This window comes from Nocardioides ultimimeridianus (assembly GCF_054777895.1).
The window spans coordinates 56155-112196 of sequence record NZ_BAAHAB010000023.1; the positions used below are offsets into that span (position 1 = coordinate 56155).

General features: G+C 72.5%; 52 protein-coding genes and 1 riboswitch (2 of these 53 only partly in view). Of the genes, 25 read left to right on the plus strand and 27 right to left on the minus strand.

The annotated features are described in order from the left end of the window. A protein-coding gene (efeU, locus tag ACYU8V_RS20885) for an iron uptake transporter permease EfeU (RefSeq protein ID WP_460850160.1) crosses the window boundary here: on the minus strand, positions 1 to 1049 show its 5' portion. 208 nt of this gene lie to the left of the window's left edge; the window shows 1049 of its 1257 coding nt (coding positions 1-1049); its start codon is at positions 1047 to 1049; its stop codon lies beyond the left edge, outside the window. Positions 1050 to 1232: 183 nt separating this feature from the next. Here efeU and ACYU8V_RS20890 point away from each other — a divergent pair, with 183 nt between their 5' ends. The 7 genes from ACYU8V_RS20890 to ACYU8V_RS20920 all read left to right on the plus strand — a co-directional run bounded on the left by ACYU8V_RS20890 (position 1233) and on the right by ACYU8V_RS20920 (position 6969). Continuing rightward, positions 1233 to 2156, plus strand: a complete 924-nt coding sequence (locus ACYU8V_RS20890) for an ABC transporter ATP-binding protein (protein ID WP_460850161.1) — start codon at positions 1233 to 1235, stop codon at positions 2154 to 2156. After that, positions 2153 to 2971: an ABC-2 transporter permease gene (locus ACYU8V_RS20895; RefSeq protein ID WP_460850162.1), complete on the plus strand. Its 819-nt coding sequence runs from the start codon at positions 2153 to 2155 to the stop codon at positions 2969 to 2971. The genes ACYU8V_RS20890 and ACYU8V_RS20895 overlap by 4 nt, the downstream gene beginning before the upstream one ends. Positions 2972 to 3094: 123 nt before the next feature. After that, complete coding sequence (locus tag ACYU8V_RS20900; RefSeq protein WP_460850163.1) at positions 3095 to 3808, plus strand: DUF4129 domain-containing protein; 714 nt, start codon at positions 3095 to 3097, stop codon at positions 3806 to 3808. Further along, positions 3805 to 4167 carry a hypothetical protein gene (locus ACYU8V_RS20905; RefSeq protein ID WP_460850164.1) on the plus strand — a complete coding sequence of 121 codons (363 nt, stop codon included), beginning with the start codon at positions 3805 to 3807 and terminating at the stop codon, positions 4165 to 4167. The genes ACYU8V_RS20900 and ACYU8V_RS20905 overlap by 4 nt, the downstream gene beginning before the upstream one ends. Then, entirely contained in the window at positions 4164 to 5126 is a 963-nt protein-coding gene (locus tag ACYU8V_RS20910; protein ID WP_460850165.1) for an AAA family ATPase, read from the plus strand. The genes ACYU8V_RS20905 and ACYU8V_RS20910 overlap by 4 nt, the downstream gene beginning before the upstream one ends. Before the next feature lie 5 nt (positions 5127 to 5131). Next, positions 5132 to 6424: a DUF58 domain-containing protein gene (locus ACYU8V_RS20915; RefSeq protein ID WP_460850166.1), complete on the plus strand. Its 1293-nt coding sequence runs from the start codon at positions 5132 to 5134 to the stop codon at positions 6422 to 6424. Beyond that, entirely contained in the window at positions 6421 to 6969 is a 549-nt protein-coding gene (locus ACYU8V_RS20920; RefSeq protein ID WP_460850167.1) for a hypothetical protein, read from the plus strand. Before ACYU8V_RS20915 ends, ACYU8V_RS20920 begins: the two co-directional genes overlap by 4 nt. A 1-nt stretch (position 6970) precedes the next feature. Here the strand turns inward: ACYU8V_RS20920 and ACYU8V_RS20925 are convergent, their stop codons facing one another. Next, positions 6971 to 7684, minus strand: a complete 714-nt coding sequence (locus tag ACYU8V_RS20925; protein ID WP_460850168.1) for a DsbA family oxidoreductase — start codon at positions 7682 to 7684, stop codon at positions 6971 to 6973. 150 nt (positions 7685 to 7834) lie between these two features. On the opposite strand from ACYU8V_RS20925, the gene ACYU8V_RS20930 reads away from it, so the two are divergent. Together ACYU8V_RS20930 and ACYU8V_RS20935 are read left to right on the plus strand one after the other, a co-directional pair. After that, a complete protein-coding gene (locus ACYU8V_RS20930) occupies positions 7835 to 8839 on the plus strand; it encodes a dienelactone hydrolase family protein (RefSeq protein ID WP_460850169.1) in 1005 nt (334 codons plus the stop codon). Positions 8840 to 8880: 41 nt separating this feature from the next. After that, on the plus strand, positions 8881 to 10128 hold the full coding sequence (locus ACYU8V_RS20935) for a lipase family protein (protein WP_460850170.1): 1248 nt from the start codon (positions 8881 to 8883) through the stop codon (positions 10126 to 10128). A 76-nt stretch (positions 10129 to 10204) separates the two neighbouring features. Here the strand turns inward: ACYU8V_RS20935 and ilvC are convergent, their stop codons facing one another. The 3 genes from ilvC to ACYU8V_RS20950 are packed head-to-tail and all read right to left on the minus strand — an operon-like array spanning position 10205 to position 13571. Continuing rightward, positions 10205 to 11230: a ketol-acid reductoisomerase gene (gene ilvC / locus ACYU8V_RS20940; protein ID WP_460850171.1), complete on the minus strand. Its 1026-nt coding sequence runs from the start codon at positions 11228 to 11230 to the stop codon at positions 10205 to 10207. Between the two features lie 32 nt (positions 11231 to 11262). Continuing rightward, on the minus strand, positions 11263 to 11799 hold the full coding sequence (ilvN, locus tag ACYU8V_RS20945; RefSeq protein WP_460850172.1) for an acetolactate synthase small subunit: 537 nt from the start codon (positions 11797 to 11799) through the stop codon (positions 11263 to 11265). An 11-nt stretch (positions 11800 to 11810) separates the two neighbouring features. Further along, positions 11811 to 13571 (minus strand): acetolactate synthase large subunit, encoded by a 1761-nt coding sequence (locus tag ACYU8V_RS20950; protein ID WP_460850173.1) that lies wholly within the window; start codon positions 13569 to 13571, stop codon positions 11811 to 11813. 255 nt (positions 13572 to 13826) lie between these two features. Between ACYU8V_RS20950 and ACYU8V_RS20955 the strand changes: the two genes are divergently transcribed. After that, positions 13827 to 14867, plus strand: a complete 1041-nt coding sequence (locus ACYU8V_RS20955) for a galactokinase (protein WP_460850174.1) — start codon at positions 13827 to 13829, stop codon at positions 14865 to 14867. On the opposite strand, the gene ACYU8V_RS20960 is transcribed toward ACYU8V_RS20955, so the two are convergent. The 5 genes from ACYU8V_RS20960 to ACYU8V_RS20980 form a co-directional block, all read right to left on the minus strand. Beyond that, positions 14857 to 15558: a GNAT family N-acetyltransferase gene (locus tag ACYU8V_RS20960; RefSeq protein WP_460850175.1), complete on the minus strand. Its 702-nt coding sequence runs from the start codon at positions 15556 to 15558 to the stop codon at positions 14857 to 14859. The genes ACYU8V_RS20955 and ACYU8V_RS20960 overlap by 11 nt on opposite strands. Further along, positions 15555 to 16589: an FUSC family protein gene (locus tag ACYU8V_RS20965; protein ID WP_460850176.1), complete on the minus strand. Its 1035-nt coding sequence runs from the start codon at positions 16587 to 16589 to the stop codon at positions 15555 to 15557. The genes ACYU8V_RS20960 and ACYU8V_RS20965 overlap by 4 nt, the downstream gene beginning before the upstream one ends. Next, positions 16582 to 17157, minus strand: coding sequence for a pyridoxamine 5'-phosphate oxidase family protein (locus ACYU8V_RS20970; protein ID WP_460850177.1), 576 nt, complete (start codon positions 17155 to 17157; stop codon positions 16582 to 16584). The genes ACYU8V_RS20965 and ACYU8V_RS20970 overlap by 8 nt, the downstream gene beginning before the upstream one ends. Before the next feature lie 104 nt (positions 17158 to 17261). Next, positions 17262 to 17822 (minus strand): helix-turn-helix domain-containing protein, encoded by a 561-nt coding sequence (locus ACYU8V_RS20975; RefSeq protein ID WP_460850178.1) that lies wholly within the window; start codon positions 17820 to 17822, stop codon positions 17262 to 17264. Next, complete coding sequence (locus tag ACYU8V_RS20980) at positions 17819 to 18268, minus strand: MarR family winged helix-turn-helix transcriptional regulator (protein WP_460850179.1); 450 nt, start codon at positions 18266 to 18268, stop codon at positions 17819 to 17821. The genes ACYU8V_RS20975 and ACYU8V_RS20980 overlap by 4 nt, the downstream gene beginning before the upstream one ends. Before the next feature lie 127 nt (positions 18269 to 18395). Here ACYU8V_RS20980 and ACYU8V_RS20985 point away from each other — a divergent pair, with 127 nt between their 5' ends. Beyond that, entirely contained in the window at positions 18396 to 19577 is a 1182-nt protein-coding gene (locus ACYU8V_RS20985; protein ID WP_460850180.1) for an MFS transporter, read from the plus strand. A 78-nt stretch (positions 19578 to 19655) separates the two neighbouring features. Then, the gene (locus ACYU8V_RS20990; protein ID WP_460850181.1) at positions 19656 to 20834 is read left to right on the plus strand and encodes a benzoate/H(+) symporter BenE family transporter; all 1179 of its coding nucleotides are present in this window, start codon (positions 19656 to 19658) and stop codon (positions 20832 to 20834) included. Here the strand turns inward: ACYU8V_RS20990 and ACYU8V_RS20995 are convergent. The 4 genes from ACYU8V_RS20995 to ACYU8V_RS21010 all read right to left on the minus strand — a co-directional run bounded on the left by ACYU8V_RS20995 (position 20818) and on the right by ACYU8V_RS21010 (position 25058). Further along, complete coding sequence (locus tag ACYU8V_RS20995; protein ID WP_460850182.1) at positions 20818 to 21669, minus strand: hypothetical protein; 852 nt, start codon at positions 21667 to 21669, stop codon at positions 20818 to 20820. The two genes, ACYU8V_RS20990 and ACYU8V_RS20995, sit on opposite strands and share 17 nt — an antisense overlap. A 37-nt stretch (positions 21670 to 21706) precedes the next feature. Next, entirely contained in the window at positions 21707 to 23554 is a 1848-nt protein-coding gene (gene ilvD, locus ACYU8V_RS21000) for a dihydroxy-acid dehydratase (protein WP_460850183.1), read from the minus strand. A gap of 67 nt (positions 23555 to 23621) precedes the next feature. Further along, the gene (locus ACYU8V_RS21005; protein WP_460850184.1) at positions 23622 to 24554 is read right to left on the minus strand and encodes an esterase/lipase family protein; all 933 of its coding nucleotides are present in this window, start codon (positions 24552 to 24554) and stop codon (positions 23622 to 23624) included. Positions 24555 to 24599: 45 nt separating this feature from the next. Further along, positions 24600 to 25058 carry an SRPBCC family protein gene (locus ACYU8V_RS21010; RefSeq protein WP_460850185.1) on the minus strand — a complete coding sequence of 153 codons (459 nt, stop codon included), beginning with the start codon at positions 25056 to 25058 and terminating at the stop codon, positions 24600 to 24602. A 23-nt stretch (positions 25059 to 25081) separates the two neighbouring features. On the opposite strand from ACYU8V_RS21010, the gene ACYU8V_RS21015 reads away from it, so the two are divergent. From ACYU8V_RS21015 to ACYU8V_RS21025, 3 genes are read left to right on the plus strand one after another with little or no spacing between them, the layout of a single operon-like run. After that, complete coding sequence (locus ACYU8V_RS21015) at positions 25082 to 25948, plus strand: EamA family transporter (RefSeq protein ID WP_460850186.1); 867 nt, start codon at positions 25082 to 25084, stop codon at positions 25946 to 25948. A 20-nt stretch (positions 25949 to 25968) separates the two neighbouring features. Beyond that, positions 25969 to 26892, plus strand: a complete 924-nt coding sequence (locus ACYU8V_RS21020) for an alpha/beta fold hydrolase (protein WP_460850187.1) — start codon at positions 25969 to 25971, stop codon at positions 26890 to 26892. Continuing rightward, entirely contained in the window at positions 26892 to 28034 is a 1143-nt protein-coding gene (locus tag ACYU8V_RS21025) for a PQQ-dependent sugar dehydrogenase (protein WP_460850188.1), read from the plus strand. Before ACYU8V_RS21020 ends, ACYU8V_RS21025 begins: the two co-directional genes overlap by 1 nt. Here ACYU8V_RS21025 and ACYU8V_RS21030 read toward each other — a convergent pair. From ACYU8V_RS21030 to ACYU8V_RS21050, 5 genes are read right to left on the minus strand one after another with little or no spacing between them, the layout of a single operon-like run. Continuing rightward, a complete protein-coding gene (locus ACYU8V_RS21030; RefSeq protein ID WP_460850189.1) occupies positions 28031 to 28870 on the minus strand; it encodes an ECF transporter S component in 840 nt (279 codons plus the stop codon). The genes ACYU8V_RS21025 and ACYU8V_RS21030 overlap by 4 nt on opposite strands. Then, positions 28867 to 30486, minus strand: a complete 1620-nt coding sequence (locus tag ACYU8V_RS21035; RefSeq protein WP_460850190.1) for an ABC transporter ATP-binding protein — start codon at positions 30484 to 30486, stop codon at positions 28867 to 28869. The genes ACYU8V_RS21030 and ACYU8V_RS21035 overlap by 4 nt, the downstream gene beginning before the upstream one ends. Continuing rightward, positions 30486 to 31604, minus strand: a complete 1119-nt coding sequence (locus ACYU8V_RS21040) for an energy-coupling factor transporter transmembrane component T (protein WP_460850191.1) — start codon at positions 31602 to 31604, stop codon at positions 30486 to 30488. The genes ACYU8V_RS21035 and ACYU8V_RS21040 overlap by 1 nt, the downstream gene beginning before the upstream one ends. A 1-nt stretch (position 31605) precedes the next feature. Next, on the minus strand, positions 31606 to 32463 hold the full coding sequence (locus ACYU8V_RS21045; RefSeq protein WP_460850192.1) for a hypothetical protein: 858 nt from the start codon (positions 32461 to 32463) through the stop codon (positions 31606 to 31608). After that, entirely contained in the window at positions 32463 to 33947 is a 1485-nt protein-coding gene (locus ACYU8V_RS21050) for a prenyltransferase/squalene oxidase repeat-containing protein (protein ID WP_460850193.1), read from the minus strand. Before ACYU8V_RS21050 ends, ACYU8V_RS21045 begins: the two co-directional genes overlap by 1 nt. A gap of 75 nt (positions 33948 to 34022) precedes the next feature. After that, positions 34023 to 34143: riboswitch (cobalamin riboswitch) on the minus strand. Positions 34144 to 34486: 343 nt separating this feature from the next. Between ACYU8V_RS21050 and ACYU8V_RS21055 the strand changes: the two genes are divergently transcribed. Beyond that, positions 34487 to 35692, plus strand: coding sequence for an HNH endonuclease signature motif containing protein (locus ACYU8V_RS21055; protein WP_460850194.1), 1206 nt, complete (start codon positions 34487 to 34489; stop codon positions 35690 to 35692). Between the two features lie 353 nt (positions 35693 to 36045). Here the strand turns inward: ACYU8V_RS21055 and ACYU8V_RS21060 are convergent, their stop codons facing one another. Genes ACYU8V_RS21060 through gatC form a run of 4 tightly spaced genes read right to left on the minus strand, consistent with a single transcriptional unit; the run spans position 36046 to position 40163 of the window. After that, positions 36046 to 36864, minus strand: coding sequence for an NYN domain-containing protein (locus tag ACYU8V_RS21060; RefSeq protein WP_460850195.1), 819 nt, complete (start codon positions 36862 to 36864; stop codon positions 36046 to 36048). A 1-nt stretch (position 36865) separates the two neighbouring features. Next, complete coding sequence (gene gatB, locus ACYU8V_RS21065) at positions 36866 to 38359, minus strand: Asp-tRNA(Asn)/Glu-tRNA(Gln) amidotransferase subunit GatB (RefSeq protein WP_460850196.1); 1494 nt, start codon at positions 38357 to 38359, stop codon at positions 36866 to 36868. After that, entirely contained in the window at positions 38359 to 39867 is a 1509-nt protein-coding gene (gene gatA, locus ACYU8V_RS21070; RefSeq protein ID WP_460850197.1) for an Asp-tRNA(Asn)/Glu-tRNA(Gln) amidotransferase subunit GatA, read from the minus strand. Before gatA ends, gatB begins: the two co-directional genes overlap by 1 nt. Then, positions 39864 to 40163, minus strand: a complete 300-nt coding sequence (gene gatC, locus ACYU8V_RS21075) for an Asp-tRNA(Asn)/Glu-tRNA(Gln) amidotransferase subunit GatC (protein ID WP_460850198.1) — start codon at positions 40161 to 40163, stop codon at positions 39864 to 39866. Before gatC ends, gatA begins: the two co-directional genes overlap by 4 nt. Positions 40164 to 40300: 137 nt before the next feature. Here gatC and ACYU8V_RS21080 point away from each other — a divergent pair, with 137 nt between their 5' ends. The 6 genes from ACYU8V_RS21080 to ACYU8V_RS21105 all read left to right on the plus strand — a co-directional run bounded on the left by ACYU8V_RS21080 (position 40301) and on the right by ACYU8V_RS21105 (position 47057). Continuing rightward, complete coding sequence (locus ACYU8V_RS21080) at positions 40301 to 41791, plus strand: flavin monoamine oxidase family protein (protein ID WP_460850199.1); 1491 nt, start codon at positions 40301 to 40303, stop codon at positions 41789 to 41791. Then, positions 41788 to 42390 (plus strand): class II aldolase/adducin family protein, encoded by a 603-nt coding sequence (locus ACYU8V_RS21085; protein WP_460850200.1) that lies wholly within the window; start codon positions 41788 to 41790, stop codon positions 42388 to 42390. Before ACYU8V_RS21080 ends, ACYU8V_RS21085 begins: the two co-directional genes overlap by 4 nt. Further along, positions 42387 to 43328, plus strand: coding sequence for a carbohydrate kinase family protein (locus tag ACYU8V_RS21090; RefSeq protein WP_460850201.1), 942 nt, complete (start codon positions 42387 to 42389; stop codon positions 43326 to 43328). The genes ACYU8V_RS21085 and ACYU8V_RS21090 overlap by 4 nt, the downstream gene beginning before the upstream one ends. Beyond that, complete coding sequence (locus tag ACYU8V_RS21095; RefSeq protein ID WP_460850202.1) at positions 43325 to 45556, plus strand: neutral/alkaline non-lysosomal ceramidase N-terminal domain-containing protein; 2232 nt, start codon at positions 43325 to 43327, stop codon at positions 45554 to 45556. The genes ACYU8V_RS21090 and ACYU8V_RS21095 overlap by 4 nt, the downstream gene beginning before the upstream one ends. After that, on the plus strand, positions 45553 to 46173 hold the full coding sequence (locus ACYU8V_RS21100) for a TetR/AcrR family transcriptional regulator (RefSeq protein ID WP_460850203.1): 621 nt from the start codon (positions 45553 to 45555) through the stop codon (positions 46171 to 46173). Before ACYU8V_RS21095 ends, ACYU8V_RS21100 begins: the two co-directional genes overlap by 4 nt. Before the next feature lie 209 nt (positions 46174 to 46382). Continuing rightward, complete coding sequence (locus ACYU8V_RS21105; RefSeq protein ID WP_460850204.1) at positions 46383 to 47057, plus strand: hypothetical protein; 675 nt, start codon at positions 46383 to 46385, stop codon at positions 47055 to 47057. 64 nt (positions 47058 to 47121) lie between these two features. Here the strand turns inward: ACYU8V_RS21105 and ACYU8V_RS21110 are convergent, their stop codons facing one another. After that, complete coding sequence (locus ACYU8V_RS21110) at positions 47122 to 49443, minus strand: glycosyltransferase (RefSeq protein ID WP_460850205.1); 2322 nt, start codon at positions 49441 to 49443, stop codon at positions 47122 to 47124. A gap of 202 nt (positions 49444 to 49645) precedes the next feature. Here ACYU8V_RS21110 and ACYU8V_RS21115 point away from each other — a divergent pair, with 202 nt between their 5' ends. Then, on the plus strand, positions 49646 to 50413 hold the full coding sequence (locus ACYU8V_RS21115; protein ID WP_460850206.1) for a hypothetical protein: 768 nt from the start codon (positions 49646 to 49648) through the stop codon (positions 50411 to 50413). A 29-nt stretch (positions 50414 to 50442) separates the two neighbouring features. On the opposite strand, the gene ligA is transcribed toward ACYU8V_RS21115, so the two are convergent. Continuing rightward, a complete protein-coding gene (gene ligA, locus ACYU8V_RS21120; protein ID WP_460850207.1) occupies positions 50443 to 52536 on the minus strand; it encodes an NAD-dependent DNA ligase LigA in 2094 nt (697 codons plus the stop codon). A gap of 162 nt (positions 52537 to 52698) precedes the next feature. On the opposite strand from ligA, the gene ACYU8V_RS21125 reads away from it, so the two are divergent. Beyond that, positions 52699 to 53337 (plus strand): TetR/AcrR family transcriptional regulator, encoded by a 639-nt coding sequence (locus ACYU8V_RS21125; RefSeq protein ID WP_460850208.1) that lies wholly within the window; start codon positions 52699 to 52701, stop codon positions 53335 to 53337. Beyond that, positions 53334 to 54968 carry an MFS transporter gene (locus tag ACYU8V_RS21130; RefSeq protein ID WP_460850209.1) on the plus strand — a complete coding sequence of 545 codons (1635 nt, stop codon included), beginning with the start codon at positions 53334 to 53336 and terminating at the stop codon, positions 54966 to 54968. The genes ACYU8V_RS21125 and ACYU8V_RS21130 overlap by 4 nt, the downstream gene beginning before the upstream one ends. Before the next feature lie 19 nt (positions 54969 to 54987). Here the strand turns inward: ACYU8V_RS21130 and ACYU8V_RS21135 are convergent, their stop codons facing one another. Both ACYU8V_RS21135 and mnmA read right to left on the minus strand, forming a co-directional pair. Next, the gene (locus tag ACYU8V_RS21135) at positions 54988 to 55968 is read right to left on the minus strand and encodes a uroporphyrinogen decarboxylase/cobalamine-independent methonine synthase family protein (RefSeq protein WP_460850210.1); all 981 of its coding nucleotides are present in this window, start codon (positions 55966 to 55968) and stop codon (positions 54988 to 54990) included. Further along, a protein-coding gene (gene mnmA / locus ACYU8V_RS21140) for a tRNA 2-thiouridine(34) synthase MnmA (protein ID WP_460850211.1) crosses the window boundary here: on the minus strand, positions 55965 to 56042 show its 3' portion. The gene runs 1047 nt beyond the window's last position; only the last 78 of its 1125 coding nucleotides appear in the window; the start codon falls outside the window, past its right edge — the gene reads right to left on this strand; its stop codon occupies positions 55965 to 55967. The genes ACYU8V_RS21135 and mnmA overlap by 4 nt, the downstream gene beginning before the upstream one ends.

Here is a 56042-nt window from a genome sequence, read left to right on the forward strand (position 1 = left end):
AGCGTGAGGACGTACGAGCCCTCGCCGCGGGCGGTCCACGCGGCGGCGTACGGTCCGGGGGCGGTCTGCGCGCTGATCCCGACCGGCATCCGGCCGCCGGTGTAGGTCATCAGGGTCGTCGCGTCGACGGTCGCCGGGAGGTCCGCGCGTGGCGTGGCCGCGGCCGGGACCAGGGTCGCCAGTCCGGCGGCGACCACCACGAGGAGCCCGGCGCCGGCGTACCGCATCCGCTGCGCGAGCGCGCCCTGGGGGCGCAGGCGCGCGGGCAGGTACATCAGCACCAGCATCGGGACCAGGTAGCAGGCCCAGGCGAGGACCTCGACGACCCGCGGGTCGGGCTGGATGCCGAGCACACCGGTGAACAGCGCCGCCCGGATCGAGCCGTTCGGGGCGAGCCACGACAGGTCGACGGTGCGGCCCTGGCCCACGTTGAGCCAACCGGCCTCGTGGGCGGTGCGGGCCGCGAAGATGACCAGCCCGGCGGCCACGAACACGAGGAAGATGCCGGTGGAGGAGAAGAACTTCTGCAGGTTGAGGCGTACGCCGCCGGCGTAGATCAGGTAGCCGAGGACGACCGCCACGACGACGCCGAGCAGCGCGCCCAGGACCGCAGCGGGGGCGCTGGTGGCGTTCTCGAAGGTGGCGAGCAGGAACACGGCGGTCTCGAAGCCCTCGCGCAGGACCGCGAGGAACGCCATCACCGCGAGGGCGGTCGTGGTGCCGGAGGCGAGCGCGTCCGCGGCGGCGGTCTCCAGCTCGGACTTGAGGTGGCGGGCGTGGTGCCGCATCCACACGATCATCCCGGTGACCATCACCACCGCGACCAGGCCGATGACGGTCTCGAGGCCCTCCTGGCCCGCCTGCGGCAGGCTCCGCTCGAGCGCGTCGAGGCCGATGCCGACCCCGATGCTCAGCAGCACGCCGGCCGTCACGCCGACCCACATGCCGCGCAGCGAGCCGCCGTTGCGGCGCAGGAAGGTGGCGATGATGGAGACGATGAGCGCGGCCTCGAGCCCCTCGCGCAGGCCGATGACGAAGGTGGGCAGCATCGTGGTCCCCCTCCCTTCCCGGTGGTCGATTGGTTTGGCAAGGCAACACTAACTTAGGCAAGCCTATCCACCCAACCAGGGTCGGTCGGGGACTCGTCGGGGCTCGCATCGGGGACGGCTCAGGGTCGATCCCAGGGTCACGCCGGAGGTACGCCGGGGCCCGGTCCGGCCAGACTCCGGGACATGATCGAGATCCAGTCACTGACGAAGCGCTACCGCGACTTCACCGCCGTCGACGACGTGTCCTTCACGGCCCGACCCGGCCGCGTCACCGGCTTCCTGGGCCCGAACGGCGCCGGGAAGTCCACGTCCATGCGGGTCATGGTCGGCCTCACGCCGCCGACCTCCGGCACCGCGACCATCCTGGGCCGCAGCTTCACCGACCTGCCCAACCCGGGCCGCGAGGTCGGCGTACTCCTCGACGCGTCGGCGCAGCACGCCGGCCGCACCGGCCGGGAGATCCTGACGATCGCTGCCCGCACGATGGGCCTCCCCCGCACCCGCGTCGACGAGATGCTCGAGCGGGTCAGCCTCTCCGACCACGAGGCGAGCCGCCGGGTCCGCAACTACTCCCTCGGCATGCGCCAGCGACTCGGCATCGCCGCGGCGCTGCTCGGCGACCCCGAGGTGCTGATCCTGGACGAGCCCGCCAACGGCCTGGACCCGGCCGGGATCCGCTGGATGCGCGACCTGCTCCGCGGCTTCGCCGACCAGGGCGGCACCGTGCTCCTCTCGAGCCACCTGCTGCACGAGATCGAGGTCATCGCCGACGACATCGTCGTGATCGGCAACGGCCGGATCGTCGCCGAGGGCACCAAGGACGAGCTGCTCGCCGCCGGCGGGACCCTCGTGCGCGCCGCCGACCAGGCCGCCCTGGTCGCCGCGCTCCAGGCCGCCGGCCTCACCGCGCGGCCCGGTGCCGCGGGCGTGGTGCTCGTCGAGGGCGAGCTGGCCGTCGTCGGCCGCGCCGCCTTCGCCGCGGGGATCGCCCTCACCGAGCTCCGGGCGGCCGACGGCGCCGGCCTGGAGGAGATGTTCCTGTCGCTCACGGCCGAGACCCAGCGCGACACCCTGACCACCCAGTCCAGCGAAGGAGCGGCGGCATGAGCGCCACCACGATCACCCCGGAGACGGCGTCGCGCGCCGTCGTACCCCAGGAGCGGGCGGTGCCCGCCCCGATCCCGTTCAACCGGCTGCTCGAGGTCGAGTGGCGCAAGATGTTCGACACCCGGTCCGGCTTCTGGCTGCTCGCGGGCGTCGGCATCCTGTCGCTCATCGCCACCGGCGCCACCATGCTCTTCGGCGACCGCGCGACGCTGAGCTACGGCGACTTCGCCCAGGCCGTCGGCATCCCGACGACCGTCATCCTGCCGGTCCTGGGCGCCCTGTCGGTGTCCAGCGAGTGGGGCCAGCGCACCGCGCTCACCACGTTCACGCTGGTGCCGAGCCGGGCACGGATCGTCGCCGCGAAGCTGCTCGTCGTGGTCGCCGTCGGTGTCGTGTCGGTGATCGTGGCGCTGGCCGCGGGCGCGCTGGGCAACCTGGTCAACGCCGGCATCGCGGGCGTCACCCCGACCTGGGACATCCAGACCGGCGTGCTCGCGCAGATCGTCCTCGCCGACCAAATCGGCATGCTGATGGGCTTCATGCTGGGCGTGCTGTTCCGCAACTCCCCCGGCGCCGTGGTCGGCTACTTCGTCTACGCGCTGGTCCTGCCCGGTGTCTCCGAGGCCCTCGCGTCGGCGCAGCCCTGGTGGCGCGACCACTCGCCGTGGTTCGACCTGCGCTCGGCCTCGATCCCGCTGTACGACGCCGGCGTGACCGGCCAACAGTGGGCCCAGCTCGGGGTCTCCGCCGTGATCTGGCTGGTCATCCCGCTGGCGCTCGGGCTGCGGATGCTGCTGCGCTCCGAGGTGAAGTAGCCGAATCCCGACGTCTGGTCCGCCGAGTTCGGACTTGTGGTCAGCCGAAACCCTTCCTTCGGTCGACCACGAGTCCGAACTCGCGTGGTGGCGGGCTGCGGATGGTCGCCCTATCGTTCGAGGATGGGTGCGCAGATGCGCGGGCCGGTGCTGGTCACCGTGGTCCTCCTCGCCCTGGCCGCGGTCTTCGCGGGCGGGTCCGACGGACTGCGCCCGCTCGCAGGACTGCACCTCACGCTGCACCGCGACCAGCCCTCGACGACCGCCGGTCGCACCGACCGCGCGCCGAAGCACCAGCGCACCGAGCGGCAGGATCCCGCGTCCTCCCACGGCCCCGCCGGCCCGGCCCACGGCCTGGGGACCGCGTTCCGGTGGGCGTTCCTGCTGCTGCTCGCGCTGTGCTGCGCGGCGGCGCTGGCCGCCACCCTCCGTCTCCGGCTGGTACGCCGCCGGGAGCGCCACCCGATCCGCCCCTCCCCCGTGTCACCGAACGCGCCCGAGCCCGTCCCGGAGCCCGACGACCTCGAGGCCGCCCTGGAGCAGGACCTGGCCGGGCTCGAGGAGGGCGGCTCGGTGCGCAACGCGGTCGTCGCGGCCTGGGTCCGCCTCGAGGAGCACGCGGCGCGGGCGGGGGTCGCCCGCCATCCCGAGGACACGCCGGCGGAGTTCGTGGCACGCGCCCTCGCTGCCGACCTCGACCCGGCCGCGCTCGCCGAGCTGGCCGACCTCTACCGGGAGGCACGCTTCTCGCGGCACCCGATCGGCGAGGCGCAGCGCGACGCGGCACGGGCCTGCCTGACCCGGCTCACCCGTCGTCGTACGGCGGTGACGGGGTGATCGCGCTCTGGCTGTGCCTGCTCGTGGCGGCCGGCACCCTGGGTCGGTACGGCGCCCGGCTCTTCGCGCAGGCCGGCGCGCTGTCCTGGCCGACCGAGGCGCCGCTGAACGCCCACGACAACCGGTCGCACGACCCGCGGCTGGCCCGGCTCACGCGCCTGCTCCGGGCCGGCCCGACCGCGGAGGCCCATGCCGAGCTGCGCGACGCGGTGGACGCGCTGCTCGCCGGCGGCCGGGTGCATCTGGGGGCCGATGTCCTGCGCTTCCTCGAGCAGCCGCCGGCGACGGATCCCGAGCGCTACCGCCGGGACCTGGCCCGGGTCCTGGACCGGATCGACGCGGAGCTGGTCGCGCCGTGACGCCGACCGAGGCCGCGGGCGTCGCCGGCCGAGTGCTCGACGCCGTCGAGACGGCCATCGTCGGCAAGCGTGCCGCGCTGTCGCTGGTCTGGGCAGGCATCCTCGCCGGCGGCCATGTGCTGCTCGAGGACTTCCCCGGGCTGGGCAAGACGCTCGCCGCCCGAACGTTCGCGCAGGTCCTCGGCCTCGACTTCGCGCGGGCGCAGTTCACCCCGGACCTGCTACCCAGCGATCTCACCGGCTCCTTCATCTACAACCAGAAGGAGGCCGAGTTCGACTTCCGGCCCGGACCGCTGTTCACCGGGCTGCTGCTGGCCGACGAGATCAACCGCACCCCGCCGAAGACGCAGTCGGCCCTGCTCGAGGCGATGCAGGAGCGCCAGGTCAGCGTCGAGGGGCGCACCTTCGACCTGCCGGCGCCGTTCCACGTCCTCGCCACCGCCAACCCGATCGAGTACGAGGGCACCTTCCCGCTGCCCGAGGCTCAGCTCGACCGCTTCCTGCTGAGGGTGCGGTTCGGCTACCCCGGGCGGGACGAGGAGTGGGAGGTGCTGCGGCGGCGTACCGAGCGGCGTACCGAGGCCCAGCAGGTGCCGGCGGTCACCGATCGGGACGGGCTGCTCGAGCTGCAGGCCGCGGTCGAGGAGGTCACCGTCGACCCCGACGTCGGCCGCTACTGCGTCGACCTCGCGGCCGCGACCCGCGCCCACCGCGACACGCTCGTCGGCGCCTCGCCACGCGGCGCCCTGGCGCTGCTGCTCGCCGGCCGCGCGGTCGCGCTGATCGGCGGTCGTGACTTCGTCACGCCCGAGGACGTGAAGTCCGTGGCGGCCGCCGCGCTCGCGCACCGGCTCACGATCCGCCCCGAGCTGTGGCTCAGCGACACCACCGGCGAGACCGTCGTGGAGTCGGTGCTGGCCCAGGTGCCGACGCCGCCGACCCGCGAGCGCGGCCGGTAGCGGTCGTGGGCTGGCGAGCGACCCACGCGCAGGTCCGTGCCACGGTGGCGGGCGCGGCCATCGCCCTCGCCGGGGTGGCCGCCGGGCGACCCGAGCTGGTCGTCATCGCCGCGCCACTGGTCGTCGCTGCCGTCGCAGCGGGGACCACGCGCCCCCGCGGCGAGCCCACGGTCGAGGCCACCACCGGCGCGGCGACCGTGCACGAGGACGAGCCGGTCGCCTGGACCGCGGACGTCGGCGCGCTCCCGCCCGCCGCGCTGGTGACCGGCGTCCACCCGCCGCAGCGCTTCCTCGAGGTGGAGCCGCCCGACGGCCGGATGATCGGTGCGTACGCCGACGGCCCCGACCACGCCTCCGCCGTGCTCGAGCTCGGGCTGACGGCGCACCGGTGGGGCCGGCGTACCCTCGGCGAGCCGGTGCTCACCGTCCACGACCGCTGGCTGGCCTGGCGCGCGGAGCCGGTGACCGTGCCCGGGCTGCGGCTCGTGGTGCTCCCCCGGCCCGAGCGCGCGACCGGGCGCGCCCCGGCGCCGCACCCGCAGGGCCATGCCGGCATGGAGCGGGCGACGCGGGTCGGAGACGGCTCCGAGCTCGCGAAGGTGCGGCCCTTCGTCCCGGGCGACCGGCTACGCCGGGTGAACTGGCGGGTCTCGGCGCGCTCGGGGCGGATCCACGTCACCGCGACGCACGCCGACGCGGACGCCCGGGTGATCCTCATGGTCGACGCGCTCAACGACGTCGGCGAGAGCCACGGCCTGGGCGGCGCGCCGAGCAGCATGGACCTCACCGTTCGCGCGGCCGCGACCCTGGCCGGCCACTACCTGCGCCGCGGCGACCGGGTCGGGCTGCGCGTCTTCGGCGCCTGGCAGCTCACCCGCGTGCCGGCCCGCGCCGGACAGGTCCAGCTGCGCCGGATCCTCGACGCACTCGCCCTGGTCGAGCCCGGCACCGCCCGCGGCACGTCGGCGTCAGCTGCGCAGCACGGCCTCGGAGCGGGGGCGCTGGTCATGCTGCTGTCCCCACTGGTCGAGCCGGTCGCGACCCAGCAGGTCGCGATGCTGCACCGGGCCGGTCACGACGTCGTGGTCGTCGACACGCTGCCCGGCGACCTGCCCACCGACGGGACGGACCCCGCGGCGCTCGCGCTGCGGGTCCGGCTGATCGAGCGCGGGGTCGAGCTGGATCGGCTCCGGTCGCTGGGCATCCCCGTGACCGCATGGACCGGTCCGCACAGCCTGGACCAGGTCCTGCTCGAGCTCGCCCACCGCTCCCGCGCGCCCCGGCTGGTCATGCCGTGAGCGCGCTGCGCATCGCGGTGCGGGTACGCCGCCACGACGTGCTCGTCATCGGGCCGACCACCCTCGTCACCGAGGCCGTCCTGTTGGGATCGGTGCTGGTCATGGTGCTGGCGCTGCAGGCCGCGGCGCCGGGCCAACGGCTGTGGCCGACCGCGGTCTTCGCGGTCCTCGCCGCCGCGGCCACCGTCGTCCCGGACTCGTCGGCCGGGCTCCTCGCGCTCCTCTGGTACGCCGGCGCGTGGGCCGTCCTCGTCCCCGAGACCGGCACCTCGCTGGCCTGCGCGGTGCCGGCCGCGATCGCGGCCCTCGCCCTGCACGCGGCCCTGGCACTGGTCGCCGCACTACCGCCCGGCGGCGAGGTCGACGTCCGCGCCGCGGCCGGGCTGGTCGGCCGGTTCGGGCTGGCCGCGCTGACCGCCGTAGTCGTCGCGCTGCCCGTCCCGCTGAGCCGCGGAGACCTGCTGCCCGATGCCGTCGCCGGGGTGCTCCTGGTGCTGCTCGGGCTGGTGCCGCGGCTGGCTGCCGGGTCGGGCGAGCCGCGGTAGCTCAGATGGCGCAGCCGTCGGGACCGCAGGCCCCGTCCGCGTCGGCGGTCCCGATGATCTCCAGACCCGGGTGGGCGTCGGACCAGGCCCGCTCGAGGACCTGGGCGAACGCCTCGGGCGGCTGGGCGCCGGAGACGCCGTAGCGGCTGTCGACGACGTAGAACGGCACGCCGGTGGCGCCGTACGCCGCGGCCTGCTGCTGGTCGGCGTACACCTCGTCGAGGAACTCCGTGCCGCCCAGCACCTCGCTGACCCGCCCCGCGTCCAGACCGGCGTCGGCCGCGATCTTCGCGAGCACCTCGTGGTCGGCGACGTTCGCCGCGTCGATGAAGTACGCCGCCAGCAGCCGCTCCTTGAGCTCGCCCTGCAGCGCCGCTCCGCCGTCGTGCAGTGCCAGGTGCAGGAGCCGGTGGGCGTCGACGGTGCCGACGCGCTGGGAGCTGTGGTGGCGCCAGACCATCCCCTCCTCGGCAGCGACCGCCTCGACCCGGTCGATCATGTCGCGGCCCGCGGCCTCGCCACCGCCGTACTTGCGACCCAGGGCCTGGGCGACGGTCTCGACCGGCGTCGTGGGCGCGCCCGGGTCGAGCTGGAAGGAGTGCCAGACGATCTCGACGTCGTCGGCGTGCGGGAAGTCCGCGAGGGCCCTCTCCAGGCGGCGCTTGCCGATGTAGCACCAGGGACAGACCACGTCGGACCAGATGTCGATCTTCACGTCCGAACAACAGCGGCGGGCCCGCCGGGATTCCCTACGCAGGCAGCACGCCACAGATACGTAGTTCAGCGGATACGCCGGACCGTGACGACCGCCACGATCGAGACGTCAGCCGTGACGGCTGTGTCTCATTCCGGGAGGGAAACCCACATGAAGCGCTCGCACGCCCCATCGCCCACGGCGATCCTCGCGTCCGTCCTCGCGGCGGTGCTGACCGTCGTCGGCCTGCTCGCCGGAGGCAGCCTCGCTCCGGCCCGCGCCGACGGCAGCAACCCGTACGCCAAGGGACCCGACCCCACGGCCTCCAGCATCACCCCGGCCGGGGGCACGTTCGCGATCAGCACCACCGCCGTCCCGGCGGGCAACGGCTTCGGCGGCGGGACGATCTACTACCCGACCGCCGCAGGCACCTACGGCGGCGTCGTGGTCACCCCCGGCTACACCGAGACGCAGAGCGCCATCGCGTGGTACGGCCCGACCATCGCGTCCGAGGGCTTCGTGGTGATGACCATCAACACCAACAGCACCCTCGACTTCCCGGACAAGCGCGCCACCGAGATCGCGGCAGCGCTGACCTACCTGACCTCGCAGAGCAAGGTGAAGGGCGAGGTCGACGCCAACCGCCTGGCCGTCATGGGCCACTCGATGGGCGGCGGCGGCAGCCTGCTGGCCGCGCGCAGCAACCCCAGCCTGAAGGCCGCCATCTCGCTGGCCGGCTGGAGCTCGGACAAGGACTTCTCCACGATGCAGGTGCCGTCCCTGATGGTCGCCGGCACCGCCGACCAGATCGCCCCCGACCTCACCTTCTCGCGGCCCTTCTACGACAGCATGCCGACCACCCTGAGCAAGGCGTACCTGGACCTCGCCGGCGCGGACCACATGGTGCCGACCCGCCAGAACGCCCTGATCGCCTCGCAGGCCATCTCCTGGCTCAAGCGGTTCGTCGACAACGACACCCGCTACGACCAGTTCCTCTGCCCCGGACCGGCCGTCAGCGACCAGGTCGCCGCCTGGGACACGACCTGCCCGTTCGCCGCGCCGACCCCGGGCCCGACCCCCACGCCCACCCCCACGCCCACCCCGACGCCCACCCCGACCCCGACCCCCGGGTTCGGCTGGTGCACCTGGTTCCCGTGGCTCTACTGGTGCAAGTGAGCCAGCAACCCCCTCCCCGATCCAGCCCAAGGAGCACAGCAATGAAGCTGTCCACCCGCACCGCCGTCGCCGCCGCGGCCCTGCTCGCCAGCACCGCGATGCTGGCGACAGGAGCCGGAGCGGCCAGCGCCGGCACCGATCTCCTCGGTACGCCGGCGGCCACGCCCTTCTACCAGCCGCCCAGCCCGCTGCCGGCCGGAGCGCCCGGCACGCCGATCAAGGCCAGTCCGATCACGTACGCCGGCAAGGCCACGAACGTGACCTCGACGCGGATCATGTACCTCTCCCGTGACGTCAGCGGCAGGCCGATGCCCGTCACCGGGACGGTCACCGTGCCGAACACGCCATGGAGTGGGGCGGGCAGGCGACCGGTCGTCGCCTACGCGCCCGCGACGGTGGGCCTCGGCCCGCAGTGCGTGCTGTCCCTGGCCGCGGGCGGCACCGGCACCGCGAGCTCCACCCCGCAGCTGACGCTCATGGACGGGCTGCTCGCCAAGGGGTTCGCGGTCGCGCAGACCGACTACCAGGGCGCGGGGACGCCGGGTCCCTCGACGTACATGGTCCGGGCCCCGCAGGGCCACGCCGTGCTCGACGTCGCCCGCGCGGCCGAGATGCTGCCCGGTACCGGCCTGTCCAGCGCCAGCCCGGTCGGCATCTTCGGCTACTCCCAGGGCGGTGGGGCGGCCGCCGCGGCCGACGAGCTCGCGGCGACGTACGCCCCCGAGCTGAACCTGAAGGGCGTCGTGGCGGGAGCGCCTCCGGCGAACCTCTACAAGATGGCCCAGGCCAGCGGCCCCGGCGCCGCCGCGCTCCAGGGGTACGCCGCCATCGGCGTCAGCCAGGCCTACCCCGACGCCGCCGCCCTCGACATGCTCAACGCGCAGGGACGCGCCGCCTTCACCGACCTCCAGGGCTCGTGCGTGACCGACGCGTCCACCAAGTACCTCTGGACCGGCACCGGCTCGTGGACGACCACCGGCCAGTCGATCGGCGACGTCATCGCGGGCGACCCCACCCTCACCGCCGTGGTCAAGGACCAGAGCGAGGGCGGCCGAGCGCCGTCCGCGCCGACCCTGGTGGAGTCGGCGTACAACGACGACCTGGTGCCGTACTCGATCGTGAGCGGCCTGGTGAAGGACTGGTGCGGCCGCGGCGGCACCGTCGAGCAGCGGACGATCTGGGCGTGGGCCGCGCCCACCCACGTCATGGCGGCCTTCACCGTCGGCCCCGACGGCGCCGACTGGCTCGCCGCACGCTTCGCCGGTACGCCGGCGAAGAGCACCTGCTGACTCTCCCGAGATCACCTCAGCAGACAAGCGAACGGCCCGGGTCGGAGACCCGGGCCGTTCGTCGTCGTCCTGCCGATCAGCGAGCGGCGGAGCCCTCGGTGTAGTCGGCGTCCTGCTGCTTCCACGCGAAGTGGGCGCGGAGGGCCTGGCCGGTCTTCTCGATCGGGTGGGCTGCCTCCTTCTCACGCAGCTCGATGAACTCCTTGCCGCCGTTGTCCTGGTCGGCGATGAAGCGCTCGGCGAAGGCACCGGACTTGATGTCGGCCAGGATCGCCTGCATCGACGCCTTGACCTCGGGGGTCACGACGCGCGGGCCGGACACGTAGTCGCCGTACTCGGCCGTGTCGGAGACCGACCAGCGCTGCTTGGCGATGCCGCCCTCCCACATCAGGTCGACGATGAGCTTGAGCTCGTGGAGGACCTCGAAGTACGCGATCTCGGGCTGGTAGCCCGCCTCGGTCAGGGTCTCGAAGCCGGCCTGGACCAGGTGCGAGACACCGCCGCAGAGGACGGCCTGCTCACCGAACAGGTCGGTCTCGGTCTCCTCGGTGAAGGTGGTCTTGATGACGCCGGCGCGGGTGCCGCCGATGCCCTTGGCGTAGGACTTCGCGAGGTCCCAGGCCTTGCCCGAGGCGTCCTGCTCGACGGCGATGATGTCCGGGATGCCGCGGCCGGCGACGTACTCGCGACGCACGGTGTGACCCGGCGCCTTCGGGGCGACCATGATCACGTCGACGCCCTCGGGCGCCTGGATGTAGCCGAACCGGATGTTGAAGCCGTGGCCGAAGACCAGGGTGTCGCCGGCGGCGAGGTGGGGGGCGATCTCCTCGGCGTAGATGGTCCGCTGGAACTGGTCCGGCGCGAGGATGACGATGACGTCGGCCTCCTCGACCGCCTCGGCGACGGGGAGGACCTTGAGGCCCTCCTCCTCGGCCTTGGCGATGCTCTTGGAGCCGGGACGCAGGCCGACGCGGACGTCGACACCGGAGTCGCGCAGGTTCAGCGCGTGGGCGTGGCCCTGGCTGCCGTAGCCGATGACCGCGACGTGCTTGCCCTGGATGAGGCTCAGGTCGGCGTCGTCGTCGTAGTAGATCTCAGCCACTGGGGCTTCTCCTTCTGGTTGTTTTCGTTGGTTCAGGAAGCTGCGGGAGGAACGGGTACGCCGACGGGCTTGCTGCGCTCGGAGATCGATCGCGAGCCGCGGCCGATGGCGACCATGCCGCTCTGCACCAGCTCGCGGATCCCGAAGGGCTCGAGCACGCGCAGGAAGTCGGCGATCTTGCCGGCGTTGCCGACGATCTGGATGGTGACGGCGTCGGCCGCGACGTCGATGACCTTGGCCCGGAAGAGCTGGACCACGTCGAGGATGTCGCCGCGGGTGTCGGCGCTCGCGCCGACCTTGACCATCACCAGCTCGCGGGTCACCGAGGCGGAGTGCTCGAGCTCGACGATCTTGATGACCTCGACCAGCTTGTTCAGCTGCTTGGTCACCTGCTCCAGCGGCGAGCCCTCGACGTTGACCATGATGGTCATCCGCGAGATGCCGGCGCTCTCGGTCGGCCCGACGGCGAGGGACTCGATGTTGAAGCCGCGCCGGCTGAAGAGCGCGGCGATCCGGGTCAGGACGCCGGGCTGGTCCTCGACGAGGACGGACAGGGTGTGCTTGGCCATCTCGATATCCCCTACAGGTCGTCCTGGTCGAACTTCGGTGCGAGGTCGCGCGCGTACTGGATCGCGTCGTTGCTCGCACCGCCGGCGATCATCGGCCACACCATCGCGTCCTTGTGCACCCGGAAGTCGACGACGACGGGCACGTCGTTGATCTCCATCGCCTTCTGGATCGTCGCGTCGACGTCGTCGGCGCTCTCGCACGACAGGCCCACGCAGCCGTAGGCCTCGGCGAGCTTGGGGAAGTCGGGGATCCGCGCCGGCCGGTCGTGCTTCTGCAGGTTCGTGTTGGAGTAGCGCTCGTTGTAGAACAGCGTCTGCCACTGGCGGACCATGCCGAGGTTGTCGTTGTTGATGATCGCGACCTTGATCGGGATGTCGTTGATCGCGCAGGTGGCGAGCTCCTGGTTGGTCATCTGGAAGCAGCCGTCGCCGTCGATGGACCACACCGTCGAGTCCGGGCAGGCGACCTTGGCGCCCATGGCGGCGGGCACGGAGTAGCCCATGGTGCCGGCGCCACCGGAGTTCAGCCAGGTGTTGGGGTGCTCGTAGCCGATGAACTGCGCGGCCCACATCTGGTGCTGGCCCACGCCCGCGGCGAAGATCGTCTCGGGGCCGGAGATGGCGCCGAGCCGCTCGATGACGTACTGCGGGGACAGGCCCGTCTCGGGGGTGTCGTAGCCGAGCGGGTAGCGCTGCTTGATGCCGGCGCAGAACTGCACCCAGCCCTCGTAGTCGCCCTGGGTTCCCTCGGTCCGCAGCAGCACCAGCAGGTCGGTGAGGACCTCCCGGATGTCGCCGACGATCGGGACGTCGGCGTACCGGTTCTTGCCGATCTCGGCCGGGTCGATGTCGGCGTGGATGATCAGCGCGCCGGGCGCGAAGGTGGACAGGTCGCCGGTGACGCGGTCGTCGAAGCGCGCGCCCAGGCTGATGATCAGGTCGCTCTTCTGCAGCGCGGCCACCGCGGCCACCGTGCCGTGCATGCCGGGCATGCCCAGGTGCTGCGGGTGGCTGTCGGGGAACGCACCGCGTGCCATCAGCGTGGTGACGACCGGGATGCCGGTGAGCTCGGCGAGCTCGCGCAGCTCGCGGTGCGCGCGGGAGCGGATGGTGCCGCCGCCGACGTACAGCACCGGCTTGCGGGCCGCCGCGATGAGCCGCGCGGCCTCGCGGATCTGCTTGGCGTGCGGCCGGGTCACCGGGCGGTAGCCCGGGAGCACGATCTCGGAGGGCCACTGGAAGGTGGTCGAGGCGGTCAGCGCCGACTTGGCCACGTCGACCAGAACCGGGCCCGGGCGGCCGGTCGAGGCGAGGTGGAACGCCTCGGCGATCCGCATCGGGATCTCGGCCGGGTCGGTGACCAGGAAGTTGTGCTTGGTGATCGGCATGGTGATGCCGCGGATGTCCGCCTCCTGGAAGGCGTCGGTGCCGATCAGCGACTCGGCGACCTGACCGGTCAGCGCGACCATCGGCACCGAGTCCATGTAGGCGTCGGCGATCGGGGTGACCAGGTTGGTCGCACCCGGGCCGGAGGTCGCCATGCACACGCCGACGCGGCCGCTGGCCGAGGCGTAGCCCTCGGCGGCGTGGCCGGCGCCCTGCTCGTGGCGCACCAGGATGTGCCGGATCGAGGAGTCCATCAGCGGGTCGTACGCCGGAAGGATCGCGCCGCCCGGGATGCCGAAGATGTCGGTGACACCCGCCGCCTCGAGCGACCGGACCAGGCTCTGCGCTCCGGTGATCGTCTCGCCCGAGCCCTGCTGCTCACTCATCGCATGTTCCTTCGGTTTCGTGGATCGTCGTACTCAACAAAAAACCCCTCTGTTGCGAGGCAACGAGGGGTGGACGCACTGACTGGTCTCAGTCGGCGCGCCCGCTGCGTACGAGAAGCTGCTCATGCATGGAGCCAGCGTACGCGGTCGTACGTCGTCGCGTCGAACAGTGTCCCATGCGTCCCAAGGGGCAAGACGCCGGTCTCAGTCCTCGTCAGGCGTCCGCCCGGGACCCGTCCATGATGAGGTGGACCCATGGACCGTACGACGGCGTGGTGGGCACCGGGCAGGGTCAACCTGATCGGCGAGCACACCGACTACAACGGCGGACTCGCGCTGCCGTTCGCGATCGGGAGGGGCGCACTCGCGGTGGTCGCCACCGCGGACGCCCAGGGGTACGCCGTCAGCTCCGCCCAGCAGGCCGAGCCGGTCGTCCTGGCGAGCATCGAGGACCTGCCGACCGCCGACGTCCCCGGCTGGGTCCGCTACGCCCTCGGTCCGCTGTGGGCGCTGCAGCAGCGCGGGCACGCGGTGCCGCCCTGCCTGGTCCACGTGACCAGCGACGTCCCGGCCGGCTCGGGCCTGTCCTCCTCGGCGGCCGTGGTGTGCTCGGTGACCGCGGCCGTCGCCGACCACCTGGGCCTCGACCTGCCGCTCGCCGAGCTCGTCGCGGTCGCCCGGTCGGCCGAGAACGACGTCGCCGGCGCGCGGACCGGAGGGCTCGACCAGCTCGCCTCGCTGGGCTGCCGCGACGGCCACGCCCTGCTCATCGACTTCTCCCGCGTCACCGCCGACGGCCCCCGGACCGAGCAGGTGCGGCTGGACCTGGCCGCCCACGGGCTGACGATCCTGGTGCTCGACACGATGGTGCGGCACAGCCATGCGAGCGGTGAGTACGCCGCCCGGCGGGCCGGCTGCGAGGCGGGGGTTCCGGCGTACCTGCGGCACGTGCGGACCGAGAACGAGCGGGTGCGGGAGGTGGTGGCGCTGCTGCGGGCCGGCCGTCCCAGGGAGATCGGGCCGCTGCTGTCGGCCTCGCACGCCTCGCTGCGCGACGACTACGAGGTCACCACGCCGGAGCTGGACCTCGCCGCGTCCACCCTCGAGGCGGCCGGTGCGCTCGGCGCGCGGATGACCGGCGGCGGGTTCGGGGGCTGTGTGATCGCGCTGGTCGAGAACCCCCTCGCCGAGACGGCCGCGCGGGCGGCCGTGGCCGCGTTCGAGGCCCGCGGGTGGGCGGAGCCGCAGTGGTTCACCGTCGCGCCCAGCCCGGGCGCGCACCGGGTCAGCGACTGAGCGCCGAGCGCTGACGGCCCTGCTCGTCGAAGTTGGCCGGGTCGAGCCAGGCCTCGTGCCGGGCCCGGATCGCCGGCCACTCGGCGTCGGTGATGGAGAACCAGTCGGTGTCGCGGTTGCGCCCCTGGACGACCAGGTGGTTCCGGAACCGGCCCTCGTAGGTGAACCCGTAGCGGCCGGCGGCCCGCCGCGACGGCTCGTTGAGGCTGTCGCACTTCCACTCGAAGCGTCGGTAGCCGAGGTCGTCGAGGGCGTGCCGGACGAGCAGGTGGATCGCCTCGGTCGCGGCGCGGGTGCGCTGCAGGGCCTTCCCCAGCAGCACTCCCCCGACCTCGACCTGGCCGTGGTCCGGCTCGATGCGCAGGTACGACGCGATGCCCGTCGCGCGGCCGGCACGCTCGCCCTCGGCCGGGACGATCGCGAACGTCTCCATGTCGTCGCGGTCCAGGTGCCCGGCCAGGTGCATCCAGAGGTCCGGCAGCTTCGTGGGACGCGGGACGGGGCGGTAGGTCCACAGGTCGCCGTCGTCGTCGCCGCAGGTCGCCGCGAACAGGTCGGAGTAGTGGGCGGAGGTCAGCGGCACGACCCGCACGTAGCGCCCCTCCAGGACCGTCGCCTCGGGCCATGGCCGCGACTCCCAGCCGTCGACCACCGCGCCCACCTGCTGTCCGTAGGCGTTGAGCTCGCTCATGCCGCGGACGCTACCGGCCGCACCCGCCCGGCCCAGCCGATGGCCAGCCCGATCGTCACGCCGATCAAGGTCTCCAGGCCCCGGTCGGTGAGCAGCTCGGGGATCGGGATCGGTGCGGCGAGGTGCACCATCAGCAGCGCCAGCGGGGTGATGAAGATCAGTGCGGCGGCGTAGTGGCGGCCGACGACCAGCTCGGTCATCGCCTGCAGCGCCGCCACCAGCAGGATGGTGGCGAGGACCGGCAGGTGCAGCTCCAGCAACGCCCACGCCGTCACCAGTCCCCCGGCGGTGCCCATGATCCGGTGCGCGCCGCGGACCACCTGGAGCGCGAAGTCCGGCGCCACGAGCGGTACGACGGCCGACACCATCGCCCAGTACGGCCGCCCGATCCCGGCGCCGGTCGCGATCGAGCCGGCGATCGCCACGCCGAGACCGGACATCCAGGCCTGGCGGACCCACCTGCCGCTCGCGCCGCCGATCGCGGGGCCGGGCGGGGTGACGGCCGCCGTGCGGCGTACCCGCCGGACCACGGCACCGATGTTGCCGACCACAACGGCGAACGCCGCCGAGGAGGCCGCGACCGCGGCGGCCTCGCCGACCTGGTGCCAGGTGCCCGGCACCGACGCGACGGCGGCGAACCCGAACAGGCAGAACAGCGAGCCGGGCGGGTGCCAGCCCTGGGTGCCGGAGATCCAGGTGACCGCGGTGGCGAGGACCGCGGCGATCGGCACCGCGAGCCAGGCCCGGTCCGGCGAGACAGCGACCACCGCGCCGAGCGTGACGGCGAGGACGAGCGAGAGGCCGGCGACGACCTGCAGCCGCACGCGGGGCAGGTCGACCCGCTCGCGGCCGTAGAGCGCGGTGAACGCCGCGAAGGTGGCGTAGAGCGACCAGCGCGGCTGGTCGGCGGCGTACACGACGAGCAGTGGGACGAGCACCGACACCGCCGCGCGTGCGGCGATGCGGCGCGACCCGCTGACCTGGTTGACGACGAAGAGCCGTCGCCACCCGGCAGGGGCGGTGTCAGCCATCCGCCGGCGACGGCTCGGGGTCGAAGTCGTACGCCGGCAGGCCGTCGATGCTGACCCGGTTCTTCTCGCGCCGGTAGTCGGCCGCGCCGTCGTGACCCTTCTTCTCCGACCACTGCCGCAGCAGCGTGCGGTCCTCGCGGTAGTCCATGACCGGGACGCCGTACCCGCACGTGTCGGAGATGCGCTCGACGTCGACGACGATCACCGCGCGGTCGAGCGGGAAGTCCACGAAGTGCGGGCGCAAGGCGTCGTACTCCTCGGTGCCGAGGGGGACGACGCGCCCCCGGCCGTGGAACCGGACGATGTCGGGCGGTCCGTCGAAGGCGCAGAACATGATGGTGATGCGGCCGTTCTCCCGCAGGTGCGCGATGGTCTCGCTGCCACTGCCGTTGGTGTCGAGCCACGCGACCGTGTGCTCGTCGAGGACCTTGAAGCTGCCCACGATGCCGCGCGGCGAGAGGTTGATGTGACCGTCGCCGGACAGCGGCGCGGTGGCGACGAAGAAGACGGGTTGCGTCTCCACGAACGTCCTCAGCCGGCCCTCGATGCGCTCGTGGATCTTGCCCATGCCCGACATCCTCGCACCTGGGTGCGGGCCGGCTCGACCGGATTGCGCGGTGGTCGGCCGACACGATCGGCCGACACGATCGGCCGACACGATCGGCCGGGTCGTCACGCCGGGCGCATCGCCCGCGCCCAGCGGATGACGAGAACTGCCTCGACGGGCTCTCCGCCCAGCGCGCGGTAGACGTGGCGCCCCCGCGCCTCCCACTCCGCCAGCTCGCCCTCCCCCACCTCGATCTGGCGCCGGACCGGTCCGACGCCGGCACGCCCCGTGGTGACGAGCAGCTGCTCGACGACGCCGCGTCCGTGGCCCTCCGAGTGGTGCTCGGCGCCGGCGTCGAGGTGCAGACGGAACGTCTCGATCGTCACACCGTCATCGCGGTGCTCGGTGTCGAGCAGCCGCGCACCGATGCCGGGAGAGGTCACGTGGGTGCCCGCGCGCTCGGCGAGCAGGGTCGAGAGCGGGACGTCGAGCGCGCGCGCCAGCGCGTAGAGGGTCGAGAGGGTCGGGTTCCGAGCGCCGTTCTCGATCTCGGAGAGCGAACCCTTCCCGATCCGCGCCCGCGCGGCCAGGGCGCCGAGAGCCAGGCCCCGTTCGTGCCGGGCAGCCCGCACCCGGGCACCGATGATCGCTGCCGGGTCGTCCCCGGGGGTGTCGCTCTCGCTCACGGCGCGAAGGCGAGCCCGCCGAGTGCGGCGACGACCGGAGCGAGCTCCGGTTGCCCGGAGGCGAGCTCGAGGGCGCGTCCGAGTGCCTCGTCATGGATCGGGCGCGCCTTGCGATACAGCTTGCGCCCCTCCCCGGTGAGCTCGGTGTAGATGCCGCGGCGGTCGTCGGCGCACAGGATGCGGGTCAGCAGGCCGCGGTTCTCGAGGCGGGTGACCAGGCGGGTGGTCGCGCTCGGGCTCAGTGCCGCGGCACGGGCCAGCTGCTGCATGCGCATGTGCCAGCCGTCCTGGCGGCTCAGGGCGTCGATCACGGTGTACTCGACGACCGACAGCCCGACCGTGTCGACGAGCGCTCGCTCGAGCTCGGTCTCGATCAGGCCGTGTAGCGCGGCGAGGGTGCGCCAGCCCTGCGCGCGAACCTCGAGCGCTTCGTCGGTGATGCCCATGCGAACAGACTCCTCCTGCTCAGCCAAGATCATTGCTTGCGCGGTTTACTTGCGCGTGCAACGATAGCTTTCGCCACGCAACATCCCGCGTGTGCAACTACTCTCGCACACCCACAGGAGAAATCCCATGCCCCTCGGTCTGATCGCTCTCGCACTCGGGAGCTTCGGCATCGGGCTCACCGAGTTCGTCATCATGGGCCTGCTGCCCGAGGTCGCCGCCGACTACGGGGTCTCGGGATCCGCGGCCGGATGGCTCATCTCCGGCTACGCCCTCAGCGTCGTCGTCGGCGCACTGCTCCTCACCGCAGCGACCACCCGTCTGGATCGCAAGCATGTCCTGCTCGGACTCGTGGTGCTCTTCATCCTGGGCAACGTCATCACCGCGGCAGCGCCGACGTACGCGATCGCGATGGTCGGGCGGGTCGTCGCGGCGCTGTGCCACGGCGCCTTCTTCGGCATCGGATCCGTCGTCGCCGCGAGCCTGGTCGCCCCGGAGCGCAAGGCGGGCGCCGTCGCGATGATGTTCACCGGCCTCACGGCCGCGAACGTGCTCGGCGTCCCCTTCGGCACGTTCCTCGGCCAGCAGGCCGGCTGGCAGGCCACGTTCTGGGCGATCGCGGGCATCGGCGTCATCGCCCTCGCGGGCATCGCGATCCTGGTCCCGGACCTCGCGACGGACGGCGAGGAGGTGAGCCTGCGGAGCGAGCTCCGGGCCTTCGGCTCGGCACAGGTCTGGTTCTCACTGGTCATCACCGTCCTTGCGTACGGCGGGATGTTCGGGGCCTTCACCTACATCGCGTACACCCTCACCGAGGTGTCCGGCTTCGCCTCGTCGACGGTGCCGTGGCTGCTCGTGCTCTTCGGCGCGGGCCTCGTCGTCGGCAACGCGATCGGCGGCCGCCTCGCGGACCGGTCCGTCGACGGCACGCTCGTGGGCGTCGTCGCCGCCCTCGCGGTCGTCCTCGTCGCCTTCGCCCTGGTCGCGAGCTCGCAGCTTGCGACAGTCATGGCGATCTTCCTGATGGGCGCGCTGGGCTTCGGCACCGTGCCGGCCCTACAGAGCCGGGTCATGGGGTACGCCGGCCAGGCGCCCACCCTCGCCTCGGGCGCCAACATCGGTGCGTTCAACGCCGGCAACGCCCTCGGCGCATGGGCTGGGGGCGTCGGCATCTCCGCGGGGCTCGGATACACCTCGCCGATCTGGATCGGAGCCGCGATCACCGTCGCCGGCCTCGCGGTGCTCCTCGTCGCCCGCGGGACACTCACCCGAGCCTCTCGCGGCGCGTGCGCCGAGCCGGCCGTCGCCTGACCGCCACCCTGCCGGCCCGCGTCCGGCGTCAAGGCCACCGCGGCGACGGCGAGCGCACCGTGAACTAGGGTTCTGTTCATGGAACACCGGGCCACCACGACGATCGCCGGCGTGACCCTGGCGCTCGTCGGCTTCACCAGCTCGTTCGCGGTGGTGCTGGCGGGACTGCGGGCGGTCGGGGCGACGCCGGCCGAGGCGGCGTCCGGGCTGGTCGCCCTCTGCGTCACGCTCGGCCTCGGCACGATCGCGCTCAGCCGCCGCCACCGCATCCCGGTGACGTTGGCCTGGTCCACGCCGGGCGCCGCGCTGCTGGCCACCACCGGCGCGGTCCGCGGCGGCTGGCCGGCCGCGGTGGGCGCCTTCCTGCTGGTCGCCGCCCTGGTCCTCGCGACCGCCCTCTGGCCGGCGCTCGGCCGGCTGATCGGCCGGATCCCCGCGTCCCTGGCGCAGGCGATGCTGGCCGGGGTGCTGTTCCCGCTGTGCCTCGCACCGGTGACCGGGTTCGCCGCGTCGCCGCTGCTGGTCGGGCCCGCGGTCCTCACCTGGCTGGTCGGTCTCGTGGTCGCCCGTCGCTGGGCCGTGCCGCTGGCGTTCGTGGTGGCCCTCGGGACCGTCGTCGTGGAGGTCGTGCGGCACGGCGACCGGCTCACCGGCGTACTTCCCGAGCCGGAGTGGACCACCCCGCACCTCTCCATCGGGGCGGTGCTCGGCCTCGCGCTGCCGCTCTACCTGGTGACCATGGCGGCGCAGAACCTGCCCGGCGTGGCCGTGCTGGCGTCGTACGACTTCGAGGTGCCGTGGCGCTCCTCGATGGCCGTCACCGGTGCGGGTACGGCGATCGCGGCTCCCTTCGGCGGCCACGCGATCAACCTCGCGGCGATCACCGCCGCCCTCGCGGCAGGTCCCGACGCCGGGCCGGACCGGGACCGGCGCTGGCGGGCCGCCGACACCGCCGGCTGGACCTACCTGGTCCTCGCGCTGGCCGCGCCGCTCCTCGTCGCGCTCGTCACCGCGGCGCCCGCGGGGATCCTCGAGGCCGTGGCCGGCCTGGCGCTGCTGGGCACGCTGGGCGCGGCGATCCGGACCGCGCTCGCCGGCGACGGCCCGCACGAGGCGGCCCTGATCACCCTGCTCGTCGCCGCCAGCGGTACGACGTTCCTCGGGGTCGGCGCCGCCTTCTGGTCACTCGTGGCCGGGCTGGCCGTCCACGCGCTGCTCACCCGGACCGGAGCGGGGTCGGCTACCGGACGATCGTGAAGTCGCCGCGGCCGTAGGGGATCGCCGAGGCGGTGGAGGGACCGTCGATGGCGTCCAGCTCGTCGGCGGGATCCCAGGTCGAGTCGCGGGTGACCCTGTCGACGAGCTGGACCCGCATCGATGCGGGTCCGGTCGGGAGCATCGACAGGAGAGTCATGGGCGCTCGCCAGATGCCGTCGCGGCGGGTGCCCGTGGCCAGGGTCGCGGGCTCGCACGGCTGCTCCCCCGACGGATCGCTGTCGCTCAGGTAGCAGAAGTAGACCAGCCCCACGCCGGAGCCGGTGTCGGTCACGTGCGCGGAGATCAACGGCGTCGTCCGCTGCGAGATCGACGCTCCCTCCACCGGACGGTTCAGGGAGACGAGCGTCGGCGGGCTCATGTCGCCGTGCGGATTCACGATGGTGATGGTCCGCACCGAGCCGTTGAACACGTCGGCCCCTCCCGCTCGCCACTTCACGGCGAGCCGGTAGGTCCCGGCCGGGACGTAGCGGGTGAGGGGGATGCGGACCCGCCAGATGCCGGACGTCGCGGTGCCGCTGAGCTTCGTGACGGGGTGCGGATCGGTCGCGTACGCCGGGTTCGGCCAGCTCTCCAGCCACACGTCCCCGCTCGACGACGGGGTGGACAGGCTCAGGACCACGCCGACGAGACTCAACCGGGAGGTGCTGCTCCCGCCGATCCTCAGGACCTCGGTGACTCCCCCGTCGGTGAGGTCGACCTGCGAGTGAAAGACCCGGACCCACTGCGACACGCTCGGCGTGGTCGCCCGCGCCGGAGCGGCGAGGGTCGCACCCACCAGTGCGATGCCGAGGATCCCGAGAAGCAGCCTGCGCATGCAGCGCACGCTACTCGTCAGTGACGCGGGCCGCAGATCATTCGGGCACGCGGCGGTAGGCACCGTCCGAGGCGGCGGTCGCCATCGAGGCGTAGGCACGCAGGGCCGCGCTCACCGGGCGGTCGCGGTCGACCGGGGTGTAGGGCTTGTCGCGCTTCTCCTGGGCGGCCCGGCGCTCGGCGAGGACGATCTCGTCGACGTCCAGCGCGATGGTGCGGTTCGGGATGTCGATGGAGATGGTGTCGCCGTCCTCGACCAGCGCGATCAGCCCGCCGCCGGCGGCCTCCGGGGAGACGTGGCCGATGGACAGGCCCGACGTACCACCGGAGAAGCGGCCGTCGGTGATCAGCGCGCACTTCTGGCCCAGGCCGCGGCCCTTGAGGAAGGACGTCGGGTAGAGCATCTCCTGCATGCCCGGGCCGCCCTTGGGGCCCTCGTACCGGATGACCACGACGTGGCCCTCCTGCACGGTCTTGTCGAGGATGCCCTGCACCGCGGCGTCCTGGGACTCGAAGACGATCGCGGTCCCGGTGAACGTCCAGATCTCCTCCGGCACGCCGGCGGTCTTCACCACGCAGCCGTCCTCGGCGATGTTGCCGTGCAGGATCGCGAGGCCGCCGTCCTGGGAGTAGGCGTGCGCGACGTCGCGGATGCAGCCCTCGGCTGCGTCGGTGTCGAGGCTGGCCCAGCGGTTCTCGGTGGAGAAGGCCTCCGTGGTCCGCACGCCACCGGGGGCCGCGTGGAACAGCTCGAGCGCCTCCGGGCTGGGGCTCTCGCCGCGGATGTCCCAGCGACCGAGCCACTCGTCGATGGTGGCGGAGTGGACGGTGTGGACGTCCTCGTTGAGCGCGCCACCGCGGCGCAGCTCGCCGAGCAGGGCGGGGATGCCGCCGGCGCGGTGGACGTCCTCCATGTGGAACTTCGGGCTGTTCGGCGCGACCTTGCTCAGGCACGGGACCCGGCGGGAGATGGCGTCGATGTCGTGGACGGTGAAGTCCAGCTCGGCCTCGCGGGCGGCCGCGAGCAGGTGCAGCACGGTGTTGGTCGAGCCGCCCATGGCGACGTCGAGCGCGACGGCGTTCTCGAAGGCGGCGCGGCTCGCGATGGCCCGCGGCAGCACGCTCTCGTCGTCGTCCTCGTAGTAGCGCTTGCACAGGTCGACGATCAGCCGGCCGGCCTCGAGGAAGAGGTCCTTGCGGGCCGCGTGGGTCGCCAGCGTCGAGCCGTTGCCCGGCAGGGACAGGCCGATGGCCTCGGTGAGGCAGTTCATCGAGTTGGCCGTGAACATGCCCGAGCACGAGCCGCAGGTCGGGCAGGCCGACCGCTCCACGGTGTCGAGCAGGTCGTCGCTCACGGCGTCGTTGGCGGACAGCGACATCGCGTCGACCAGGTCGAGCTTCTCGTGCACCAGGCCCTCGACGGCGACGGTCTTGCCGGCCTCCATCGGTCCGCCGGACACGAAGACGACCGGGATGTTGAGCCGCAGCGCCGCCAGCAGCATGCCCGGGGTGATCTTGTCGCAGTTGGAGATGCAGACCAGCGCGTCGGCACAGTGCGCCTGCACCATGTACTCGACCGCGTCTGCGATCAGCTCGCGGCTCGGCAGGCTGTAGAGCATGCCGCCGTGGCCCATCGCGATGCCGTCGTCGACGGCGATGGTGTTGAACTCCTTGGCGTTGGCGCCCGCGGCCTTGACCGAGTCGGCGACCAGCTTGCCCATGTTGCGCAGATGCACGTGGCCCGGCACGAACTCGGTGAAGGAGTTCGCGATCGCCACGATCGGCTTGCCGAAGTCCGAGTCCGTCATGCCGGTCGCGCGCCAGAGCGCACGCGCACCGGCCATGTTGCGACCGGACGTGGAGGTTGCGGAGCGGAGCGTAGGCATGGATCAAGGATAGGACGGCGGCGTACGCCGGCCCGCCCCGATCTCAGGCGGGGGTCCTGGGTCGTGCCTAGGAGACGAACCCGTTGAACGGCAGGACCGTCCGGCACGCGATCTGCGCCGGCAGGGTGTTGCCGTTGAGATAGGCCACCACCAGCGCGGCCGCGTTCGGGTCCGAGGCGATCTCGAAGTGCTCGGTGAGGTCGGTCGGGCAGTAGCGCTGGATCACGACGTTACGCATGTTGGCGTAGCCCGAGAGCTGGCCGCTCGAGTACGGGAGCACCAGCTCGTCGTACCGGGTGGAGATGTTGAGGTAGTGCACGCCGGACGCGGCGACCCGGCCCGAGGTCATCCTGGTCGCGAAGGCGGACCCGGTGACCATCTGCCCGCAGGCGGCGCACACGGGGACCATCGCGTCGGAGGTGAAGCCGTAGGGCGCCCCGGCGAGGTTCAGCTGGCCGGCCACCGAGGTGCCGGTGCCCTTCCACAGCGGCGCGAGCGAGATGTAGTCGTGCACGTACTGCGCGCCGCCGAGGAAGCGCACCCAGTAGTTCGGCATGTAGGTGCCCTGCGAGTGGCCGATCAGGTCGACCTTGTGGGCGCCGGTCGCCGTGAGGACCTTCGCGACGAACGCCTTCAGCTCCCGCGCGCTGGACGCGATCGCGTTCATCCCGCCGAACTTCACCGGCGAGGAGGTCTCGATCGACGCGACGCCGTAGGTCGGCGCGAAGACGCAGTAGCCCTTGTTGTGGAGCAGGGCGGCGTACGTCGCCCAGTTGGTCGCCGCGTTGCCGCCGGTGCCGTGCACCAGCACCACCGGGCGGGGGTGCGCCGCGGTCGGGCGGCAGGTCCAGTCGTTCTCCCCGGGCGCGGACGCGGCGGTGTTCACCGCGAAGGTGTTCTGCAGGAAGTTGTAGCTCACCGGCAGCTGGGAGGTCGCGCCGTGCACCGGCGATCCCACCAGCAGCGTCCCCATCAGGAACGCGGCAAGCCCTGCCCCCACCCATCGCCTCCGCATGTGACCCTCAACGAGCGCGACGGGGAGCGGTCACGCGGTGTCGGTCCGCTCGGCGACGGCCTTGAGCCGGGCCAGGCCCTTGTCGAAGTCCTTGCCGATGGCGTTGTCGAGGAACAGCCGCCCCATCAGCGCGAACAGCGGGTTGCGGTCGCCGCCCATGGTCCACGTGACGCGGGTGCCGCCCTCGACCGGCACCAGCTCGAAGGACACCTCGTTGCTGGCGCGGAACGGCTTGACGAAGACGAGGCCGACGTCGATCTGCGAGGCCGAGATCGCGGTGAAGGTCATCGTGCCCTCGCCGGCCTTGCTGTTGCCCTTCCAGTGGTACGTCGCCCCGACGCCCTCGCCGTCGTAGGTGCGCTGCAGGGCGGGGTCGCGGTCCTCCCAGGGCGACCACTTCGGCCACTCGTGGAAGTCGGCGATCAGCGCGTGGATCGTGGTGGCCGGGGCCGCGATGACGGTCTCGCGGGAGTGGGAGAAGGACGCCATACGGCTGACCCTAGGGTGATCGGGTGTCGGTCCGCACCCATCGCCCCTCCTTGGGCACGGCGCTCGCGCTCGTGGTCGTCGGGATCGTCTCGGTGCAGGCGGGCGCCGCGTTCGCGAAGGGCCTGTTCGACGAGATCAGCCCGAGCGCGATGGTGTGGCTGCGGCTGGTCACGAGCACGGTCGTGCTGCTGCTCGTCGCCCGGCCGCGGCTGACCGGGCGCAGCCGGGAGGACTGGCTGACCGTCGTCGGGTTCGCGATCTGCCTGGCCACGATGAACCTGGCGATCTACGAGTCGTTCTCCCGGATCCCTCTCGGGGTCGCGGTCACGATCGAGTTCCTGGGACCCCTGGCGCTCGCGGTGGCCGGGTCCCACCGGCCCCGCGACCTGGTCTGGGCGGGACTGGCCGGCGCCGGCGTCGTACTCCTCGGAGCGCAGCGGGGCAGCTGGGACTGGACGGGGGCTGCCCTCGCCCTGCTGGCGGGCGCCGCCTGGGCCGGCTACATCCTGCTCAGCGCCCGGACCGGCCGGCACTGGCAGGGCCTGGACGGGCTGGCGGTCGCGAGCCTGATCGCCACCGTGCTGCTGACGCCCGGTCTGCTGCGGATCGGCGACCGCCTCACCGAGCCGCACATCGTGCTCTCCGGCGTCGCCGTCGGCATGCTCAGCTCGGTGATCCCCTACAGCGCCGAGATCACCGCCCTGCGCCGTGTCCCGACCGCCACGATGGGCGTGCTGATGAGCCTCGAGCCCGCCGCCGCCGCACTCACCGCGCTGGTCATCATCGGCGAGCACCTGCGTCCCGTGCAGTGGCTGGCGATCGTGTGCGTCGTGGTGGCGAGCATCGGCGCCACGCGCGCGACGGACGCGACGACACCGCCCCGGGACTGAGCATCGGGCACAATCAGCCCATGCCCACAGAACCGACGAGTGCCGCGCAGGCGGAGCAGGCCCACCTCGGCTTCCGCGACATCCTGTCCGACGACGGCACGTTCCTGCGGGCCTGGACCAACGACCCGGCCGGTGTCATCGACGGCCCGACGGTCGTGCTGTGCAACGGCCTCGGCACCAACGCCTACATGTGGCCCAAGCTGCTCGACCCGTCCTGCGGCGTACGCGTCGTGTCGTGGAACCATCGCGGCGTGGGCGGCTCCGAGCGCCCCGCCGACCACAGCCACGTCGAGATCGAGCACTTCGTCCAGGACGGGCTCTCCGTGATGGACCACTTCGGGATCGACCGGGCCGTCCTGATGGGCTGGTCGATGGGCGTCAACACGATGTTCGAGATGGCGTACCGCCACCCCGAGCGCGTGGCCGGCCTGTTCGCCATGTGCGGGGTGCCCGGCGACACCTTCGCCACCATGCTCGGCCCGCTGCACCTGCCGCACTTCGTGGCGCGCGCGCTCACCGTCAACGTCTGCCGGGTCGCGAAGTACGCCGGCTGGCTGGCCACGCCGATCACGACCCGGCTGCCCATCGGCGCCAAGGCGGTCCGGCTGATCAGCCACAGCGGCTTCATGTTCCCCGTGGCCGACCCGGAGGCCGTGGCGCTCGGGCTCGACGAGTTCCGCACCACCCCGGTCGAGTGGTACGCCCACCTGGCCATCTCCACGTCCCGGCACGCCCGGGTCAGCCTCAGCGCGATCCAGGTGCCGTGCCGCTTCGTCGCCGCCTCCTGGGACGTCCTCGCCGGCGCCCGGGACATGGCGAGCGCCGCCGAGCGCCTCGCCGACGCCGACTACATCGAGCTGCGCGGGTCGCACTTCCTGCAGCTGGAGAAGCCGGACAAGGTGCACGAGCTGCTGCTGGAGTTCCTCGAGCGGGTGGACGCCTGATGCGGTTCGGCCGCACCGCGGCGGCGGTCGCCGCGATCGGCGTACTCACCACCCTGAGCGGGTGTGGCGGCAACGCGGTGACGATCACCGTCGCGCCGTCCATGACGGCGGTGCCGACCGTGGCGGAGAGCGTCCCCGCGACCTTCGACGGCGTGCCCGACGTCATCGGCACGGCCGCCTCGAAGCTGACCACCCCGTGGGGCATCGCCTTCCTCAGCAACGGTGTCGCAGTCGTCACCGAGCGCACCACCGGCCGGGTCCTGCTGCTCAACCCCGGTGACGACGGCGGCGCAGCGACCGTCACCGACCTCGGCAGGATCAAGGGCCTCAACACCAAGGGCGACGGCGGTCTGCTCGGCGTGGCCGTGTCGCCCACCTTCGACGCCGACCGGTCGCTCTACTTCTACGAGACGACGAAGAAGGACAACAGGATCGTCCAGATGCCGCTCACCGACGCGGGCCTGGGCCGGGGCAAGAACGTCCTGACCGGCATCCCGCGCGGCGCGCACGACAACGGCGGGCAGCTGGCGTTCGGCCCCGACGGCTACCTGTACGTCGGCACCGGCGACGCCGGCAAGCCGCAGCTGGCGCAGTCGAAGAAGTCGCTCGCGGGCAAGATCCTGCGGATCGCCGGCGACGGCTCGGGCGCGCCCGGCAACCCGGGCAAGAACCAGGTCTGGGCGCGCGGCTTCCGCGACGTCCTGGGCCTCGCCTTCGACGGCGACGGCCAGCTGTGGGCCACCGACGACGGCCCCAGCCAGGACGAGCTCAACCGGGTGCTGCCCGGCAGCAACGGCGCGTGGCCGGTCCACGAGGGTGCGGGCGGGAGCAAGAAGAGGTTCATCCGCCCCTCCGTCACCTGGGCCCCGTCGCGGGCCACGCCGGGCGGGCTGGCGTTCGTGGGCGGCTACCTGTGGCTGACCGGCGTACGCGGCCAGGCGCTGTGGCGGGTCAAGGTCGACAGCGGCGCGGTCGGCGACTCGACGCCGTACTTCGCGGGCAGCGGCAAGCACCCCAGCAAGTACGGCGCCCTCCGCATCGTCGCCCTCTCCCCCAACGGTCAGCTGTGGCTCGGCACCAGCAACACCGAGGGCCGCAAGCACCCCGCCGGCGACGACCGGCTGCTGCGGATCCAGCCCTAGGCGACCGACTCGACAGCTTCGACCGGCTCGACCCGGTCGACCCGGTCGACCCGGTCGACCCGTGCCCGTCGGGCCGCGCGGCGCAGCGTGGTGAGCACCGCCGGACCGAGCACCGCGATCGCGACGGCGTTGGTGAGCGCGCGGCCGGTGTCCCAGCCACCGGTCGAGGTGAGCAGCGTGTAGACCAGGAAGCGGCGCAGGTTCTCCACCAGCGCGCCGCCGGGGACGTAGGCGATCTGGCTCGAGTCGTGCCCGGGGATCGCCAGGCCCGCGATGAACGGCCAGCCCCACAGGTTCATCAACAGCCCGTACAGGTACGCCGCCGCGATGCCGTAGCCGACGAGCAGCACGATCTCGGCCCGCCCGCGGGGCCGGCGCGGCAGGAGGCCCGCGCCCAGCCCGACCCAGCCCGCCACGAGCATCTGGAAGGGCAGCCAGGGACCGACGCCGGCGGTGAGCAGGGCCGACCCGAGCAGCGACGTACAGCCCAGGAGGAAGCCGAAGCCCGGGCCGAAGACGCGGCCACCGAGGATGAGCAGGAAGAACACGAGCTCCAGTCCGCCGGTGCCCGCGCTGAAGCCGCGCAGGGCGGCGTTGACCGCGCTCAGGACGCCGAGGATGGCGAGCGCGCGCGAGTCCATGCCGCCCTCGGACAGCTCGGCCAGGACCACCGCGAGCAGCAGCGGGAGGAGCAGCAGGAAGAGGAACGGCGGGTCGACGCGCGGGCTGCTCGGGTCGGTGCGCAGGATCAGCGGCCAGCCCAGCATCATCAGGCCGATGACGGTGACCAGGGCGAGCACGACGCCGGAGCGCAGCCGCAGCGGGATCGCGCTCATGGGGCCCCCTCGAGGGCGGTCGCGACCTCGTCGACGGTGAGCCAGCCCGGGCCGAGGACCTTCGTGGTCTGCGGCGCGAACGCCGGCGACTCCGCCAGCACCTCGCGCACCGGGCCCTGGGAGACGACCTCGCCGTCGGCCAGCACGACGACCCGGTCGGCCACTTGGGCGACGAACTCGACGTCGTGGGTCGCCACGAACACGGTGCGGCCGCCGGCCGCGAGCAGTTGGAGGGCGTCGGCGAGGGCCCGCTTGGCGGCGTAGTCCAGGCCTCGCGTGGGCTCGTCGAGGAGCAGCAGCGGAGGGGCGTCGGTGAGCACGATGGCGACCGCGAGGGCGAGCCGCTGGCCCTCGGAGAGGTCGCGCGGGTGGGTCTCGCCCGGGATGCCGGGGGCGATCGTGTCGAGCAGCTTGGCGCACGCCCCCGGGGTCGCGCCGGCAGCCTCGTCCGCTGCGGCGCACTCCTCGGCCACGGTCTCGAGGTAGAGCAGGTCGGCGGGCGTCTGCGGCACCAGCCCGACGACGGTACGCCGCTGCTGCGGCTTGAGGGTCGCCGGATCGCGGCCGTCGATCCGGACGGTGCCGGTGGCCGGGACGTGGCGGCCCTGCAGGGTCCACAGCAGCGTCGACTTGCCCGCGCCGTTGCGGCCCATCAGCGCGGTGATCGTGCCGGCGGCGAGCTCCAGGCTGACGTCGGTCAGTGCCGGGGTGCGGTGGTGGAGGACGGTCACCCTCTCCACCCGGGTCGTCAGGTTGTGGGCGGCCCCTGGGCCGGTCACAACCTGACGACCCGGGGGTGCGGGGGGTGCGGGGGGTGCCGGGAGGTCGGGGCGGAGGCGGCGCGCCTCCCGCACGGTCAGCGGCAGCGGGTCCCAGCCCAGCAGCCGGCCCAGCTCCACCAGGGGCGGCGCGACCGGGCTGTCGGTGAGGATCGCCGCGGTCGGGCCGGCGCGCAGGGTGCCCGAGCCGTCGAGCACCGCCATCCGGTCCGCGAACGGGACGACCCGCTCCAGCCGGTGCTCGGCGACCAGCACCGAGACGTCGAGGTCGTGGACGAGCCGGGTGATCGTGGCCAGGACGTCCTCGGCCGCGGTCGGGTCGAGCGCCGAGGTCGGCTCGTCCAGGACCAGCAGCCGCGGGTGCGTGGTGAGCACCGTGCCGATCGCGACGCGCTGCTGCTGACCGCCCGAGAGCGTGCGCAGGTCGCGGTGGCGCAGGTCGGCGATGCCGAGCAGGTCCAGGGTCTCCTCGACCCGGCGCCGCATCGTGGCCGGCGCCAGGCCCAGCTGCTCCATGCCGAAGGCGAGCTCCTCCTCGACGGTGTCGGTGACGAACCACGCTGGCGGGTTCTGCCCGACGAAGCCGATCGCGTGCGCGCGCTCGCGAGCCGGCAGGTCGATGATCGACTCCCCGTCGAGCAGTACGTCGCCGCTCAGCCGGCCGCCGGTGTACGCCGGCACCAGGCCGGCCACCACGCCGAGCAGCGTCGACTTGCCGACCCCGGTCGGGCCGCCGAGGACGATCAGCTCCCCCGGGTCGATCCGCAGGTCGATGCGGTCGAGGACCGGTCGCGCGCTGTCGGCGTACCTCAGAGTGATGTGGCGCAGCTCGAGCATCAGGCGGCCACCGCCTGCGGGTGGGGCGCGGGGGTCGCGGTGAGGCGGCGCAGCGGCGGCGGGGCGATCCAGAGCGGGAGCAGGCCGAGCAGGAGCGCCGCGACCGCCGCGACCGTGACCGGCGGCCAGGCGTCCACGGGAGGCTGCGCCACGGCGACGTCGGTGTGGCGCACCAGCCAGCCGGCCACGCCGACCGCGAGCCCGCTCAGGGCGACGGCGGTCTCGATGGCGGTCCACCGCTCGGCGCGGTAGCGGGTCCGGTGGACCCGGCGCCCGGCCGCCACGAAGCCGACCAGGGCCGCGCCGACACCGAGCACGAGCATCGGCACGGCGAGCAGCCGCGGAGCGGTCTGGTCGAGCATCGCGTAGACGCCGACGGCCACCCCGCACAGCCCGGCGATGAGCAGGGCACCGGTCCGCCGGCGCTCGCTGGCCGTCGCCTGACCGGCCCGGCCGTAGCCCCGGGCGTCCATGCCGGCGGCCAGGGACAGCGAGCGCTCGAAGGCGTCCTCGAGGATCGGCACCAGCGTCCGGCGTACGCCTCGGATCCGGCGGAACCTCCCCGTCGGTCCGCCGCGCAGGGCCTGCGCGGCGCGGATCCGGGCGGCGCTGTCGGCGAGCTGCGGGATGACCGTGATCGCCACGACCATCGCCGTGCCGATCTCGTAGAGCGCGGGAGGCAGCGAGCGCATCAGGCGCTTGGGGTTGGCCAGTGCGTTCGCCGCCCCGACGGCGACCAGGATGGCCGCGAGCCGCAGGCCGTCGTCGAGCGCGACCAGGAGCTCCTCGCGGGTGAACGGGCCGAGCAGGGTGATGCCGGCCGCCCAGGACGGCAGCGGGACCTGCGGCAGCGGCAGGATCGTGTGCCCTGCGCTGCTGGTGCCGAGGACGATCGCGAACAGCACCCGGGTGAGGACCACCACGACCGCCAGCCACAGGTAGAGCCGGAAGGACCGGGCCCAGGTCTGGTCCGACCGGCAGGTCAGCACGGTCACGGCCGCGACCGCCATCAGCATCAGCAGCAGGACCGGGTTGGTGAGGAAGGAGGCGTACGTCGCCAGCCCGATCGCCCAGCACCACCAGGCCACCGGGTGGAGGTCGCGCGGCACCCTGCTCACGTCAGCCCCGACGTCGCCGCAGGATCGGTACGGCGGCGGCCGCGCCGATCACCACGACACCGAGCCCGATGGCGATCCAGGTGGCCGGGCCCTTGCTCTTGTCGGCGGGGACGTCCGGTGGCGGGCCGGCCGCCACCTGGTCGATGGTGGGCAGGCTCGGGGTGTCGCTCGGGAGCGGGGCGTGCGTCGTGGGCGGCACGTCGGCGTGCTTCGTTCCGCGGCTGGGCGTCGCGGTGGTGGGTGCCGACGTCGCGGTCGTGGCGGCCGTGGGCGTCGGCGCGGCCGTGGTGGTCGCGGAGGCGGGTGGTGCCACGGCGTGGTGGTGATGGTGCGGGGTCGGGGCCGCCGTGGGGGTGGGGGTCGGGGTCGGCGTGGGCTTGGCCTGCCGTGGCGTCGGCACCACCCCGGGCGGGTTGTTGCCGGACTGGGTGTCCCACGAGAACCCGACGTACCCACCGGCAGGGACCTTCAGCGACTTCACGCCCTGGCTGGCGTAGTGCCAGGTCCCGTCCTTGCCGTCGGACCACCACAGGCTCCAGTAGGCGTCGGACTGGGTGCAGTCGTGGTCGCTCGGCAGCCCGTTGACCGTGCACACGTAGCCGGCCATGCCGCCGGTGGTCAGCTCGCCGAGGGTGAACCCGGCCGCGTTGAAGTTGGTCTCGGCGTAGTGGCCGTCGACCGGGTCGCAGCCCTTACGCTCCTGGTAGCCGCCGAGGCCGTTGTAGTCGACGACGACGATGATCCCGGTGTCGTAGGCGCACCCGCCGGCCGCGTGCGCGACCCGCGCCGAGACGCCCACCAGCCCGATCGCCGCGACCAGCGCGGCGACCAGGCTGAGGCCGACGGTGCGTGCTGCCATCACCGGACCGTGAAGGACGTCTGTCCCTTGCGGGTGGTGAAGCGGCCCACGGCGTACACGGTCTTCGTGCCGGCGCTGCGGCCCACGTTGAGGCTCGCGCCGAACCAACCCTCGGCGGTGGCGGAGCCCGAGGCGACGACGACGCCCTTGTAGGTCAGCTTGACGCGCTCACCGGGGTACAGGCCCTTGACGACGACCCGCTCCGAGCCGCCCTTGGCGATGGTGGGCCGGCTGACGCTGACGGGCAGCGTCTTCGGCGCCAGGGCGACGACGGTCTTCGCCGCGGTCGCGCCGGCCACCTTGAGGATCGCCTTGTAGGAACGGGTTCCGGCCGGGAACGCGAACTGGTGACTGGTGGCGCTGACGCCCACCACGTCGCGGTTCTTGCCCATCAGCGACAGGCAGCCCCGCTGGCCGTTGACGAGCCCCTGCACCGCGACCGGCTGGGTCGCTCCCGCACGCACCCAGCGGGTAGCGACGGCGAGCGGCGCGGTCGACGCGGCGTGGACCTGCATGGCCGGGAAGGACTGGATCGTCGCCTCGTACCAGTCGTAGCCGTACGGGTCGGTCAGCCCGTCCGTCTCGCCGTTCGCCAGCGCGGAGTCGCTCGCAGCGACGGCACCGGCCTGGGTGCTGAGCTTGCGGTCGCACGCGGAGCCGGAGACCTGGTGGCGGCGGAGCCACACGGCGGCCTTCGCCACCGGACCCGTGTCCCCGTGCAACTGGAGCGCCTGGGCGGCCAGTCCGGTCGAGTTGCCGCTCTCCGAGCCGAAGGCGAGCCAGGCGCCGCTGCTCTGCTGGGTGGACGTCAGGTAGGAGATGCCCTTGGTGATCGCGTCGTCGACGCCGGGCGTCGCGGAGTTCTCGAGCGGGATCAGTGCCATCAACGCGTCGGCGGTGTCGTCGGGGGTCGAGACCGAGCCGCTGTCCCATCCGCCGTCGGAGTTCTGCATGGCGACCAGCGCGGCGACCGCCTTGTCCCACTCCGTGCAGGAGCACGTCCAGTCCTTGCCCGCGCTGAGGGCCTGGACCGCCAGGCCCTGGGACCAGCCGCCCTCGTAGCCGCCTTCGGGCATGACACCGGTCGTGTCGTCGATGGCGGTCTCGACCTTGGCGACCAGGTCGCCGTCCACCGTGGTCGGGTCGACGCCGGCGAGGTCGTAGAAGACCGCCGCCTGGGCAGCGGCGAGACCGGTCGTCGCGTAGCCACTGATCCCGGCGTCCACGGCCGACTTGATCCGGTCGATCGTCGCCTGGTCTCCGCCGTGGCGGGCGAGCGCCGTGCCGAAGTCGATCGTCGCACCGAGGCTGCCGTCGACCAGGTTGTCGGAGCCGAGCTGCCGCGTGAGCCAGGAGATCGCTGCGTCGTCGGGCGCCGGGGCGGTCACGGCCTCCGCGGACGGCGCGACGAGGGTGAGGCCGGCGGCGAGCACGGCGCTGCCGAGGCCGGCGGCGGCGTACTTCCGCATCGGACGGAGGAGCATGGTGATCCTTCCCGCTGCAGTCAGCGGGCTGCGGCTCTGCGGCCGCCCGACCCGCTGCGTTCCACGACAGCGCTGGTGCCAGGACGTCCCGTGCCAGGTGCTCCGGCTCGCCGTGTCCCCCGATGAACACGGCCCACGGTTGCGGGTCAGCGCCGGACTCGGACCGGCTTCCCCCACCACGGGCGTGATGAATGTTGACCTGAGGGTAACCCGGGGGGCGGGTCGGGCCCCAACCGTGCTGGGCGGGTGGGCACTCTCGGGGTTGGTGTGGGCGGCCGCACCTTAGCCGCCCGGTCCCCGGCGTCAAGGCTGCTCGCTGCGCTCGCACCGCTGCGCGGCGCCTGCGGCGGCCTTGACCCCGGGTCCTTACCGGGCGGCTGAACGGCGCGGAGTCGGCACGGGCTTCGCCCGCGCCGCCGCTTCGCGGCCGCCCACCAAACCCGTCCCGACCTGGGAAAACTCTCGTCGAAGCCTTCCACCGGCGTTCGAACAGGTGTACTATGAGAGGTAGTTGATCAGTCCGTCTCGGGGAGCTCCTCATGGTCGCAGGAACGGTGTCGTTGCACCCGATCCTCGCGTGCGCGCGGTCTCTTCAGAACGACCTCGCGGCAGTCGCGGACATGCCGGCCGACTACCTCCGTACTCGCGACAAAGCCGACTTGTTGACCGACCTGGCCAAGGTCAAGGCCCAGCTCGCCGAGCTGGAGCTCCGAGTCCTCGCTGCAGCCGCGGATGTGGCCGAGGAGCACGGGTCCCGTGACGCCGGCTGCTGGCTCGCCCACACCACCCGCATCACCTCCTCCGCCGGCCGCGCCCAACTGCGGCTGGCCGAGTCGCTCGAGGCTCACCCGCTCACCGCGGCCGCGATGCGCGAAGGCGCGGTGAACGAGGCCCAGGCGAGGGTGATCATCCGGTCGGTCGACAAGCTGTCCGACGCCGTCGACCAATCGGTCCGGGCCCAGGCCGAGGCGCACCTGATCGAGCTGGCCGCGATCTATGACCCGAAGGACCTTCAGGTGCTCGGCACCAAGATCCTCGAAGTCGTCGCATCCGACATCGCCGAAGCCGAGCTCGGCAAGCAGCTCGAACGCGAGGAACAGGCCGCACGGGACGAGGTCGCCATCCGCATCCGCAAACGCGGGAACGGGATCACCCGCTGGATCTGCGACCTCCCCGACTCCGTCTCCGAACGAGCCCTCACCTACCTCGAAGCCCAAGACTCCCCGAGGGTCACCCAAACCCGATCCCGGAACAGGGGCGAGGCGTTCTGCCGACTCCTCGAACTACTCGACCCCAAGCGACTCCCCGACCACGGTGGCGACGCCACCACCGTCATGGTCACCATCCCCCTCGAGACCCTCACCCACGAGCTGGGCTCGGCGATGCTCGGCGACACCGCCATCTCCGCCAGTGAGGCACGGCGGCTCGCCTGCACCGCGAAGATCATCCCCGTCGTCCTCGGCGGGAAGTCCGAACCCCTCGACCTCGGCAGATCCCGCCGACTCTTCGAACCACCCCAACGCAAAGCCATGCGAATCCGCGACAAGCGCTGCCGTGCGGAAGGGTGCGCGATCCCCGCAGCCTGGTGCGAAGCACATCATTTGAAGCCGTGGTCGGAGGGCGGGAGGACCGACCTCGCCGACGGCGTACTGCTCTGCTCCCACCACCATCACCGAGCCCACGACACCCGCTACGACATGACCAAGCTCGCCACCGGCGACTACAGGTTCCACCGCCGGACATAGACGCCCCGGGGCGCATGGTCGGATGCCGCTCGTGACGACGGGTCAGGTGACCCATCGTCCGTAGCGCCCTGCGCGACCCCCTCGACGAGTGCGGGCACGGGTTCGCAGTAGAAGATCGCCCACGCAGGCGATCTCGGCCCCGCGGCACAAGACGAACCGCCCTGGCGGCCGCGAAGCGGCGGCGCGGGCGAAGCCCGTGCCGTTGTCGCGCCGTCCAGCTCGTCGTCCGGGACCCGCAGTCAAGGAGGCCGAAGGCACCGCGCAGCGGCGCCGAAGGCGTCCTTGACTGCGGGTGACGACGAGCTAAGGTGCGGCCGCCCCGACCAGCCCCGAAGCCCAGACCTACTCCGAGCTCACGACCGCCTGTCGCGCACGCTCACCGTTGTGGTGCCCTCGTCGCGCAGCTCGAAGAGGTCGATCTCCTTGAGCAGCTTGGTCCAGGTGGCGTAGCCGTAGTTGCGGGGGTCGATCGACGACTGGTTGCGGATCTGCTGGCCGACCGTGCTGACCCGCACGAAGCCGTCCTCCTCCGAGGCGGCGGACTCGATCACGTTGCGCAGCAGCTTGATCAGCCGGGCGTCGCGCTTGAGCGCCTTGCCGTCGACCCGCTCGGGGGTCGGCTTCGCCTCGTCCGGCTCGGGACCGGCCACAGTCGCGGCGGGCTCGACCGCCTTGGTCGGCGCCTTCCGCGTGCGCTTGGTCGGCATCGTCCTCGGCGGCTCGGCCGCCGTGGTCTCGGAGCCCTTGCCGAGCTGGTCCACGATGGTGAACTGCGTGCAGGCGCTCTTGAACGGCGCGGGCGTGTTCGCCCGGCCGTACCCGTAGACAGCCCGGCCCTTCTCCCGCAGGTAGTGCACGAGCGGGGTGAAGTCCGAGTCGCTGGACATGATCGCGAACGCGTCGGGCTGCGAGGAGTGCAGCAGCTCCACGGCGTCGATGGCGAGCGCCATGTCGGCCGCGTTCTTCTGCTTGGTCAGGTCGAACTGCTGCATCGGCCGGATCGCCGACTCGTGCAGCTCCTCGATCCACGCCTTCAGCTCGGACTTGGTCCAGTTGCCGTAGGCGCGGCGGATGCTGCACTCGCCGTACCGCGCAAGGTCGTTGAGTACGTCGCCGACCTTGCCCGCGGGCGCGTTGTCCGCGTCGATGAGCAGCGCGATGCGCAGCGTCATCTCAGGACAGCTTCTCGAGGATCAGCTCTCGCACGCGGGCCGCGTCGGCCTGACCGCGGGTGGCCTTCATGACCCCACCGATGATCGCGCCGATCGCGCCCATGTTGCCGCCGCGGATCTTGGCGGCGACGTCGGGCTGGGCGGCCAGGGCGTCGTCGATCGCGGCGATCAGCGGACCGTCGTCGGAGACCAGCGCCAGGCCGCGCTTCTCGATCACCTCGGCGGGCGTGCCCTCACCGGCGATGAGACCGTCGAACACCGACCGCGCGAGCTTGTCGTTGATCGTCTTCGCGTCGACCAGCGCCTGCACCTCGGCCACCTGTGCCGGCGTGACACCGACCTCGGCCAGCTCGACCCCGGTGTCGTTGGCGCGGCGCAGCAGCTCGGCGACCCACCACTTGCGCGCCGACTGCGGCGCCGTACCGCAGGCCACGGTCTGCTCGATCAGCGGCAGCGCGCCGGCCGCCCAGACGTCCCGCATCTCCAGGTCGGAGAAGCCGTACTCCTCCTGCAGGCGCACCTTCTTCGCCGTCGGGTTCTCCGGCAGCGTGCCGCGCAGCTCCTCGACCCACTCCCGCGAGGGAGCCACCGGCACGAGGTCCGGCTCGGGGAAGTAGCGGTAGTCCTCGGCGTCGGACTTCTCCCGGCCCGACGACGTGGTGCCGTCGGTCTCGTGGAAGTGCCGCGTCTCCTGCAGGACCTTCCCGCCGGCGTCGAGGATGCCGGCGTGGCGCGACATCTCGTAGCGCACCGCCCGCTCGACCGAGCGCAGCGAGTTGACGTTCTTGGTCTCCGAACGGGTGCCCAAGACATCGGAACCCTTCGGCGCGAGCGAGAGGTTCACGTCGGCACGGATCGAGCCCTGGTCCATCCGGGCGTCCGAGACGCCGAGCGCGACGATCAGGTCGCGCAGCTGGGCGACGTACGCGCGGGCGATGAGCGGCGCCTTCGCGCCGGCCCCGACGATCGGCCGCGTCACGATCTCGATCAGCGGGATGCCGGCCCGGTTGTAGTCGACCAGCGAGTAGTCCGCGCCGTGGATCCGGCCGGTCGCCCCACCCACGTGGGTGGACTTCCCGGTGTCCTCCTCCATGTGGGCGCGCTCGATCTCGACCCGGAAGGTCTCCCCGTCGACTTCGACGTCCATGAAGCCGTCGAAGGCGATCGGCTCGTCGTACTGCGAGGTCTGGAAGTTCTTCGGCATGTCCGGGTAGAAGTAGTTCTTCCGCGCGAACCGGCACCACTCGGCGATCGAGCAGTTGAGCGCGAGGCCGATCCGGATCGCCGACTCCACGGCCTTCGCGTTGACCACGGGCATCGCGCCGGGCAGGCCGAGACAGGTCGGGCAGACCTGGGTGTTCGGCGCGGCGCCGAACTCCGTCGGGCAGCCGCAGAACATCTTGGTCGCGGTGTTGAGCTCGACGTGGACCTCCAGGCCCAGCGCCGGGTCGTACGCCGCCACGACCTCGTCGAAGTCGACCAGCACCTCGCCCATCACTTGCCCTCCTGCCCGTACGCCGACGGCACGATCGGGCCGCCCCACTGCTCGTGCAACGCGGCCTCGAGCGCCGCACCCACCCGGTAGAGCCGCGCGTCCTCGAGCACCGGAGCGAGGAACTGGATGCCGGTCGGCAGGCCGTCCTCGGACGAGACGCCGGACGGGATCGAGATGCCCGGGACGCCCGCCAGGTTCGCCGGAATGGTGGCGAGGTCCTGCAGGTACATCGACAGCGGGTCGTCGGCCTTCTCGCCGATCGGCCACGCGGTCGACGGCGCCGTCGGCGAGACGAGCACGTCGACCTGTTCGAAGGCCTTGCGGAAGTCCTCGATGATCAGCGTGCGGATCTTCTGCGCCTGCCCGTAGTAGGCGTCGTAGTAGCCCGACGAGAGCGCGTAGGTGCCGACGATGATGCGGCGCTTGACCTCGTTGCCGAAGCCCGCGTCGCGCGAGGCCCGCATGACGTCCTCGGCGCTCGGGTCGCCGTCCGGCGTGACGCGCAGGCCGTAGCGCATGGCGTCGAACTTGGCGAGGTTCGAGGAGCACTCGGCCGGCAGGATCAGGTAGTAGGCGGCCATCGCGTGCACGAAGCTCGGCAGCGAGACCTCGACGACCTCGGCGCCCATGCCCTTGAGCAGGGCGATCGACTCGTCGAAGCGCTCGACCACGTCGGCGGCCCACGCGTCGCCCTGGAGCTCGGTGACCACACCCACCCGCAGCCCGCTCAGGTCGCCGGCCGCACCGGAGCGCGCGGCCTCGACGAGGCCGTCGACCGGCGTGGCGACGGAGGTGGAGTCGAGCGGGTCGTGCCCGCCGATCAGCTCCTGCAGCAGCGCCGCGTCGAGCACCGTGCGGGTGACCGGGCCGAGCTGGTCCAGGGAGTTGGCCAGCGCGATGACGCCGTACCGCGAGACCGAGCCGTACGTCGGCTTCACCCCGACCGTGCCCGTCATGGCGCCGGGCTGGCGGATCGAGCCGCCGGTGTCGGAGCCGATCGCGAGCGGGGCCTGGAAGGCGGCGACGGCCGCGGCCGAGCCGCCGCCCGAGCCGCCCGGGATCCGGTCCAGCGCCCACGGGTTGCGGGTGGCGCCGTACGCGCTGTTCTCGGTGGAGGAGCCCATCGCGAACTCGTCCATGTTGGTCTTGCCCAGGATCGGCAGCCCGGCCGCCCTGATCCTGGCGGTCACCGTGCCGTCGTACGGCGGGATCCAGCCCTCGAGGATCTTCGAGCCGGCGGTCGTCGGCAGCCCGGAGGTGCACAGCACGTCCTTGATGGCGATCGGGACGCCGTCCAGCTCGTGCAGCGGCGCACCGGCCGCGCGGCGGGCGTCGGAGGCGGCGGCCTGGGCCAGCGCACCCTCCGCGTCCACGTGCAGGAACGCGTTGAGGTCCTCGTCGGTGGCCGCGATCTGGTCGAGGTGCGCCTGCACCAGCTCGACGGAGGTGACCTCGCCCGCGGCGAGGGCGGCGGCCTGCTCGGCGGCCGTCGTGGCGATCAGGCTCACTGCTCGTCCCCCAGGATCCGCGGGACGGAGAACTTGCCGTCCTCCTGGGCGGGAGCGCCGGACAGCGCCTGCTCGGGCGTCAGCCCCGGGCGTACGACGTCCTCGCGGAACACGTTGGTCATCGGGATCGGGTGCGACGTGGCGACCACGTCGTCACCCGCCACGCCCTGGATGGACGCCACCGACTCGAGGATCACGTTGAGCTGGGGCGCGAGATGGTCCAGCTCGGCATCGGACAGGTCGATCCGGGCGAGGTCGGCCAGGTGGCGCACCTCGTCGCGGGAGAGTTCGGGCATGGCGCCAATCCTAGGCAGCGGCGGCCCGCCCGCCCCCACCGGTCCGGACCCCTTGACCTACACGCTGTAACCCACCTAGCCTGCCCGGAGACCTACACCGTGTAACCCACCCTGGATCCCCTGCGAGAGGCCTCCCGATGCAGCACACCGTCGGACAGCTCCTGAGCCGTCGTACCGTCGTCGCCGGAGCGGCCGGCGGCCTCGCCGCCACGACCCTGCTCACCCACGCCGACATCGCCAACGCCGTCACCACGCGCGGCCCCCTGCCCCGCAAGGTCGACGCGGTCGTGGTGGGCGGCGGCCTCTCCGGCCTCACCGCGGCACGGCGGCTGCGCAGGGCGGGCCACTCGGTGCTCGTCCTCGAGGCCCGCGACCGGGTCGGGGGCCGGCTGCTCAACCACCACCTCGACCGGACCCACGTCATCGAGGCCGGCGGCGCGTTCGTCGGCCCCACCCAGGACCACATCCTCGCGCTCGCCAAGGAGCTCGGCGTCGCGACGTTCAAGGAGTACGTCGCCGGCGACAACGTCTACATCAAGGGCGGCAACCGCTCGACGTACACCGGCACGGTGCCCACCGACCTACTCGTGCTCCCCGACGCCCTGCTGCTGCAGAGTCGGATCGACGACATGGCCAAGCAGGTCGACGTGAACGCGCCCTGGAAGCACCCGCAGGCAGCGCAGCTGGACGCGATCAGCGTCGCGGACTGGGTCAAGCAGAACACCCTGCTGCCCGACGTCCGCAACCTGCTGCTGTGCTACCTGCAGCCGTGCTTCGGCTCCGACGGCCACAACATCTCGATGCTGTTCTTCCTCTGGTACATCGCGACGGCGGGCGACGAGAAGAACGTGGGCACCTTCGAGCGCTCCTCCGGTACGCCGGACGCCGCACAGGACTCCCGCTTCGTCATGGGCTCCCAGGAGGTGCCGCTGCGGCTCGCCGCCGGCCTCGGCGACCGGGTCGCCCTCAACGCGCCGGTCCACCGGATCGCGCAGCACGACGGGCACGTCGACGTCACCACGCCGCGCGGGACGGTGCGCGCGAAGCGCGTCATCGTCGCGTGCCCGCCGCACCTGGTGCTCGGCATCGACTGGCACCCGGTCCTGCCCACGCGCCGGCACAACCTGCTGCGGCACATGCCCATGGGCCACCTGATGAAGGTCGACGCGGTCTACGACACGCCGTTCTGGCGGGCGCAGGGCCTGTCCGGCTCGGGCCTGGCCGACGCCGGCCCGACGCGTGCCGTGTTCGACAACTCCCCCGCCGACGGGAAGTACGGCGTCCTGCTGGCGTTCGTGGGCGGGTCGACGTGGGGGAAGTACGGCCGGCTCCCCCGGGCCGAGCGCCGCCGGGCGATGCTGCAGGGGTTCGCCCAGATGTTCGGCGACCGGGCGCTGCACCCGATCGAGTACACCGAGCACGACTGGACGCTCGAGCGCTGGACCGGCGGCGGCCCGGTCGCGCTGCCGACCCTGGGCGCGGTGAGCACCTGGGGCAGCAGCATCCGTACGCCGTTCCGGCGGGTCCACTGGGCCGGCACCGAGACCTCGACGTACTGGTCGGGCTACATGGACGGCGCCGTCCGCGCGGGCGAGCGTGCCGCACGGGAAGTCGCGGCACTCCTGTGAGAGCCGCCGTCGTCCAGGCCTGCCACCGGCTCGCCGCCGCGGGCCTGCTGATCGGCACCGCCGGCAACGTCAGCGTCCGTGACGGTGGGACCGTGTGGGTCACGGCCAGCGGAGCGGTCCTCGCCGAGCTGACCGAGGACGACGTGGTCGAGGCGACCGACCCCCGCGCGACCTCGGAGGCCGCGCTGCACCTCGGCATCCACGAGACGTACGACGCCGGCGCGGTCGTCCACACCCACGCGCCGGTCAGCACGGCCGCCTCCACGGTGCTCACCGAGCTGCCGGTCATCCACTACCAGCAGCTGCTGCTCGGCGGCGCGATCCGGGTGGCGCCGTACGCCACCTTCGGGACGCCGGAGCTGGCCGAGCACGTGCGCACCGCGCTGGAGGGACGCAGCGCGGCGCTGATGGCCAACCACGGCTCGGTCGCGCTCGGCGCGACGCTCGAGCAGGCCGTCGAGAACGCCCTGCTCCTGGAGTGGCTGTGCACCGTCCACCGCGACGCCCTCGCGTTCGGCACCCCCCGCACCCTGACCGCCCAGCAGCAGGAGGACGTCGTCCTCGCCGCGATCGCCCGCTCCTACGGAGAGAGCCGATGAAGACCACCGACCGTGTGATCGCCTGCGTGGGCGTGCACGTCCTCGACATCCACGTCCGCACCGTCGAGTCCATCCCGGAGGGATCCGACGGCGCCCTCGTCGACGAGATCCGGATGTCCCCGGCCGGCACCGCCGGCGGCACCGCGGTCGTCCTGGCCAAGCTGGGCGCGACCGCGCGCAGCGTCGGCGCGGTCGGTGACGACGCGATGGGCACGACCCTGCTCGGCCTGCTCGCCGACAACGGCGTGGACGTCCGCGGCGTGGCCCGCGTGGCCGGGGTGCAGACCTCCGCGTCGGTGCTGCCGGTCAACGGCGACGGCGAGCGTCCGGCGTGGCACTGCATCGGCGCGAACGGGGCCGTGGCGCTCGACGTCGCGAGCATCGAGGGTGCCGCCCACGTCCACCTCGGCGGGCCGGAGTTCCTCGGCGATGCCGCACTCACCCTGCTGCAGGCGGCGCACGACGCGGGTGCGACGACGTCGATCGACATGCTCGCGCCCGGTGAGCCGATGTGGCTGGACGTCATCGCTCCCCTGCTGCCGCACGTCGACCACTTCCTGCCCAACGACGGGCAGCTGCTCGGTCTCACCGGCGCGGCCACCCTCGAGGAGGCGGCGGAGGTCCTGCTGGACCGCGGCGCCGGCTGCGTCGCCGTCACCGCCGGCGCGCGGGGCGCCTATGTCGCCACCACCGACGGCGGCACCTGGGTGCCGGCGTACGAGATCGAGGTGGTGGACACCACCGGCTGCGGCGACGCGTTCTCGGCCGGCTTCCTTCTCGGCCGCGCGCTCGGTCGCAGCCACGAGGACGCCGCCCGGCTCGGCAACGCGACCGCCGCCCAGGTGGCCCAGGGGCTCGCGACCGACGCGGGCAGCTACGACCTCGCCTCCGTCGACGCGTTCGCCGCCTCCGCCCCGACCCGAGGAGCCACCCGATGATCCGCCCCCGCCGCCTGGTCGCCGGGCTCACCCTCGCCCTCGCCACCGCAGGACTCGGCCTGTCCACGCAGGCACACGCCACGCCGAGCCCGGCCCACCGCACCGCCAGCGCGCCGGTCGTCGAGGTCGGCGTCGGCCAGGCCGACATCACCCCGCACACCGGCGGCTTCAAGGGCGGCTGGGCCTGCTCGTGCGCGAAGGCGCTCGGTCAGCAGACGCGGCTCTACGCCCACGCCGTCGTGCTGCAGCGCGGGTCCCGCAAGATCGCGCTGGTGAGCGTCGACCTGTCCTTCTTCGGCAACGGGATGCTCGTCGACGCCGCACACCTGCTCGCCCGCCGCGGCTTCACGCCCCGCAACATCATCGTCTCCGCCACGCACACGCACGGCTCGCAGATGGGCTTCATGAACTACGGCGCCTACAACACGGTGCTGCCGAGCGTCGACAACCTCGCGGACCTGTCACTGCCGTCCACCCCCGCGGACCAGCTCATGTACAACCTGATGACCCGCCAGCTCGCGACCGCGATCCGGCGCGCCGACGACGACCGCCGCCCCGGCAGCGTCGGTTGGGGCCACACCACGCTGTACGGCGTGACGCACAACCGCAGCCTCGAGGCGCACCTCGCGGACTACGGGATCATCGAGGCGCCCGGCACCGGCACCGTCAGCCAGGACCCGCGCGGCTACGACGGCACGGTCGACCCGGCCGTCAACGTGCTCCGCGTCGACCAGCGGCGCGACGGCCGGTCGGTGCCGGTCGGCGTGTTCACCACCTTCGCCAACCACGGCACGATCGTGCAGCCGGACTTCGACTACTTCTCCGCCGACCACCAGGGCGCCGCGGAGCGGATCCTGTCGGCACGGATCCGGCGGGCCGGCCACGTCCCCGCTTCGCAGCCGGTCGTGACGGCCTTCGCCAACTCCGACGCCGGCGACATGAGCTCGGGACTGGTGCACCGCGGGCCGGCGTACGCCGACCGGATCGGTGCCGCCGAGGCGGCCGCCATGTTCCGGGCCTGGCGCGCGGCCGGCCGGTCGATGACGCGCACGCCCACGCTGGCCGTGCGCTGGACCCGGATCTGCCTGTGCGGCCAGACCGTCGACGGACACAAGACCGACAAGAGCCCGATCCTCGGGCTCGGCCAGGCCGCCGGGTCCGAGGAGGGGCGCACGATCCTCTACCAGCTCGGACTGGCGCACGAGGGCGACCACCTGCCGCTGTCCGGCGGGGTCCAGGGCGACAAGGTGCAGCTGCTCAACGAGTCCGGCGAGATCCCCAACGCGCTGCCGCTGAGCGTGCTCCAGGTCGGCGACCGGATGCTGGTGACCTGGCCCGGCGAGGCCACGATCGGCGTCGGCGCGATGGTCCGCAAGGCGGTGCTGCCCATCGCCCGCGACGCCGGGATGAAGGACCTCGTGTTCGTCGGGTACGCCGGCGAGTACTCCGACTACTGGACCACCCCGGCCGAGTACGAGCGCCAGCACTACGAGGGCGGGTCCACCGTCTTCGGGCAGTACTCCTCGCTGGTCCTGCGCGACGGGCTCGCCCGGCTCGCCCGGTCGCTCGTCGCGGGGCGGGCCGCCCCGGCGGCGTACGCCTCCGACCCGAACCAGGGGCTGCACGTCACCTCGGCCTCGTACGCCGCCGGCGCAGCCAGCGGCGTACCCGCGACCCAGCCGGCGACGACCGCGCGGCTGGGCCACCCGGCGTACTCCTGGACCGGCGGGCCGGACGGCGCGGACCGGCCGGTGGACCGCGCGTTCGTGACCGTCCAGCGGCGGGTCTCCGGCGGCTGGCGGCGCGTCGCCGACGACCTCGGCCTGCAGCTGCTGTGGGGCGTGGACAGCAAGGGCTCGTACACGGCGCAGTGGGAGGTGCCGGTGTCGGCGCCCACCGGTCGCTACCGGTTCGTCGTCACGGCCAAGCGCTACCGGCTCGCCTCGCACCCCTTCACGGTGGCCGCGGGCGCGTTCCTCACGCCCGCCGCCGTGGGCGGGGTCGTCCGGCTCGCGCTCCCCGCGGCCGGCGAGCGTGCCGACTGGACGCCCCGGCCTCGCTTCGCCACCGGCGGCAGCATCCGCTTCGTGGTCGACGGTCGCAGTGTGGTCGTCACCTCGGCGGGCTCGCGCTTCGCGGTGCCCGCGGGCACCCACGTCTCGATCCCGGCCGGCGCGGCACGCGATCGCTACGGCAACACCAACGCCACCGCGGTGACGATCCGATGACGACGCCGGTGACGTCGATCGAGGGGTTCAAGAAGGGCCGCGTCCCGCGCGAGGTGCGGGTGCGCCAGCTCCTCGACCACGCCGAGGCGCTGTTCCTCGCCGAGGGCTACGACGGCTTCTCGATCGAGGACCTCTGCCGGGCCGCCGGCGTCAGCCGCCCCGTGGTCTACGAGCACTTCGGCTCCAAGGAGGGCGTCTACCTCGCGTGCCAGCAGCGAGTGCGCAACGAGTTCGACGAGGCGCTCAGCGCCGCCCTCGCCGGCACCGAGCTCGACGAGATCATCCGGCAGGTCGCCGACGTCTACTTCGGGATGCTCGAGGCCGACCCGCGGCGCTGGCTGTTCGTCTTCGGCTCGACCTCGGGGTTCGCCGGACCGATGGCAGAGAAGCTCTACGACATGCGACTGGAGACCATCCGCGGGATCGCCGCCCTCGCCGCCGCCCTGCGCCCCGACCTGCCCGAGGAGCAGGTGACGGCGGTCGCCCACATGGTCTCGGGCGCGGGCGAGGAGCTGGGCCGCTGGTGGATGCGCAACCGGGACGTCCCCCGGCAGCGGATCGTGGACTACTACGTGGCCGGCACCCGGCTGCTCGCGACGGACCTCCCCCGCATCTGATCCCCTCCCCGGGGCGAGCTGTGGGAATCGACGGCAATTCCGGAGATCAGGGCACAGGCTGCGGAGATGGCTTCTAGGATCACCGGTCTAGTCCAGTGTTTGCCGGCCCGGGAGTCGGATAGAACTCACTCGACACACCACTCTTCAGGGGAGAGAGAATGATCGGGATTGCTTCTGCGCGCCTCCGGCGCGCCTTCGTCGCTCTGACGATGACCACCGCCGCCGTCGCCACCGTGGTCGGCGTCGCCGAGCCGGCCCACGCGGTGACCAGCTGCACCACCAGCACGGTCATCGACGAGGGCGGCAAGACCTCGAACCACGTCATGACGTGGGGCGACTACGAGGCGGTCCACGTCAACGTGACCGCCACCTGCTCCGACGGCCACACCTACGCCGGCGCCGGCACCGTGACGGTCCAGCAGTCGACCAACGGCGGGTCGACGTGGACCACCGTCAGCCCGACCTACACGAACTCGGCCTACTGGTCCCGGTACACCACCAACTGGATCAAGCAGACCTCGATGTTCCGCGCGGTCTACTCCGGCGGCAGCGACGGCACCTACAGCTACGGGAGCTCGTCCGACTCCATCACCATCGGCCTGATCCGCCACACCAAGCAGGCCTCGGGCAAGAGCGTCCGCGGCGGCTACAAGATCAAGTTCGCGATCTCGCCGGCCGCCAGCATCAAGGGCCTGCACGTGACCTTCCAGGTCAAGAACAGCGGCGTGTGGAAGTTCTACAAGCGCCTCCAGGTCAGCCAGTACGGCACCGTGACCACGACCTTCGCGGGCAGCCGCGCCGGCCGGGTCTACCGGATGCTTCTGCCCGGAGGTCGGGGCTTCCTCGCCTCGCGCTACGGCAACTGGACGATCACGCTCTACTGAGCCGGTCCGAGCACCACGCAGCCCCGGGTACGACGTACCCGGGGCTGTGTCGTTCCTGAACGCCTCAGGGACGCCCGTGCGTGGCTGTCGCCGTCGGATGCACCGGGGCGGTGTGCGTCGGCGCCGAGCGGGTCGGCGTCGAGGTCGGCCTGCCGCCCTGGGTCGGCGTGCTCGCCTGGGTGGGCTTCGTCTGGCCGCCGGCGTTCGTGGTCGGCGCGGCCGCCGAGGTGACCGGCGTCCGCGTGCGACCGCCCGGAGCGGTGCTCGTCGGCTGGCCCGCCGCGGCACGACTGGTCGCGCTGCCGACCGCGGTGGCGGTGGTCGCGGTGGTCGCGGCGGTGGTGGCAGAGGTGCTGCCCGTCGTCGCGGCGCTGCTCGCCGACGGCGACGGCTTGCGCGGCACGACCGGGGACGGCCGCGCGGTGCGCGAGGTGATGTCGGAGAATCGCGGGTTGCCCACGGGCGCCGCGAACGCCACCAGCGCGACCGCGCCGAGGGCGGCGACCGCCAGCACCACCCCGCCCCGCCGGGCGGGGCGGCCCCAGCTGGCCAGACCCGCGCGGCGCATCCGCCGCAGGTCCTCGGGCAGGTCGGCCCGGATCGCGGCCAGGCTGTTGTACGGCGCCGCGGCGAACCCGAGGCCCTGGACCAGCAGCAGCGCGCCGACGAACGCCCCGGCCCAGGTGCCCTGCGCCAGCGTCAGCACGCCCAGCAGGAGGCAGCCGACCGCGACGACGGTCTCGAACCGGTTGCCGCGCAGCGCGTCGATCGGCCGCGGATCGCCCTTCACCTTCGGGGTGCGCAGGAAGACGCCGTGGCGGGCGAACATGCCGCGGAAGGTCGCCTGCGCGACCGTCCACCCGAGCGCCAGCCAGATCCCGAACGCACCGATCGCCTCGCCCCAGCTGGCGCCCGAGGTACGTCGTACCAGGGCGAGCGAGCGGAGCGCCCCGAGCAGGACCAGCGCCGCCACACAGACCAGCACCAGGCCGCTGAGCCGGCGCACGACCACGCCCTCGCCGACGAGCTGGTCCAGGCCGCCCACGACCAGGAAGCCGGTGAACACCAGCCCGGCGAGGTCGCCGAACCACTGCAGCCCGCCGACCAGGTAGGACCAGCGCTGGGCGAAGGTGAGCTGGTTGTCCGGCGTACGACGTCCGGGCAGCAGGGAGCGCCAGTGCATCCGCATGATCTGGATGCCGCCGAAGCACCAGCGGAACCGCTGCCGCTTGAGCGCCTCGAAGGTCAGCGGCATGACGCCGCGGCCGAACGCCTGGTCGACGTGGATGCCGCGACCGCCCGCACGCAGCAGCCGCAGGGACAGCTCGGCGTCCTCGGTGATGCACCACTCGTCCCAGCCGCCCTCGGCGACCAGCGCGGACCGCCGGATCAGGCCCATGGTGCCGCCGAAGATGGCGCCGTTGCGCTCGTTGCGCGACTTCTGGGAGACGTCGAAGAAGTAGCCGTAGGAGTAGTAGAGACGGCGGAAGTACGACGCCTGCTCCCAGTCGCGGTAGTCCTGCGGGGTCTGCACGAAGGAGACCGCGGGGTCGCCGAACATCGGGGCGCAGCTCGCCAGCCAGTCCGGATCGACCAGGTAGTCGGCGTCGACGATGCCGATCACCTCGGCGCGCGGGTCGCTCACCCGCAGCGCCTCGTTGAGGGCTCCGGACTTGAAGCCGGGCCAGTCCTCCAGGTGCAGGAAGCGCAGCCGGTCGTGCTGGGCGCAGAACGCCTCGAGCGGCCGCCACAGCGCCTCGTCGGTGGTGTTGTTGTCCACGACGAGCACCTCGTAGGCGTCGTACTCCTGGCGCAGGAGGGCCTCCAGGGTCGCGATGACCATCTCCGGCGGCTCGTTGTGGGTGGGGACGTGGATGCTCACGAACGGGTGGGCGTGACCGGTGGTGACCGGCGGCGCGCTCCAGTCGCGGCGCGCCAGCACGTCGACGAACTCCCACAGGTAGCCCACGCCGATGAGGAACATGAACGCCTCGAGCAGCAGCAGGGCCATGCTGAGCACGAACGACAGCGGATGCAGGTGCGACTCGAGGGTCCACACCAGGACGTAGCCGAGGTACGCCACCCCCGCGACGAGCGCCAGGGCCCAGGCCACGGCACCCCGGGTCGCCCAGGACCGCAGCACCGCGGCCCAGGCTCCGGCGGTCCCGGCGATGAGGACGGCGGCGATCAGGGATCGGCCCGGCCCGGCGTGGAGCAGCGCGCCCAGGCCGAGCGCGCCCAGGCCGGCGGAGGCGATGGCGACGGTCTCGCGTACGCCGAGGGGCCACCGGCCGCGCTCCGGGCGCACCGTGAACAGCAGCAGGGTGGCCGGGACCAGCAGGAGGACCGAGACGACCAGGACGGTCGAGAGAGCACCGAGCAGCACAGTCAAAAGTATCCAGTGCCCACGTCGCACCGGTCCATGCACCTCGCGGCGCACGACGGACAAACTCTCCCGTTCCGCCCCGGCGACCCCGCCTCCGGGGTCATGATGGCGATGGCATCCCTCCCCTGGCTGCGATCGGGCGTTCCCACCCGGACCGGTGCCTGTTCCTTGTGACCGCATCTCGACCCCTGTGGAGAACCCGATGACCGCTTCCGCCATCCGACGCCTGCGCGGCGCGACCGTCGCGCTCGCCCTCACCGCCGCCGCGACCGGCACCGCGATCGCCGTCGCCGGCCCCGCGCACGCCGTGAGCGCGAACTGCTCCACGACCTCGACGCTGACCATCAACGACAAGACCGCCCCGAACAACGGGACGATCACCGATGTCGTCACCTACGGCACGTCCATCACGGTCTCGGCCTCCGTGGCGGTGGGAACCTGCGACAGCGTCGGGGGCGGCGCGCCCACCACCGTCGAGGCGGGCACTCTCTCCATCGAGCGCAGCGCGGGCGTCGGCGGACCGTGGACCACGGTCAAGTCGGTCGACGTCAGCACCGGTGTCACCACCGTCGCCGCGGCCGGGATCTCCGGCAAGGGCTTCCTGCCGGGCAAGACGCTGTTCCGCGCGCACTACGCCGGCACCACCAGCCCCGAGCCGACCGTGGACACCTTCGCCGACTCCTACGCCTTCGGCTGGGCGGTGCCGGTGCGGATCACCAAGCTGGTCAGCAAGCACTGCACCCAGACCGGCTGCACCGACACCCGCCGGATCATCCCGGCGGCCAGCATCGCGGGCCTGCACGTGAAGATGCAGCGCCGCACGGACGGCGCCTGGGCGACCGTCGCGCTGCGCAAGGTGGACTCGACCGGCCTGTTCACGTACACCTTCCGCCCCGGCGCGACGCTGGTCGTGATCCCGCAGGCGCGGGGCTACGCGGGCAGCTACCTCAAGGTCGTCGTCACCCGCTGACGTCGTGTGCTCGTCCGGACGCCGTGGTCTCAGCCCACGGCGTCCGGCCCCTTCTCCAGCAGTACGACGAAGGCGGCCTCGTCGAGGATCCGCAGGCCGAGCTCCTCGGCCTTGGCCGCCTTGGAACCGGCGTTCTCCCCCACCACCACGAAGTCGGTCTTCTTCGACACCGAGCCGGAGGCCTTCCCGCCGCGGGCGATGATCGCCTCCTTGACCGAGTCGCGGGTGAAGCCCTCCAGGCCGCCGGTGACGACGACGGTGAGGCCCTCGAGCGTCTGCTCGACCGACTCGTCGCGCTCGTCGGCCATCCGCACGCCCGCGGCGGCCCACTTCTCCACGATCTCCACGTGCCAGTCGACGCCGAACCACTCGGTGACGGCCTCGCCGATCACCGCACCCACGCCCTCGGCGTCGGCGAGCTCGGCCGGCGTCGCCGCGCGGATCGCGTCCATCGATCCGAACCGGGTGGCCAGGGCGCGGGCCGCGCTCGGGCCGCAGTGCCGGATGGAGAGCCCGACCAGGACCCGCCACAGCGCGACGTCCTTGCTGGCCTCCAGGTTGGCGAGCAGCTTCTCGGCGTTGGCGGTCAGCACCCGCTCGCCGGCGCCGTCCTGCACTTCGGCCTTCTTGGCGGCCCGGGTGAACAGCGGCGTGGCCAGCAGCTTCTCGGCGGTCAGGTCGAAGATGTCGCCTTCGTTGGCGACCGCACCGGACTGGTGCAGCGCGACCGCGGCCTCCCAGCCCAGCCCCTCGATGTCGAAGGCACCACGGCCGGCGACGTGGTTGATCCGCTCCACGACCTGCGCCTCGCAGTCACGGTGGTTGGGGCAGCGCCGGTCCTTGTCGCCGGCCTTCTGCTCGACCAGCTCGGTGCCGCAGGCCGGGCAGACCGTCGGCGGCACCCACGCCGGCAGGCCCTCGGGCCGCAGCGCGAGCACCGGGCCGAGGATCTCCGGGATCACGTCGCCGGCCTTGCGCAGGATGACGGTGTCCCCGGGGCGGACGTCCTTGCGGGCGACCTCGTAGAAGTTGTGCAGGGTCGCCATCTCGACCGTGGAGCCCGCGACCTTGGTCGGCTCCATCACCCCGAACGGCGTCACACGACCGGTGCGCCCGGTGTTGACCTGGATGTCGAGGAGCTTGGCGTGGACCTCCTCGGGCGGGTACTTGTAGGCGATGGCCCACCGGGGCGCCCGGCTCGTCGAGCCGAGCGAGCGCTGGGTGGCGACCTCGTCGACCTTCACCACCACGCCGTCGATCTCGTGGTCGAGGACCGCGGTGTCGTGGCGGTGCTCGCCCCAGTAGTCGATGTAGGCGCGGACCTCCGCGACGCTGCCGAGGACCTTCACCTTCTCCGAGACGGGCAGGCCCCAGGCGGCGAGCGCGGCGTACGCCTGCGACTGGGCGGTGGGCTCGAAGCCGTCGCGCGCGCCGATGCCGTGGCAGACCATGGTCAGGTTGCGTGACGCGGTGACCTTCGGGTCCTTCTGCCGCAGCGAGCCGGCCGCGGTGTTGCGGGCGTTGGCGTAGAGCGGCTTGCCGGCGGCCAGCTGCTCCTCGTTGATCCGCTCGAAGGTCGCGGTCGGCAGGTACACCTCGCCGCGGACCTCGACCAGCCGCGGGACCGGGAACTCCTTGGTCCCCGTGAGCCGGCGCGGCACGGCGGCGATCGTCTCGACGTTGGGCGTGACGTCCTCGCCGGTGGTGCCGTCGCCGCGGGTCAGCGCGCGGGTCAGGACGCCGTCGGTGTAGAGCAGGTTGATGGCCAGGCCGTCGACCTTGAGCTCGCACAGCAGGGCCGGGGTGCGCCCGGTGTCGCGCAGCACGCGGTCGAACCAGGCCTCCAGCTCGTCAGAGCTGAAGGCGTTGTCGAGCGACTCCATCCGCTGGAGGTGGTCGTACGCCGCGAAGTCGGTGTACGCCCGGCCCATCACCCGTTGCGTGGGGCTGTCCGGGGTGATCAGCGCCGGGAACTGCTCCTCCACCGCGCGCAGGTCGGCGAGGAGGGCGTCGTACTCGGCATCGGTGAGGGGCGAGCTGCCGTCGCGGTAGTAGGCGTCGGAGGCCTCCTCGATCGCCGTGACCAACCGGAGGTGTTCGTGCTGGGCCTGCTCCTCACTCATGGGCCCATCCTGCCGCCCGGCGCCGACAGCCGGGTGACCAGCCTCACCGACCCGTGCAAAGAGTTTCGAGAAGAATTCGCTGGCGGGGAATGAAACGGCGTCGTACTATCGTTTGGAACGAAACCGTACCGTTTCATCACACCATCCCGATCGACTGGAGACATGATGTCCCGCCGCCTGATGCCCACCGCCCGTCCGCGGGTGGAGGGCGACCGTGAGCAGGAGATCTTCGAAGCGACCATCGAGATCCTCGGCGACGTCGGCTACGACCGGCTCACCATGGATGCGGTGGCCACCCTCGCGAAGGCCTCCAAGGCCACCCTCTACCGTCGCTGGCAGGGCAAGGCCGCCCTCGTCATCGACGCGATCGTGCACATGAAGGGCCACCACGACGGCTGCGACGAGCAGCCCGACACCGGGAGCCTCCGCGGCGACCTGCTCGCCGCCTTCTGCGGCCAGGGCAGCCTCGCCGACCCGCGCCAGACCGCGATCCTCGGCAGCCTGATCACCGCGATCTCGCGGGACGCCGAGTTCGCCGAGGCGTTCCGCAGCCAGTTCATCGCCCCGAAGGCCGCCATCAACCAGGCGATCTTCCAACGGGCGCTCGACCGCGGCGAGATCCGGCCCGACGTCGATCTCGAGATCATCATCCCCGCGCTGCCGGGGATCCTGATCCACCGCCTCTTCCTGCTCGGCGAGCAGCCGACCACGGACGTCATCACCCGGGTCATCGACCAGGTGATCCTCCCGGCCGTCACCCACGGCCACACCGCCCCTCCTCACACCCAAGGAAAGCAATGACCAACGTCGAATCCCTCGACCCGGTAGGGGCCACCGTCGCCTCCGTCGCGGACGAGCCGGAGACCGCCGCCGTGCCGCACGGCGGGCTGGCGCTCATCCTCATCCTGACCGCGCAGCTGATGGTGGTGCTCGACGGCACCATCGCGAACATCGCGCTGCCCTACATCGGCACCGACCTGCACATCTCGCAGGCCAACCTGACCTGGATCGTCACCGGCTACGCGCTCGCGTTCGGCGGCCTGCTGCTGCTCGGCGGGCGGCTCGGCGACCTGTACGGCCGTCGTCGCCTGTTCATCTCGGGTCTGACCACCTTCGCGATCGCCTCGCTGCTGGGCGGCCTGGCCCAGAACGAGGGCATGCTGCTCGCGTCCCGCGCCCTGCAGGGCGTCGGCGCCGCGCTCGCCGCGCCGGCCGCGCTCGCGCTGATCACGACCACCTTCCCGGCGGGCCCGCAGCGCAGCCGCGCGATGGGCGCGTACGCCACGATGTCCGGCGTCGGCGCCGCCATCGGCCTGATCCTCGGCGGCTGGCTCACCGGCCTCGACTCCGCGTTCGGCTTCGACGTCCACGGCTGGCGGATGACCTTCCTGATCAACGTCCCGATCGGCCTGGCCGCGGCGGCGTTCGCCCCGCGCATCCTCAAGGAGTCCGAGAGGCACGTCGGCGAGCTCGACATCCCCGGCGCCATCACCGGCACCCTCGGCCTGCTCGCGGTCGTCTTCGGCCTGTCGCGTGCCGGCGAGGAGGCCTACGGCTGGGGCAACTGGCAGACGCTGACCTCCCTCGGCGTCGGCATCGCGCTGCTGATCGCGTTCATCAACATCGAGCGCCGGGTCGAGCACCCGCTGCTCCCGGTCCGGATCTTCGCGAACCGCACCCGGGCGACCAGCTTCGTCGCGATGATGATCGCGCCGGCCGCGATGATGGCGATGTTCTTCTACCTCAGCCAGTTCATCCAGCAGATCATGGGCTACAGCTCGCTGCACGCCGGCTTCGCGTTCCTGCCGTTCTCCTTCGGCATCGTGTTCGGCGCGGCGATCTCGTCCAACCTGGTCGGCCGGATCAACCCGCGCTTCATCGCCGGCACCGGCACGCTGATGGCCGCCGTGGCGCTGTTCATGTACACCCAGATCCCGGTGCACGACTCGGCGGCCGACGTCCTCAACGCGCTGGGGACGCACCAGCCGATCGGCGCCGACATCAGCTACTGGGGCCACGTGTTCCCGTGGATCGTCCTGATGTCGACCGGCATGGGCCTGGTCTTCGTGCCGCTGATGCAGACCGCGATGCACCGCATCGAGGCCGCCGACTCCGGCATCGGCTCGGGCGTGCTCAACACGATGCAGCAGGTCGGAGGCGCCGTCGGCGTCGCGACCCTGAGCACCGTCGCGCTGCACTTCTTCCACGGCAAGGCCGATGCGCTGGCGGCTCCGCTCTCCCAGGCGGGCCTCAAGGGCGACGCGCTCAGCTTCGGCCTGTTCCAGGGCAGCTTCCCCGAGGGCGCCATCCACGCGTTCTACGTGGCTGCCGGGCTGATGGTCCTCGCCTCGCTGGTGATCTGGACGTTCCTCGACGTCAAGCACACCGACCTGGCGAGCGACGGCGCGGAGGGTGGCGTCCACGTGGGCTGATCCCCACCCGCTCCACCGGTCAACGGCGCGCGGCCCGGGCCACCCTCTCCAGGGCGGTCCGGGCCGTTGCCGTGTCGGCACCGGCCAGGCCGCAGGCCGGGCTGAGCAGGAGCCGGTCCCCCACCGCGTCGGGGTCCAGGCCGAGCATCTCCAGCCAGCGCAGGGTCGACTCGACCACCTGCTTCTCGGACGGCAGCGGACCGGAGGTGGGTACGGCGCCCAGCACGACCGTGCCGCCCGCCTCGAGTGCCTCGCCGAGCGCGTCGTGACCGCCGGCGTCCAGCTGGGCCAGGTCGACCATCACGCCGGCGGCGCCGGCGCCGCGCACCAGGCCGATCGGCGCATCGGCCGCGCAGCAGTGCACCCAGACGTCGGTTCCGGCCGCGGCGATCACCCAGCCCAGCGCGTCGCTCGCCTCCGGCGGGTGGATCGCCCGGTGCTTGCCGAACCCCGAGGCCGTCGGGATCCGCGCGGCCAGCACCGCCGGCAGGGCGGGCTCGTCGAGCTGGAGCACGATGCGGGCGGCGTCCGGCAGGCGTCGGCGTACGTCGGCGACGTGCTGCTCGACGGCCACGGCCAGCGCCTGCGCCAGCTCGCGTCGGGCGCCGTGATCGGCGAGCAGCTTGTCGCCACGCGGCCGCTCGACCGTCGCGGCGAGCGTCCACGGGCCGACGACCTGGATCTTGAAGTCCCCGGCTCGGCCGGCAGCCTGCTCCTCGAGGGTGTCGAGGTCCTGGCCGAGCAGGCTGCGCGCCCGCCGCTGGTCGAGTGCGGGGGCTCCGGACGTGCCGGTCAGCCGCCAGCCGTTGGGCTGCAGGTCGGCGTCGAGCTCGCCGAGCAGCCCGACGGTGCGCCCGATCATCCCCGCGGGCGCGCCGCGGCCGGGCACCTCGGGCAGGAACGGCAGCTGGTCGTCCAGCTCGCCCAGGACGATCCGCAGGGCCTCGTCGAAGTCGCGCTGGTCGTCACCGGGGAACGAGCCGACGCCGGTGGCCCTCACGCAGACACCCGGCGGGTCGCCGCGATGGTCGCCGAGCCGACGACCCGGCTGCCGTCGTACACGACGACGGCCTG

Coding starts and splice junctions, on each gene's coding strand:
- ACYU8V_RS20890 (WP_460850161.1), top strand. CDS start 1,233: ATGATCGAGATCCAGTCACTGACGAAGCGCTACCGCGACTTCACCGCC.
- ACYU8V_RS20895 (WP_460850162.1), top strand. CDS start 2,153: ATGAGCGCCACCACGATCACCCCGGAGACGGCGTCGCGCGCCGTCGTA.
- ACYU8V_RS20900 (WP_460850163.1), top strand. CDS start 3,095: ATGGGTGCGCAGATGCGCGGGCCGGTGCTGGTCACCGTGGTCCTCCTC.
- ACYU8V_RS20930 (WP_460850169.1), top strand. CDS start 7,835: ATGAAGCGCTCGCACGCCCCATCGCCCACGGCGATCCTCGCGTCCGTC.
- ACYU8V_RS20935 (WP_460850170.1), top strand. CDS start 8,881: ATGAAGCTGTCCACCCGCACCGCCGTCGCCGCCGCGGCCCTGCTCGCC.
- ilvN (WP_460850172.1), bottom strand. CDS start 11,799: ATGGCCAAGCACACCCTGTCCGTCCTCGTCGAGGACCAGCCCGGCGTC.
- ACYU8V_RS20950 (WP_460850173.1), bottom strand. CDS start 13,571: ATGAGTGAGCAGCAGGGCTCGGGCGAGACGATCACCGGAGCGCAGAGC.
- ACYU8V_RS20955 (WP_460850174.1), top strand. CDS start 13,827: ATGGACCGTACGACGGCGTGGTGGGCACCGGGCAGGGTCAACCTGATC.
- ACYU8V_RS20960 (WP_460850175.1), bottom strand. CDS start 15,558: ATGAGCGAGCTCAACGCCTACGGACAGCAGGTGGGCGCGGTGGTCGAC.
- ACYU8V_RS20965 (WP_460850176.1), bottom strand. CDS start 16,589: ATGGCTGACACCGCCCCTGCCGGGTGGCGACGGCTCTTCGTCGTCAAC.
- ACYU8V_RS20970 (WP_460850177.1), bottom strand. CDS start 17,157: ATGGGCAAGATCCACGAGCGCATCGAGGGCCGGCTGAGGACGTTCGTG.
- ACYU8V_RS20980 (WP_460850179.1), bottom strand. CDS start 18,268: ATGGGCATCACCGACGAAGCGCTCGAGGTTCGCGCGCAGGGCTGGCGC.
- ACYU8V_RS20985 (WP_460850180.1), top strand. CDS start 18,396: ATGCCCCTCGGTCTGATCGCTCTCGCACTCGGGAGCTTCGGCATCGGG.
- ACYU8V_RS20990 (WP_460850181.1), top strand. CDS start 19,656: ATGGAACACCGGGCCACCACGACGATCGCCGGCGTGACCCTGGCGCTC.
- ACYU8V_RS20995 (WP_460850182.1), bottom strand. CDS start 21,669: ATGCGCAGGCTGCTTCTCGGGATCCTCGGCATCGCACTGGTGGGTGCG.
- ilvD (WP_460850183.1), bottom strand. CDS start 23,554: ATGCCTACGCTCCGCTCCGCAACCTCCACGTCCGGTCGCAACATGGCC.
- ACYU8V_RS21010 (WP_460850185.1), bottom strand. CDS start 25,058: ATGGCGTCCTTCTCCCACTCCCGCGAGACCGTCATCGCGGCCCCGGCC.
- ACYU8V_RS21020 (WP_460850187.1), top strand. CDS start 25,969: ATGCCCACAGAACCGACGAGTGCCGCGCAGGCGGAGCAGGCCCACCTC.
- ACYU8V_RS21025 (WP_460850188.1), top strand. CDS start 26,892: ATGCGGTTCGGCCGCACCGCGGCGGCGGTCGCCGCGATCGGCGTACTC.
- ACYU8V_RS21030 (WP_460850189.1), bottom strand. CDS start 28,870: ATGAGCGCGATCCCGCTGCGGCTGCGCTCCGGCGTCGTGCTCGCCCTG.
- ACYU8V_RS21035 (WP_460850190.1), bottom strand. CDS start 30,486: ATGCTCGAGCTGCGCCACATCACTCTGAGGTACGCCGACAGCGCGCGA.
- ACYU8V_RS21045 (WP_460850192.1), bottom strand. CDS start 32,463: ATGGCAGCACGCACCGTCGGCCTCAGCCTGGTCGCCGCGCTGGTCGCG.
- ACYU8V_RS21050 (WP_460850193.1), bottom strand. CDS start 33,947: ATGCTCCTCCGTCCGATGCGGAAGTACGCCGCCGCCGGCCTCGGCAGC.
- ACYU8V_RS21055 (WP_460850194.1), top strand. CDS start 34,487: ATGGTCGCAGGAACGGTGTCGTTGCACCCGATCCTCGCGTGCGCGCGG.
- ACYU8V_RS21060 (WP_460850195.1), bottom strand. CDS start 36,864: ATGACGCTGCGCATCGCGCTGCTCATCGACGCGGACAACGCGCCCGCG.
- gatB (WP_460850196.1), bottom strand. CDS start 38,359: ATGGGCGAGGTGCTGGTCGACTTCGACGAGGTCGTGGCGGCGTACGAC.
- gatC (WP_460850198.1), bottom strand. CDS start 40,163: ATGCCCGAACTCTCCCGCGACGAGGTGCGCCACCTGGCCGACCTCGCC.
- ACYU8V_RS21080 (WP_460850199.1), top strand. CDS start 40,301: ATGCAGCACACCGTCGGACAGCTCCTGAGCCGTCGTACCGTCGTCGCC.
- ACYU8V_RS21090 (WP_460850201.1), top strand. CDS start 42,387: ATGAAGACCACCGACCGTGTGATCGCCTGCGTGGGCGTGCACGTCCTC.
- ACYU8V_RS21095 (WP_460850202.1), top strand. CDS start 43,325: ATGATCCGCCCCCGCCGCCTGGTCGCCGGGCTCACCCTCGCCCTCGCC.
- ACYU8V_RS21100 (WP_460850203.1), top strand. CDS start 45,553: ATGACGACGCCGGTGACGTCGATCGAGGGGTTCAAGAAGGGCCGCGTC.
- ACYU8V_RS21105 (WP_460850204.1), top strand. CDS start 46,383: ATGACCACCGCCGCCGTCGCCACCGTGGTCGGCGTCGCCGAGCCGGCC.
- ACYU8V_RS21115 (WP_460850206.1), top strand. CDS start 49,646: ATGACCGCTTCCGCCATCCGACGCCTGCGCGGCGCGACCGTCGCGCTC.
- ligA (WP_460850207.1), bottom strand. CDS start 52,536: ATGAGTGAGGAGCAGGCCCAGCACGAACACCTCCGGTTGGTCACGGCG.
- ACYU8V_RS21125 (WP_460850208.1), top strand. CDS start 52,699: ATGATGTCCCGCCGCCTGATGCCCACCGCCCGTCCGCGGGTGGAGGGC.
- ACYU8V_RS21130 (WP_460850209.1), top strand. CDS start 53,334: ATGACCAACGTCGAATCCCTCGACCCGGTAGGGGCCACCGTCGCCTCC.